At 31.4% G+C, this 57,671-nt stretch carries 50 protein-coding genes (2 of these 50 running past the window's edge); 16 read left to right on the top strand and 34 right to left on the bottom strand.

The genetic code is table 11. The features are described 5' to 3' along the window. Together ACVEGE_RS12495 and lpdA are read right to left on the bottom strand one after the other, a co-directional pair. Nucleotides 1–1,943: the 5' portion of a PAS domain-containing sensor histidine kinase gene (locus tag ACVEGE_RS12495; RefSeq protein ID WP_192500379.1), read on the bottom strand. 1,240 nt of this gene lie to the left of the window's left edge; 1,943 of the gene's 3,183 nt are visible here — the first part of the coding sequence; its start codon is at nt 1,941–1,943; the stop codon falls past the left edge of the window. A 225-nt stretch (nt 1,944–2,168) separates the two neighbouring features. After that, nucleotides 2,169–3,557, bottom strand: a complete 1,389-nt coding sequence (lpdA, locus tag ACVEGE_RS12500) for a dihydrolipoyl dehydrogenase (protein ID WP_173855577.1) — start codon at nt 3,555–3,557, stop codon at nt 2,169–2,171. A gap of 400 nt (nt 3,558–3,957) precedes the next feature. On the opposite strand from lpdA, the gene ACVEGE_RS12505 reads away from it, so the two are divergent. Beyond that, nucleotides 3,958–4,347 carry a response regulator gene (locus tag ACVEGE_RS12505; protein WP_173855578.1) on the top strand — a complete coding sequence of 130 codons (390 nt, stop codon included), beginning with the start codon at nt 3,958–3,960 and terminating at the stop codon, nt 4,345–4,347. Here ACVEGE_RS12505 and ACVEGE_RS12510 read toward each other — a convergent pair. Next, the gene (locus ACVEGE_RS12510; RefSeq protein ID WP_173855579.1) at nt 4,331–6,091 is read right to left on the bottom strand and encodes an ABC transporter ATP-binding protein; all 1,761 of its coding nucleotides are present in this window, start codon (nt 6,089–6,091) and stop codon (nt 4,331–4,333) included. The genes ACVEGE_RS12505 and ACVEGE_RS12510 overlap by 17 nt on opposite strands. A 169-nt stretch (nt 6,092–6,260) precedes the next feature. Next, a complete protein-coding gene (truA, locus tag ACVEGE_RS12515) occupies nt 6,261–6,998 on the bottom strand; it encodes a tRNA pseudouridine(38-40) synthase TruA (RefSeq protein ID WP_192500380.1) in 738 nt (245 codons plus the stop codon). A 153-nt stretch (nt 6,999–7,151) separates the two neighbouring features. On the opposite strand from truA, the gene ACVEGE_RS12520 reads away from it, so the two are divergent. Then, on the top strand, nt 7,152–7,649 hold the full coding sequence (locus tag ACVEGE_RS12520) for a metallophosphoesterase family protein (protein WP_192500381.1): 498 nt from the start codon (nt 7,152–7,154) through the stop codon (nt 7,647–7,649). Here the strand turns inward: ACVEGE_RS12520 and ACVEGE_RS12525 are convergent, their stop codons facing one another. The 3 genes from ACVEGE_RS12525 to ACVEGE_RS12535 form a co-directional block, all read right to left on the bottom strand. Beyond that, nucleotides 7,650–9,350 (bottom strand): ATP-binding protein, encoded by a 1,701-nt coding sequence (locus ACVEGE_RS12525; protein ID WP_458008545.1) that lies wholly within the window; start codon nt 9,348–9,350, stop codon nt 7,650–7,652. Nucleotides 9,351–9,388: 38 nt separating this feature from the next. Continuing rightward, nucleotides 9,389–10,051, bottom strand: coding sequence for a response regulator (locus tag ACVEGE_RS12530; RefSeq protein ID WP_192499865.1), 663 nt, complete (start codon nt 10,049–10,051; stop codon nt 9,389–9,391). 140 nt (nt 10,052–10,191) lie between these two features. Then, the gene (locus tag ACVEGE_RS12535; RefSeq protein ID WP_173853208.1) at nt 10,192–10,605 is read right to left on the bottom strand and encodes a DUF4293 domain-containing protein; all 414 of its coding nucleotides are present in this window, start codon (nt 10,603–10,605) and stop codon (nt 10,192–10,194) included. Between the two features lie 183 nt (nt 10,606–10,788). Here ACVEGE_RS12535 and rho point away from each other — a divergent pair, with 183 nt between their 5' ends. Next, nucleotides 10,789–12,522 carry a transcription termination factor Rho gene (rho, locus tag ACVEGE_RS12540; protein ID WP_192499864.1) on the top strand — a complete coding sequence of 578 codons (1,734 nt, stop codon included), beginning with the start codon at nt 10,789–10,791 and terminating at the stop codon, nt 12,520–12,522. A gap of 122 nt (nt 12,523–12,644) precedes the next feature. Here rho and ACVEGE_RS12545 read toward each other — a convergent pair whose 3' ends face one another. From ACVEGE_RS12545 to ACVEGE_RS12555, 3 genes are all read right to left on the bottom strand, one after another. Continuing rightward, nucleotides 12,645–13,913 (bottom strand): RsmB/NOP family class I SAM-dependent RNA methyltransferase, encoded by a 1,269-nt coding sequence (locus tag ACVEGE_RS12545; protein WP_192499863.1) that lies wholly within the window; start codon nt 13,911–13,913, stop codon nt 12,645–12,647. A gap of 139 nt (nt 13,914–14,052) precedes the next feature. Next, nucleotides 14,053–16,014: a KUP/HAK/KT family potassium transporter gene (locus ACVEGE_RS12550; protein WP_192499862.1), complete on the bottom strand. Its 1,962-nt coding sequence runs from the start codon at nt 16,012–16,014 to the stop codon at nt 14,053–14,055. Nucleotides 16,015–16,139: 125 nt separating this feature from the next. After that, nucleotides 16,140–17,315: a hypothetical protein gene (locus ACVEGE_RS12555; protein WP_192499861.1), complete on the bottom strand. Its 1,176-nt coding sequence runs from the start codon at nt 17,313–17,315 to the stop codon at nt 16,140–16,142. 116 nt (nt 17,316–17,431) lie between these two features. Here ACVEGE_RS12555 and ACVEGE_RS12560 point away from each other — a divergent pair, with 116 nt between their 5' ends. Next, a complete protein-coding gene (locus ACVEGE_RS12560; protein WP_192499860.1) occupies nt 17,432–18,487 on the top strand; it encodes a WD40/YVTN/BNR-like repeat-containing protein in 1,056 nt (351 codons plus the stop codon). 25 nt (nt 18,488–18,512) lie between these two features. Here ACVEGE_RS12560 and ACVEGE_RS12565 read toward each other — a convergent pair whose 3' ends face one another. After that, complete coding sequence (locus ACVEGE_RS12565; protein WP_192499859.1) at nt 18,513–19,163, bottom strand: endonuclease III domain-containing protein; 651 nt, start codon at nt 19,161–19,163, stop codon at nt 18,513–18,515. A gap of 272 nt (nt 19,164–19,435) precedes the next feature. Here ACVEGE_RS12565 and bcp point away from each other — a divergent pair, with 272 nt between their 5' ends. Continuing rightward, nucleotides 19,436–19,888, top strand: coding sequence for a thioredoxin-dependent thiol peroxidase (bcp, locus tag ACVEGE_RS12570; protein ID WP_192499858.1), 453 nt, complete (start codon nt 19,436–19,438; stop codon nt 19,886–19,888). A gap of 71 nt (nt 19,889–19,959) precedes the next feature. Here bcp and ACVEGE_RS12575 read toward each other — a convergent pair whose 3' ends face one another. Genes ACVEGE_RS12575 through ACVEGE_RS12585 form a run of 3 tightly spaced genes read right to left on the bottom strand, consistent with a single transcriptional unit; the run spans nt 19,960 to nt 23,057 of the window. Beyond that, nucleotides 19,960–20,577: a hypothetical protein gene (locus tag ACVEGE_RS12575; RefSeq protein WP_192499857.1), complete on the bottom strand. Its 618-nt coding sequence runs from the start codon at nt 20,575–20,577 to the stop codon at nt 19,960–19,962. Then, the gene (locus tag ACVEGE_RS12580; protein WP_192499856.1) at nt 20,574–21,551 is read right to left on the bottom strand and encodes a hypothetical protein; all 978 of its coding nucleotides are present in this window, start codon (nt 21,549–21,551) and stop codon (nt 20,574–20,576) included. The genes ACVEGE_RS12575 and ACVEGE_RS12580 overlap by 4 nt, the downstream gene beginning before the upstream one ends. Before the next feature lie 45 nt (nt 21,552–21,596). Then, nucleotides 21,597–23,057 carry a TonB-dependent receptor gene (locus ACVEGE_RS12585; RefSeq protein ID WP_173853198.1) on the bottom strand — a complete coding sequence of 487 codons (1,461 nt, stop codon included), beginning with the start codon at nt 23,055–23,057 and terminating at the stop codon, nt 21,597–21,599. A gap of 95 nt (nt 23,058–23,152) precedes the next feature. Between ACVEGE_RS12585 and ACVEGE_RS12590 the strand changes: the two genes are divergently transcribed. Both ACVEGE_RS12590 and ACVEGE_RS12595 read left to right on the top strand, forming a co-directional pair. Further along, nucleotides 23,153–23,917, top strand: coding sequence for an MBL fold metallo-hydrolase (locus ACVEGE_RS12590; protein ID WP_192499855.1), 765 nt, complete (start codon nt 23,153–23,155; stop codon nt 23,915–23,917). 9 nt (nt 23,918–23,926) lie between these two features. Continuing rightward, complete coding sequence (locus ACVEGE_RS12595) at nt 23,927–24,427, top strand: hypothetical protein (RefSeq protein WP_173853196.1); 501 nt, start codon at nt 23,927–23,929, stop codon at nt 24,425–24,427. Between the two features lie 34 nt (nt 24,428–24,461). Here ACVEGE_RS12595 and ACVEGE_RS12600 read toward each other — a convergent pair whose 3' ends face one another. From ACVEGE_RS12600 to ACVEGE_RS12615, 4 genes are read right to left on the bottom strand one after another with little or no spacing between them, the layout of a single operon-like run. After that, on the bottom strand, nt 24,462–25,106 hold the full coding sequence (locus ACVEGE_RS12600) for an alpha/beta hydrolase (protein ID WP_173853195.1): 645 nt from the start codon (nt 25,104–25,106) through the stop codon (nt 24,462–24,464). Between the two features lie 10 nt (nt 25,107–25,116). Further along, a complete protein-coding gene (locus tag ACVEGE_RS12605; RefSeq protein WP_173853194.1) occupies nt 25,117–25,443 on the bottom strand; it encodes a hypothetical protein in 327 nt (108 codons plus the stop codon). A 4-nt stretch (nt 25,444–25,447) separates the two neighbouring features. Beyond that, nucleotides 25,448–26,701, bottom strand: a complete 1,254-nt coding sequence (locus ACVEGE_RS12610) for a dihydroorotase (RefSeq protein ID WP_192499854.1) — start codon at nt 26,699–26,701, stop codon at nt 25,448–25,450. Nucleotides 26,702–26,740: 39 nt separating this feature from the next. Then, nucleotides 26,741–28,669, bottom strand: coding sequence for a BatA domain-containing protein (locus tag ACVEGE_RS12615; protein WP_192499853.1), 1,929 nt, complete (start codon nt 28,667–28,669; stop codon nt 26,741–26,743). A gap of 181 nt (nt 28,670–28,850) precedes the next feature. Between ACVEGE_RS12615 and ACVEGE_RS12620 the strand changes: the two genes are divergently transcribed. Continuing rightward, nucleotides 28,851–29,963, top strand: coding sequence for a lactonase family protein (locus ACVEGE_RS12620; RefSeq protein WP_192499852.1), 1,113 nt, complete (start codon nt 28,851–28,853; stop codon nt 29,961–29,963). 58 nt (nt 29,964–30,021) lie between these two features. On the opposite strand, the gene ACVEGE_RS12625 is transcribed toward ACVEGE_RS12620, so the two are convergent. From ACVEGE_RS12625 to ACVEGE_RS12660, 8 genes are all read right to left on the bottom strand, one after another. Beyond that, the gene (locus ACVEGE_RS12625) at nt 30,022–31,374 is read right to left on the bottom strand and encodes a DEAD/DEAH box helicase (protein WP_192499851.1); all 1,353 of its coding nucleotides are present in this window, start codon (nt 31,372–31,374) and stop codon (nt 30,022–30,024) included. 102 nt (nt 31,375–31,476) lie between these two features. Beyond that, entirely contained in the window at nt 31,477–31,842 is a 366-nt protein-coding gene (locus ACVEGE_RS12630) for a response regulator transcription factor (protein ID WP_173853189.1), read from the bottom strand. After that, nucleotides 31,839–34,076 (bottom strand): DUF4838 domain-containing protein, encoded by a 2,238-nt coding sequence (locus tag ACVEGE_RS12635; protein WP_225738042.1) that lies wholly within the window; start codon nt 34,074–34,076, stop codon nt 31,839–31,841. The genes ACVEGE_RS12630 and ACVEGE_RS12635 overlap by 4 nt, the downstream gene beginning before the upstream one ends. Nucleotide 34,077: 1 nt before the next feature. Then, entirely contained in the window at nt 34,078–35,334 is a 1,257-nt protein-coding gene (locus tag ACVEGE_RS12640; RefSeq protein ID WP_173853188.1) for a YaiO family outer membrane beta-barrel protein, read from the bottom strand. A 3-nt stretch (nt 35,335–35,337) separates the two neighbouring features. Beyond that, nucleotides 35,338–36,624, bottom strand: a complete 1,287-nt coding sequence (locus ACVEGE_RS12645) for a glycosyltransferase (RefSeq protein ID WP_225738041.1) — start codon at nt 36,622–36,624, stop codon at nt 35,338–35,340. Nucleotides 36,625–36,761: 137 nt separating this feature from the next. Next, a complete protein-coding gene (locus ACVEGE_RS12650) occupies nt 36,762–37,994 on the bottom strand; it encodes a hypothetical protein (protein ID WP_192499850.1) in 1,233 nt (410 codons plus the stop codon). Nucleotides 37,995–38,165: 171 nt separating this feature from the next. Next, the gene (locus tag ACVEGE_RS12655) at nt 38,166–38,930 is read right to left on the bottom strand and encodes a TIGR02757 family protein (RefSeq protein ID WP_173855596.1); all 765 of its coding nucleotides are present in this window, start codon (nt 38,928–38,930) and stop codon (nt 38,166–38,168) included. Between the two features lie 143 nt (nt 38,931–39,073). Continuing rightward, entirely contained in the window at nt 39,074–39,736 is a 663-nt protein-coding gene (locus ACVEGE_RS12660) for an ABC transporter ATP-binding protein (RefSeq protein ID WP_192499849.1), read from the bottom strand. Between the two features lie 175 nt (nt 39,737–39,911). Between ACVEGE_RS12660 and msrA the strand changes: the two genes are divergently transcribed. Together msrA and ACVEGE_RS12670 are read left to right on the top strand one after the other, a co-directional pair. Then, nucleotides 39,912–40,460: a peptide-methionine (S)-S-oxide reductase MsrA gene (msrA, locus tag ACVEGE_RS12665; RefSeq protein WP_192499848.1), complete on the top strand. Its 549-nt coding sequence runs from the start codon at nt 39,912–39,914 to the stop codon at nt 40,458–40,460. A gap of 49 nt (nt 40,461–40,509) precedes the next feature. Then, nucleotides 40,510–40,803 (top strand): hypothetical protein, encoded by a 294-nt coding sequence (locus ACVEGE_RS12670; RefSeq protein ID WP_173855598.1) that lies wholly within the window; start codon nt 40,510–40,512, stop codon nt 40,801–40,803. 34 nt (nt 40,804–40,837) lie between these two features. Here the strand turns inward: ACVEGE_RS12670 and ACVEGE_RS12675 are convergent, their stop codons facing one another. From ACVEGE_RS12675 to ACVEGE_RS12700, 6 genes are all read right to left on the bottom strand, one after another. After that, nucleotides 40,838–41,140 (bottom strand): DUF6787 family protein, encoded by a 303-nt coding sequence (locus ACVEGE_RS12675; RefSeq protein ID WP_192499847.1) that lies wholly within the window; start codon nt 41,138–41,140, stop codon nt 40,838–40,840. A gap of 32 nt (nt 41,141–41,172) precedes the next feature. Beyond that, nucleotides 41,173–41,604: a DUF6146 family protein gene (locus ACVEGE_RS12680; RefSeq protein WP_192499846.1), complete on the bottom strand. Its 432-nt coding sequence runs from the start codon at nt 41,602–41,604 to the stop codon at nt 41,173–41,175. Between the two features lie 109 nt (nt 41,605–41,713). Then, nucleotides 41,714–42,274, bottom strand: a complete 561-nt coding sequence (locus ACVEGE_RS12685) for a DUF937 domain-containing protein (RefSeq protein ID WP_173853180.1) — start codon at nt 42,272–42,274, stop codon at nt 41,714–41,716. Nucleotides 42,275–42,379: 105 nt separating this feature from the next. Further along, nucleotides 42,380–43,330, bottom strand: coding sequence for a D-2-hydroxyacid dehydrogenase (locus ACVEGE_RS12690; RefSeq protein ID WP_173853179.1), 951 nt, complete (start codon nt 43,328–43,330; stop codon nt 42,380–42,382). A 169-nt stretch (nt 43,331–43,499) separates the two neighbouring features. After that, a complete protein-coding gene (gene serC / locus ACVEGE_RS12695) occupies nt 43,500–44,573 on the bottom strand; it encodes a 3-phosphoserine/phosphohydroxythreonine transaminase (protein ID WP_192499845.1) in 1,074 nt (357 codons plus the stop codon). 93 nt (nt 44,574–44,666) lie between these two features. Further along, on the bottom strand, nt 44,667–45,725 hold the full coding sequence (locus tag ACVEGE_RS12700) for an acyl-CoA reductase (RefSeq protein ID WP_192499844.1): 1,059 nt from the start codon (nt 45,723–45,725) through the stop codon (nt 44,667–44,669). Between the two features lie 152 nt (nt 45,726–45,877). Between ACVEGE_RS12700 and ACVEGE_RS12705 the strand changes: the two genes are divergently transcribed. Together ACVEGE_RS12705 and ACVEGE_RS12710 are read left to right on the top strand one after the other, a co-directional pair. Continuing rightward, nucleotides 45,878–46,228, top strand: coding sequence for a 4Fe-4S dicluster domain-containing protein (locus ACVEGE_RS12705; RefSeq protein ID WP_173853176.1), 351 nt, complete (start codon nt 45,878–45,880; stop codon nt 46,226–46,228). A 187-nt stretch (nt 46,229–46,415) separates the two neighbouring features. Further along, complete coding sequence (locus tag ACVEGE_RS12710; protein WP_192499843.1) at nt 46,416–47,579, top strand: hypothetical protein; 1,164 nt, start codon at nt 46,416–46,418, stop codon at nt 47,577–47,579. A gap of 95 nt (nt 47,580–47,674) precedes the next feature. Here the strand turns inward: ACVEGE_RS12710 and ACVEGE_RS12715 are convergent, their stop codons facing one another. Beyond that, entirely contained in the window at nt 47,675–48,211 is a 537-nt protein-coding gene (locus ACVEGE_RS12715; RefSeq protein WP_173853174.1) for a hypothetical protein, read from the bottom strand. A gap of 176 nt (nt 48,212–48,387) precedes the next feature. After that, entirely contained in the window at nt 48,388–51,048 is a 2,661-nt protein-coding gene (locus ACVEGE_RS12720) for a TonB-dependent receptor (protein WP_192499842.1), read from the bottom strand. A gap of 310 nt (nt 51,049–51,358) precedes the next feature. Between ACVEGE_RS12720 and ychF the strand changes: the two genes are divergently transcribed. The 4 genes from ychF to ACVEGE_RS12740 form a co-directional block, all read left to right on the top strand. After that, complete coding sequence (ychF, locus tag ACVEGE_RS12725) at nt 51,359–52,453, top strand: redox-regulated ATPase YchF (RefSeq protein ID WP_192499841.1); 1,095 nt, start codon at nt 51,359–51,361, stop codon at nt 52,451–52,453. Nucleotides 52,454–52,932: 479 nt separating this feature from the next. Then, a complete protein-coding gene (locus ACVEGE_RS12730) occupies nt 52,933–54,936 on the top strand; it encodes an ATP-dependent nuclease (protein WP_192499840.1) in 2,004 nt (667 codons plus the stop codon). Beyond that, nucleotides 54,921–56,960: a UvrD-helicase domain-containing protein gene (locus ACVEGE_RS12735; protein WP_192499839.1), complete on the top strand. Its 2,040-nt coding sequence runs from the start codon at nt 54,921–54,923 to the stop codon at nt 56,958–56,960. Before ACVEGE_RS12730 ends, ACVEGE_RS12735 begins: the two co-directional genes overlap by 16 nt. A 194-nt stretch (nt 56,961–57,154) precedes the next feature. Continuing rightward, nucleotides 57,155–57,671, top strand: partial view of an NADPH-dependent FMN reductase gene (locus tag ACVEGE_RS12740; protein ID WP_192499838.1) — the 5' portion only. It continues 11 nt past the right edge of the window; the window shows 517 of its 528 coding nt (coding positions 1–517); its start codon is at nt 57,155–57,157; its stop codon lies off the right edge, out of view.

Here is a 57,671-nt window from a genome sequence, read left to right on the forward strand (position 1 = left end):
ACTTTCCCTTTTAGTTCAGCCCAAGAAACTATTCCATTTTCTTTTATAATTCTTGCAACGTAAAAAAGAGCGCCAGTAATATAAGATTTCTCGAAGGCTAATTTTCGGACTTCTAAATCATCTGGATGGAAATTTTTTAATAACTGATCGTGATCTAAATCGCGATGATCATTATATCCTAATATTTCGACACAGCGATCAGAACAAATGGCAGCATTTGTTTTTAAATTATATTGCCAGATTCCAAGTTCACTTGCTTCAATAACAATGTTTAGTTTTTCTTCACTAGCTTCAATTATTTGACGTGCATGTACTTGTTCACTTACATCAATACCTATTGCCATGATGCCATTTACTTTTCCTTCGTCATCATATAACGGCTCATAAGAGAAATCAATATAGATGGTTTCTAGAGCCTTGCCGCGAAGTAATTGAAGCGGTAACTCCTTTGCAGAGAAAGGATTTCCAGTACTGTACACACCGTCTAACATCTCTTTTATTCCTTGAGAAAGAAGTTCAGGCATTGCGTTAAGAAGTGCTTTGTTTAAAACCTCGTTTTCCTCTCTTCCCCACAATTCTAATGCTTTGCTATTGACTATTTCTACAGTATAATTCGCAGCCCGCAAAACTGCAATAGCAATAGGAGCTTGAACAATCATTTGTCTTAAATTCCTCTCGCTTGTTTTTAATTTTTCATCATTTTTTTTGCGTTCCGTAATGTTGGGGCTAACGGTTGCAATACCAATAACTTGATTTGTAACTTGGTCTTTTATTTTAATTCCGTTCCACTGAACCCAAAATGGTTCACCAGTTACTTCATTCCAAAATTGTATTTCGTCATATTCATTATCGATATTAAGAGATTCAGGGAAATTGTTTTTAGCAAATTCTCTTTCTGAGGGAAATATACAATCTATAATTGTACGGCCTTCATAGCCATTCCAACCAAGCATTTTAAGTCCAGCTGGATTAATAAATTGTATGCTAGAATCTATGGCTGTTAATCCTATGTATTCCTCGCTTGCTTCAATTATAGCAATAAGTTTTTGTTTTTCTTTTTCGGCTAGGTGTTTCTTAGTTATGTCTTGTAATGTTCCATTAAAACGAATAGCAACTTTGTCTTGGTTAAACCAAACACGCCCTTTTACTCTAACGATGCGTTCTTTTTTTGTCAGTAAATTTTGAATAGTATAATCAATATTGAATTTCCCGCCAGATTCATATTTTAATGCAGTTTCTATAGCTTCAATAACCCTTGGTTGATCATGAATAGTTATTGCTGATATTGCTTGTATAATCTCTATTTCAGTATCATTAGGAAGGCCAAACCATTCTTTCATGCGGTTGTTAGCAGTAAACTTATTAGTTAGTGGATTTAGATCAAAAGTCCCTAACTCAGTCGCTTCAATAGCAAATTGCAGCTGATCATTACTTTCTTTTAAAGCATCTTCGGCAAGTTTTTTAGTAGTAGTTTCAATTAGTGTAACGAGAATTCCGCCTATTGATCCGTCTTCAACGCGAATAGGACTGTGTGAAAAATCAAAATAACAGTTTTCAATGAAGCCATTTCGATTAAGAGGAAACATCATGTTGTTGCTATCTGTAGAACGAAATGTTTTACCATTGATCACATCTTGAAACATGGGTTCTATTGTGTGCCAAATTTCTGAAAATGTTACTTTACTACTAGTCCCTAATGCTTGTGGATGTTTTAATGTTCCTAGAATAGGACGGTAGGCATCATTATATAATTGAATGTATTCATCGCCCCAAACAATATACATAGGAAAAGGGTTTTCAAGCATAACAGAAACCATTACCTGCAAGCTTTTTGGCCAAAATTCAGGATCTCCTAACGAGGTTTTACTCCAGTCTTTTTTTCGAAATAAGGCTCCCATTTCTCCACCATTATTGAGAAAACTATAATTTTTACTAGTAGGCATGTGTTTTAGACTTTAGAAGTAAATGTATTTTAAAAGAAATAAAGTTGACAATATTTAGACTTTTTACAAAAGTAGTATTCAAAAATATTAAATAAATATTAGACTTAATAGTAAAAAATTAAAGTCTTTCGTTAAACGGTTTATTTGAGATGTTATTATAAATAAAAAAGGCTTCATTTACAACGATTGTCGTAAATGAAGCCTTTTATATTTAGTTAAAAAATCTTACAAGTGGATCACTTCACCATATGCATCAGCAACTGCTTCCATAACCGCTTCACTCATTGTAGGATGAGGGTGTATTGATTTTAAAATCTCATGTCCAGTAGTTTCTAGTTTACGAGCAACAACTGCTTCAGCGATCATATCAGTAACACCAGCACCTATCATGTGGCATCCTAACCATTCACCATATTTAGCATCAAAGATTACTTTTACAAAACCATCAGGAGTTCCTGCAGCTTTCGCTTTTCCTGAAGCAGAGAAAGGGAATTTACCAATTTTTAATTCGTATCCTTTTTCGATTGCTTGTTTTTCAGTTAAACCAACTGAAGCAATTTCTGGAGTAGCATAAGTACAGCCCGGTACGTTTCCATAATCGATAGGTTCTACATGTAATCCTGCAATTTTTTCAACACAGTTGATACCTTCAGCCGAAGCTACATGAGCTAATGCTTGTCCTGGAGTTATATCACCAATAGCGTAATAACCTGGAATATTAGTTTCGTTGTAATCGTTAACTAATATTTTATCTCTATCAGTAGCAATTCCTACTTCTTCTAGACCTATGTTTTCGATGTTAGTTTTGATTCCAACAGCCGATAATAATATTTCAGCTTCTAATTCAACTTCACCTTTAGCCGTTTTTACAAAAGCTTTTACTCCGTCACCAGTAGTATCAATTCTTTCTACAGATGAGTTCGTCATGATTTTAATACCTGCTTTTTTCAAAGAACGCTCCATTTGTTTAGAGATATCTTCATCCTCAACAGGAACAACATTAGGCATAAACTCAACAATAGTAACTTCTGTTCCCATTGAATTATAGAAATGTGCAAACTCAATCCCAATAGCTCCAGAACCTACAATGATCATTGATTTTGGTTGTTTTGCTAATGTCATTGCTTGTCTGTACCCAATCACTTTTACACCATCTTGAGGCAAGTTAGGTAATTCACGAGAGCGAGCTCCAGTTGCAATAATAATATGATCAGCACTGTATTCAGTAACTTTATTATCTTTATCAGTAACGTCAATTTTTTTACCTGGTCTTATTTTTCCAAAACCATCAATAACGTCTATCTTATTTTTTTTCATCAAGAACTGAACTCCTTTGCTCATTGCCTCAGCAACACCACGGCTACGTTGTACAACAGCAGGAAAATCCTTATCAAATGATGAAACAGTCAATCCGTAATCAGAAGCATGTTTAAGATAATCAAAAACTTGAGCTGATTTTAATAATGCTTTGGTTGGGATACAACCCCAGTTTAAACATACACCACCTAAGTTCTCTTTTTCAATTATGGCAACTTTAAACCCTAATTGCGATGCTCTAATGGCAGTAACGTATCCACCTGGACCACTTCCTAAAACAATGATATCGTATTTCATTTTTATAAGTTTTCTAAATTAATTGATTTGGCGAATTTAAGGAATTATTCTCTTTCTTAAAACATAAATAAAGTTAATACTACTTTTTTTTAATAAATAGCAGTAGTTGACTGATGTTGTAGTTCTTACAGCGCATTTTTAAGGGGGTGTTTTGAGATTTATTGCGTTTTAAAAATAGTTTTGTTAAGTGATTATTTATTTACCGCAAATAAGTTATAATTATAACGGACTGTTGCAATTTTTTAACAATAATGAAGTTATAATACTTAGTCGTTAAGTATTATTCTTGTTTAGAGGAGTGGTTTTAAGAAATTTTAGTTGAGTTATATTGTTTGTGTAATTCAAATAAAATTTTAAAATCATTATTATATACGGAAGAGCTGTTTCTAAAAATAAAAAAATGTCCAAATCAATTTTACTAGTAGATGATGATCATATCGCCAATTTCGTTAATTCAAAAATGATTTTGAAAAACGGTATATGTGACTCAGTTGCTTCAAAAATTTGTGGACGTGAAGCCCTGAGTTATTTGTATGATGATAATAATGTACCGTCTTTAATTATTTTAGATGTAAACATGCCTCAAATGACAGGATTTGATTTTTTAGACCAATATTATAGCTACGGATTCAATAAAAACAAGACCAGCATTATGATGCTTAGCTCTTCATTTTTAGATCAAGATAAAACCACTGCCAAAAAATACGACAAAGTGGTGCAATTCTTAACTAAACCGTTAAATGAAAAAACCTTGCAGGAAATAGCCACTCTAATTAATTTGGTTTCGTGACGCTAAACTGCGAGTCATACAAATTCTTATAGTATCCAGATTCTTTATTTACTAATTCTTGGTGCGTTCCTTGTTCTACAATTAGCCCTTTATCCATTACTACAATTTTATCGGCATTTATAATTGTTGCTAATCTATGCGCAATTACAATAGAGGTTCTTCCTTGCGTAATAGTTTCGGTGGCACGTTGTATTAATTCTTCAGAATAGGTATCGATTGATGATGTAGCTTCATCTAGAATTAAAATACTTGGGTTACTAACATATGCTCTTAAAAAAGCAATCAATTGGCGTTGGCCTGATGATAACATCACCCCACGCTCTTTAACATCAAAATCATAATTATCAGGCAAACTCATAATAAAATCGTGAACGCCTATTTCTTTGGCAGCAGCCAAAACATCGTCTCGAGTAATATCCGGATTATGAAGCGTAATATTGTTGTAAATAGTATCAGCGAATAGAAATACGTCTTGCAAGACTACAGCAATTTGCTTACGCAAAGATCCTAAAGTATAATTTTCAATATTATGACCGTCAATAAAAATGGTTCCGCTATTGATTTCGTAAAAGCGATTTAATAAATTGATAATCGTAGATTTTCCAGCGCCTGTCGAACCAACGATTGCTACCGTTTGTCCCGCTTTTACTTCTAAATCGATTCCTTTAATGACTTCTTCATCTGGAATATAGCTAAAATGAACATCTTTAAAACTAATATTTCCATCAAAAATAGGTGCTTCTAGAGTTCCTGTATCTTGTGTTTGATCTTTAGTATCAATAATGTCAAATACGCGATTTGCAGCAATCATTCCCAATTGCATTTCATTAAATTTGTCAGCAATTTGGCGTAATGGGTTAAACAGCATTCCAATAAACATGGTGTATGAAAACAAATCACCAAAAGTCGTAAATGTATCACCATTCAAAATCTTTATTCCGCCATAAAGCACAATAAAACCTAAAGTTAATGACGAAATTATGTCAGCAATTGGAAAAAATATTGAGTTGTATAAAATGGTTTTTATCCAGGCTTTTTTATGTTTGTTGTTGATTTCCATGAATTTATCGGCTTCGATATTTTCACGGTTAAACAATTGCACAATTTTCATTCCCGTAACGCGCTCTTGTACAAAGGAGTTCATATTGGCAATTTGGTTTCTAACCTCTTCAAAAGCAACTTGCATTTTACGCTGAAAAATTCGAGTGATAAAAACTAATATTGGCATAGCCACAATAACAATCCAAGTCAGTTTCCAGTTCATGTAGAACATAAAAATAAGCACCACTAGCATTTTCATTAAGTCACTAATGATCATAAATAATCCTTGGCTAAAAATACGTGCAATCGACTCAATGTCAGACACTGATCGCGTTACTAGTTGCCCTACGGGAACTAAATCAAAATACTTCATTCTAAAACTCAAAATGTGTTTGAATAATTTAATTCTGATGTCTTTAACAATATCTTGTCCCAGCCAGTTTGCCCAATAAACAAAGTAAAACTGCGAGAAAACCTCACATAAAAGTACAATTCCCATCAAGGTGATGTAAAATAAAAGTCCTTTTGCGTCCTCTGTTTGAATGTACCCGTCAACGGTTTGCTTTAATAAATAGGGGCGAAGTGCTGCAAATATCGATAGTGAAATTGCAAATATGATAACGCCATTAAAACGCCATTGATACGGCTTTGTATATTGTAATATTCGTTTAAATAAACGAGTGTCAAATGCTTTTGCTTTCATTTTTTTTAGGCTGAATTTAGTTCAGTTTTTTCAGGAGCTTAATCCTGCTGTTCATTACAATCTTAACCGCCAAACACTGGCGTTTAAGGATTTCCATTGCCATCAGGGCTAAGGATGTATTTGTTTTTAGAATATTTAGATTTATAATTAAATATTCTTCTTTTTAATACTAATTAATATAATCATAATCAATCTCAGTTAGATACAAACCATGAGCAGGTACTGAAAATCCTGCTTTGTCTCTATTTTTACTAATAATAATTGCTTCAAAATCATCTAATGTAATTTTGTGTAAACCTATGTTAACAAGTGTGCCTACAATAGCGCGTACCATATTTCTTAAAAAACGATTTGCTGATATTATAAATATTAATTTGTTGTTTTCTTGTTTCCAGCTAGCTTCATAAATAGTACAATCAAAAGTATTAACATCTGTATTAACTTTTGAAAAACACTGAAAATCAGAATGGCTCAATAATTTATTTGCAGCTGCATTCATTAATTCTATATCTAGTTTTTGATGAAAATACCAACTCTGCTCTTGTAAAAAAGCATCTTTAAAAACATTGATATGGTATTCGTATGTTCGTTGTGTTGCATCAAAACGACAATGCGCAGCATCATGAACATGAATTAAATCATAGATAACAATGTCTTTAGGCAGGTAAGCATTAAGCTTGTGTACTAATTTTTGAACATCAAGCGGACTCTCAAAATCAAAATGAGCATACATTAACTTTGCATGAACACCAGTATCAGTACGACCTGCTCCCATAATTGCTATGGCAGAATTTAGTAATACAGATAAGGCTTTGTTTAAAGTTTCCTGAATCGAAGATGCGTTAGGCTGGTATTGCCAACCGTGATAAAGGGTTCCGTTGTAAGCTAATTTTATAAAATATCTCAAGATAATAGATTCGCAAATTTTTAAAAGAACAAAGGTACAAAGTTTTTATGTTGAGAAAAGGTTAAATGTGTAAGTTATGATGGCAAGTTTTGATTTTTATTAAGTAAACAAAGTACCTTTGTGTTCTTCAAATTATAATAGTAAGTTACTAGAATGAAAAAAATACTGCTGCTTTCGGATACGCATAGCCACATTGACGACACTATTTTAAAGTATGTAGCACAAGCTGACGAGGTTTGGCATGCAGGTGATATAGGAGATTTATCAGTTACTGATACTATTAAAAAACTAAAACCATTACGAGCAGTTTATGGAAATATAGATGATGATAAAGCAAGATTAGAATTCCCGTTACACAATCGCTTTATGTGTGAAGGTGTTGATGTGTGGATTACGCATATAGGAGGTTATCCAGGCAAGTATAGTCCTAATATTAAAAACGAAATAGCATCGAACCCGCCTAAATTATTTATTTGCGGACATTCTCATATTTTGAAAGTGATGTTTGATAAAAAAAATAATTTGCTACACATGAATCCGGGTGCTTGCGGTAAAAGTGGTTTTCATCAAGTGCGCACCATGCTTCGGTTTGTAATTGATGGTGAGGCTATAAAAGAATTAGAAATTATCGAAATCGAAAAACGTGCCTAGTTACGATTTGTAAATAATAGGCGTTTTAATCTTAATTTTAGTACCGTTATTTTCACTAGAGATAATTTTTATTTCTCCGTGAATGTTGTTGATACGAGCACGAATTTGGTTTAAACCAAAACCTTCTTTCGAATTAAATTTGACATTGTTAAATCCTTTTCCGTTATCTTCAATATGAATAATTAGTTTTCCTTCTTTCTCTTCAATATTGATTTGTGCGAGTGTTGCTTCACTGTGTTTGATGATGTTATTAAACAGCTCAGCTATAATGAAATACATTTTCATTTCGAATGCATCTTTATAACGTGTTTTGTCGTCAACTGAACTAGAATACTTAAACTGTATAACCGAATTTGAGTTTTTTTCGCACAAATCTTTCAGTGAAAAGTAAAGTCCAAAACGCGCTAACAGAGAGGGGATGAGTTGGTGTGATAAATCACGTACTTTATCGTGAGCTTCTTTTAGTAAACTTCGGGTTTTAGTAATCTCTTCGGATGTAATTGCATTTTTTGACGTAAAAACACTCAAGTGTAGTCCTGCTGATGATAATATTGCACTTATGTCATCATGTAAAAAAGCGGCTATTTTTTTTCTTTCTATCTCTTGTCCGTTTACAGAGGCGTTGTAAATGTTTTCTTGAATTTTTGTTTGTACGTCTTTTAATTTGTTTTTCTGTTTTAGTCGAATATTTTGAGTAAAAAAGTAAAAAATGATAATGATAAAAAGCAGTAAGGCAATGATAATTGTACTAATTCGTTTGTTTTTAGACTGTTTCTCTATCAGTACCTGTTCTTTTGTTTTGTACTTGTCTTCAATGTCGTCTATCTCTCTCTTATATTCATCTATTTCTAAGTTTATACCCGCAATATTTGCCTTCTTAATTTTTTCTTCGTTGTTTATTTCAGTTGTTAACGAGTTAAATTTACATAGGTTGATGTAGGCATTTTTATAATCACCATTTTTCAATAAAAAACGGGAGTATTCTTGATATGAAAAAGACAAATCTGATTTTTCATCCTCTGCTATACCTAGTTTTATAGCGGTCTTAAAAAAAGTAGTTGCCTTTTGGTTGTTATTTTGATGGCTGTAATACATTCCGTTGAGCATGTTTAGAGCAACAACAGTGGTTTGGTCTCCATATTTACTATGGTACTTGTTAATGTATTGTAGGTATGGGTATCCTTTTTCGTAATTTCCTATGTCAAAATAAGCCCAAGCAATGTTTAAATTGGTAAAAACCAGCTGTGCTGAATCTCCTATTTTAGTACTATATTCAAGAGATTTTTTATAATAATAAATTCCGGTAACATATTCTTTTTTATCAAAACAATATATGTTTCCTAAGTTATTGTAAAGCCAGTTTTTTAACTCGTCATTATCAGTTCTGTCAGCATAAATTAGTCCTTTTTTATAGTAAAAATACGCTTTTTCAAATTCGGCTATTCCATCAAAGTTAGCCGCAATTATATTGTAGCATCTAGCAATCAATAAATCATCATTAATGTCAATTGCTTTTGTTAAAGCTATTCGAGATACGACTAATGATTTTTCATATTTCTCGTTTATCATCAATTCCGTAGCTTGATTGGCTAGTTTTCGGATCTCTATATTCGCATCTTCTGGGACTTGAGAGACAATGGTGTTGCTAAATGATAGTGAGAGTAGAAGTAATAAGAGTATGTAGTGTTTTTTTTGAAACATAAAAACGGCAGTTGATAGCGTAAAAATGAATTAGGCTTTTAGGATTTAATTAATTTATTTTTAATTGCGTATTTAACTAAGCTAATGGTATTTTTAGCTTTTAGTTTCTTCATGATATTCTTTCGGTGTGTTTCAACAGTATTACTACTAATAAACAAGTGTTCGCTGATTTCTTTACCACTATATTCTAGAGCAATTAAAGTGATTACTTCTATTTCACGTTCTGTTAACAAGGCAAGTGCATTAGACTTATTTTTGTTAAGTTTGCTGTTGTCTTTAGTAGCAGTATTGAATATTTTTTCTCTAACGGTATCACAAAAATATTCTTGTCCGTTATTGACAAATTGTATTGCTTCAACAATACTTTCACCTGCGCATTGTTTTGTTAGATAGCCACTAGCGCCCAGTTTCATAACTTCCTTAATGATTTTTAAGTCATCATAGCTTGATAATACAATTACTTTACAAGGAAAGCCTTTAGCGCTAAATTCCTTCATGACTTCAATACCATCTTTATTGGGCATACTAATGTCTAGAACTAGAATGTGAGATTTGTTGTTTGTTACTTCTTCAAAAATGGTATTTCCATCTAAAGAAAAACCTACAACCTCAAAGTTTTCTACTGTATTCAGTAGTGTTTTCATTCCGTCAATAAGTACTTGATGATCGTCAGCAAGGTGAATCCGAATTTTTTCTTCCATTTTTGTAGTTAACTTAATCCAAATTTATAAAAAAAATGTTAATAGCGTCTTAAAAGTTATTATAATTAAATTTAGTCCACAAAAAAACCCGAATAATTACATTCGGGTTTCCTTCGCACTAATAAACTAAGTTTATAGGTTTATCTCAATCTATCCACAGATTTTACAAGATCTTCATCCTTTTTGATGGCCTTATTAGCTAAAACTAATAACACGATAGCAACAATAGGTAGAAACATCCCAATACCTTTCTCAGAAACATTAACTGCTTCTCCAGATATATTTAGTGAACGATATACAAATAATCCTAATAAAATTAAATTTAATATTATATTCAATCTGCCTAATACAAATTGATGTTGTCTTTTTTTATAAGAAACAATACTAATCACAGTCATTGCAGTACTAAAACCAAATAACACAGCGTAAACTTGATTAAGCATAAAGTAAAAATCATGTCCATTGTCTAATTTCCATAAAGGAAAAACGAAGGGCAATACTCCAGTTGCAATAAAAGCAAGGATTAAATATACTGTTTGTAATCTCTGTATCATTTTATTTATTTGTTTTACAAAAATATATTTTCTTTTTTAAAAATACTATTGTATCATTAAATTTTATTCGTATTATTGCATAACAATACCGTAAGCACTTCATACTGCGGTCAGTTCAAAATAAAAAAAATGCTATCAAGTCTTTTATAGTATTTCCAAATTAATTAAATTCAAAGAACATTCATGTTTGATATTTCTGCATTAAAAGAAATGAAGCTTTCTGAGCTTCAACAAATAGCTAAAGCAGCTAAAACAATAAAGTTTAATGGTGTTAAAAAGGAGATCTTAATTGGTCAAATTTTAGACTATCAAAAAACCAATGTTGAAACAGCATCAGAGAGTAAAAAGGAAGATGTTGCTTTGGATGAAAAACCAAAAAGATCTCGTATAACTACTACAGATGAACCTCTAGCGGCTAAACCGAAAGCGAAAATAGTTAGCGCCAAGAAAATTATTGAGTCTGCGGGGCAAGATAATATTGAAGTTGCTAAGGAAACGGAACTAAAATTAGATCTTGAAGAACCTAGTGAAGAAAAAGTAGTTGAGAAAAAAGTTGGCAAAATTGTAAAATTTAGTAAGTCGGCTTATGAGAAAAAAATTGCTTTAAAAAAGAATAAAGAAGAGGTGTCTAACGAACCAGCCAATGAGAAAGAAGTTGCAATAGATACCCCAACTACTGATACTGCAGTAACTGAAACTGCTGCTCCTGCCAAAAAAATAAATCCAAATCAGTTAAATAAACAAAATCAAAACCCAAACTTCAAAAACAAGAAGAATAATTTTAGGGATTCGGATTTTGAATTTGACGGAATAATAGAAAGTGAAGGAGTTCTTGAAATGATGCCTGATGGTTATGGTTTCTTACGTTCTTCTGATTATAATTATTTAGCTTCTCCAGATGATATTTATTTATCAACGTCTCAAATTCGTTTATTTGGACTGAAAACAGGGGATACAGTAAAAGGAGTAGTGCGTCCTCCAAAAGAAGGGGAGAAGTTTTTTCCTTTAGTTAAGGTTTTGAAAATAAACGGACACGATCCTCAAGTTGTTCGTGATCGTGTTTCATTTGAACACCTAACACCGGTCTTTCCTTCTGAAAAATTTAATCTTGCTGATAGACAAAGCACCATTTCAACTCGTATCATCGATTTGTTTTCTCCAATAGGAAAAGGACAACGTGGTATGATTGTAGCACAACCAAAAACGGGTAAAACCATGTTGTTGAAAGAAATAGCAAACGCAATTGCAGCTAATCACCCTGAGGTTTATTTATTAGTTTTATTAATAGATGAGCGTCCTGAGGAGGTTACAGATATGCAACGTAGTGTACGTGGTGAGGTAATTGCTTCTACATTTGATAGAGAACCGCAAGAACACGTGAAAATTGCAAACATTGTGCTTGAAAAAGCAAAACGTTTAGTAGAGTGTGGTCATGATGTTGTGATTTTATTAGACTCAATTACACGTTTAGCTAGAGCTTATAATACAGTACAGCCAGCGTCTGGAAAGGTATTAAGTGGTGGAGTAGATGCTAATGCATTGCAAAAACCTAAACGTTTCTTTGGAGCTGCTCGTAATGTAGAAAATGGAGGTTCATTAAGTATTATTGCTACAGCATTAACTGAAACGGGTTCTAAAATGGATGAAGTTATCTTTGAGGAATTCAAAGGAACTGGAAACATGGAGTTACAATTAGATAGAAAAATTGCTAACAAACGTATTTTTCCAGCTATTGATTTAACTTCTTCTAGTACGCGTCGTGATGATTTATTATTAGATGAAAATACGCTACACAGAATGTGGATTATGAGAAAATACCTTGCCGATATGAATCCTGTTGAGGCAATGAGTTTTATAAACGATCGTTTTAGAAAAACAAGAAATAATGAAGAGTTTTTAATCTCAATGAACGATTAGGCTAAGAATAAAATAGAATAAGGAACATAGATTCGTTTATTTTCTAACAAAAAAAATCCTCGAAAGTAGTGTAAACTATTTCGAGGATTTTTTTTTAACTATTTGGTAGTAATGCTATGTTCTTATTCTTCTTTTTTTATTTCTTTTACAGCTTTCACTTCTTTAGGTTTTATTACCTCTTCTTTTCTTTCTAAAAGTGCCATGTAGAATCCATCAAAACCAGATTCATGAGCAAGAATTTTTTGATCTTTAATAAAAGTAAATTCTTTTCCAATATCTGTAGTTAAAAATTTAGCTATCTGATCTTGATTTTCAGATGGCAATACTGAACATGTTGCATAAACTAATTTCCCGCCTGGTTTTACAATTTTAGAATAGCTCTCTAAAACTTCGGCCTGTATTTTACGAATATTGTCAATAAACTCAGGTTGTAATTTCCATTTAGCATCTGGGTTTCTTTTTAAAACTCCAAGGCCACTACAAGGTGCGTCAATAAGTACACGATCAGCTCTCTGATGTAACTTCTTGATAATTTTTGTACTATCAATAATTCGGTATTCGATATTGAAAGCACCATCACGTTTTGCTCTTATCTTTAATTGCTTTAATTTACTTTCATATAAATCCATAGCAATCAACTGCCCTTTGTTTTCCATTAAAGCGGCAATGTGCAATGTTTTTCCTCCAGCACCTGCACAAGTATCTACTACACGCATACCTGGTTTTACGTCAAGGTAAGCAGCAACAAGTTGTGAGTTGGCATCTTGAACTTCAAAGAAACCTTGTTTAAAGGCATCTGTCATAAATACATTCGCTCTTTCTTTAAGTACTAATGCGTCTGGTTGATTTTCTAAAACATCCGTATCAATGTCTAAATCCATTAAGATTGCTCTTAATTCTGCTTTAGTAGTCTTTAAAGTGTTCACTCTCAAAATAACTTTTGCAGGTTGGTTTTGTGCAGCGATTTCTTTTGACCACACTTTTTCTCCTAATTCTTTTACACCTACTTCATCCATCCAGTCAGGAATAGATTCTTTAAGTGTTCTTATTTTAGAAAGCTCGTCAAAACGGCCTTTTATTTTTCTTTCAGGTGTTCCTTCTAATTGTCTCCAATCAGGAATAGGGTAGCCTCTAAGTACTGCCCATACAGAAAACATTCTCCAGATGTTGTCTCTGTCAAATGGCTCTTTTACTTCTGCAATTTCTGCATATAAACGTTTCCATCTTACTATTTCGTAAATGGTTTCGGCAACAAACTTTCTGTCAGAACTTCCCCAACGTTTGTCTTTTTTTAAAGCTCTTGCAACTACTTTATCGGCATATTCTCCTTCATTAAATATTGCATTTAAGGAATCTATAGTAGTGTAAACTAAATTTCTGTGTAATCTCATTTTTATTAATTGAGGTGCAAAGGTAGTATTAATTGATTGAAAGATAAATTTTTAATAATGAATGTTAGCTTTATATTTTCATTATCAAAAAAAAACACTGTAGTATTACAGTGTTTTTCTTAATTTATTGAAAACCGAACTATTTAATTCGGGTTAATCCTATATTTTCAGGTGCATGTAACACCATTGGGAATTTTTCTATTTTTACAGAACTACTGTCTAATCCAAAAGCACTTTCTTCGGATAAACTGAATTTCTTGATTAAGAAATAAGAATTCATGATGATTTTTTCATGCCAACTCATATCACTATCGTTTGAAAGGAATTTTTCGGATAGTACAAATTTAAAGTCGCCAATAATATTATTTTTATTTAAAGATTCATAACGACTCGTGATATCTACTTCTCCTTTTTTAACCATATCCTTAATTACTTCCTTGAACATTAAGTTGATTTTAGTGGGTTCTCTAAATCCTAAATTAAAATCTACACGGTATAAATCGTCTTTAAGAATTTCAGTTACTTTATATTCTGTTTTATAAGGCTCACTTAAAATATTAACGTGAACAAACCAATATATGTCAGCTCTTTTGGGTCTTTTTTGTAAAATAGAATACATTACTTTTTCCTCAATTTCATCGACACGATTAGCATTGGTCATGTAAACTAAATGCGTAGCATATTTTGGTATAGATAAATCAGCACTTAATTCCATCAGTACTTTTTTATAATCGGCAATCTTAACGATTCGAGTATAGTTTTTACTAATTTTCTTAGCTAGGTACCAGGTAGTCATAACTGAAATTAACATCAATGCTATTATCAAGGTTACATAACCTCCATCAGCAAATTTGGTGATATTGGCTGCTAAGAAACTCAATTCAATTGCTAGATAAACCGTAATCAAAGGGATGATGAAGTATAATTTTACCCTTTTCATGATTAAATAAAAATTAAGTAAAATGGTAGTCATGATCATGCATAAAATAATTGCTAAACCATAGGCATGTTCCATGTTGCTAGATTCTTCAAAATGCAATACAATACCCACACAACCAATAAATAATAACCAGTTAATGGATGGTATGTATAATTGTCCCTTTACTTCAGTAGGGTATTTAATTCTTACTTTAGGCCAAAAGTTCAATCTCATTGCCTCATTAATTAAAGTAAATGAACCACTAATAAGTGCTTGAGAAGCAATTACAGCAGCAAGCGTAGAAATCACAATTCCGATAGGTTGAAACCAGCTAGCCATGATAAGATAAAACGGATTCCCATTTGATCCTCCTAATGACTGCAATGTTTCGCCTTCGTGTTGTATTAAGTAAGCTGCTTGACCAAAATAATTCAATACTAAAGCTGTTTTTACAAAAATCCAACTGATACGAATATTTTTTCGACCACAATGCCCCATGTCAGAATATAATGCCTCAGCACCAGTGGTACAAAGGAATACAAATCCCAATACAAAAAAACCTTCGGGGTGAATAGCTAATAAGTGGTAAGCGTAGTAAGGGTTGAATGCTTTAAAAACTTCTGGAAATTTTGCAATTTGGATGACTCCAAGAACTCCTAGCATACTAAACCAAACCAGCATCATAGGTGCGAAAAATTTCCCTACAAGTTTGGTTCCAAATTGCTGTATTGTAAACAGGACAAATAAAATCCCTATTACGATAGGAACGGTATTGATACTAGGGTAGTAGGTTCTAATTCCTTCTACTGCCGAAGATACAGATATGGGAGGGGTAATAATTCCGTCAGCAAGTAATGCACTTCCACCAATTATGGCGGGGACAATAAGCCATTTAATTTTTGTTTTTTTGACTAATGCATATAATGCAAAGATTCCGCCTTCTCCATGATTATCAGCGCTTAATGTGATAATTACATATTTTATAGTCGTTTGTAAGGTCAGTGTCCAGAAAACTGCAGAAATACCTCCTAAAACAACATCGGCTGTAATTATACTTTCGCCAAGTATGGCTTTCATTACGTACAGTGGCGAGGTACCAATATCTCCGTATATTATTCCTAATGTAATTAATAAACCACCTAAGGTTAATTTGGAATGCAAGTTTTTGTGCGAGGTGCTCATTTGCTAAAATTAAAATAACGGGTCAAATTTACTCTTTTTAAATAAATTAAGAGGCTTTATTTAAAAAAAGACAAAAAAAAACACGGCTATATTTAACCGTGTTTTAATGTATGTTTATTATGGTTCTAAGAACGTCTGTTTTCTGATCTTGATGAAACTGAGTTTGATTCTCTAGAGTTAGTTGCTCTATTAGATTCTGTTCTTTGTGAACTACTTTGTCTAGTAGAACTTCCGTTTCCTTGACTACTTGATCTACGCGTTTCTGTTCTTTGAGGCGTACTTTCTCTTGATCTACTTGTGTTTGAACTTTCTCGCTGTGGTGTTGTTGCTGTAGTTCTTCTTTGTGAGTAGTCTCTTTGAGTTGTTGTACGTACAGGTCTAGCATCAGTTGAAGTTCTTTGCGAGTATTCTCTTCGCGTAGGCTCAGACTCTCTAGATGTAGTCACTCTGTTTTGAGAATATACTCGTTCATTTTGAGGTCTTCTCGTACTTACTGTTCTTGAAGTGCTGTTTCTGTTATTGTATCCCACTTCGCTTCTTGAACTTATTCTTCTAGGGCTTCTAGATTGATCTAATTCATAACGATTAATTACCGTAGTATTTCTTCTTGAAAATGCGTAATTAGGATGCAGCCTTTCGTAACCATTTGAACGTCTTGAATTATAAATAACGACAGCTTGATTGCTTCGTCTTGAATTTACATAGTTGTATCGGTTATTAATGTTAATGTTTACACTAATATTATTTCTATAACGATACACTGGATAAGGATTCCACGCATTATAATAAGTAGGGTAGTAGTTCCAGTTGTAGCTAGAAACATACGGACGGTAATTAGAGGTCCAGAATGAAGCATAAATTGCTGGTGTGCTATAATAAACTGGCTCGTAAATATAGTTTGAACCATACATGAACTCGTTACCTACAAACTGAATTTGTACTTTATTATTGTGATCTCTCTCAAGATCAATAGTTGCAACATCTTGGTAAACATCACGATCAAGTACTGCTTGAATAACAACTAAGTGGGTTTTGTTTTCTACGGTTTCTATAACACGTAAATAATCTACCTCGTCATCATTATTTAGATCTAAATTCGAAATTTGGATTTCTGGATCATTTAGCTTTCTTTCAAAATCTTGAATGTCTCTTGAATCCCCAAAGATAGAAGCAACTGCTCTAAGATCTAAATTATCACTTATTTCATAATTAGCTGCATTTACTCTGGTGCTATTTTGCGCCTGTGACTGCAATGCAAAAACGGTGGTCGCAAGACTTAATAAAAGTATTTTAGTTTTCATAACAAAGGTATTAATGATTGTTATTACAGAATATCCAATTACTGTGCCAATAATTTTTTTACTCTTAATTGCGAGTTTTATTTTAAATTGTAAATTAGCTCAAAATATATTCCTAAATGAAAAATTATCTTTTAATACTAAGTTGTCTTTTTGTTCTTGCTGGTTGCAAAATGTCCAATACTAAAAACCGAGCTACCGCTTCAAAAAAATACACATCAGTAAAAATAGACACGCTTTTTGAAGATAAAATAAGCATTCGAGCAATTGCTATTGATGCAGATAAAGTTTGGTACGCAGCTAATAATTCACGTTATGGATATTACAATTTAAAAAGTACCCATAAAGTTGAAAACATAATTCCAGTAGAAAATCTTGAATTTAGAAGTATCGCTCAAAATAGTACGTCATTATTTATCTTAAATGTCGCAAATCCAGCCATGCTGTATAAAATAAATAAGAAAGATTTAATGGTTAATGTAGTATATCAAGAAAAGCATGAAAAAGTGTTTTACGACAGCATGAAATTCTGGAATGATAAAGAGGGAATCGCAATGGGGGATCCTATTGCAAATTGTCTTTCGGTTATTATTACCAGAGATGGTGGAAATACTTGGCAAAAAGTGAATTGTGATGCATTACCTAAAGTTGATGAAGGCGAAGCCGCTTTTGCAGCTAGTAATACAAATATCGTTATAAAAAACAACACTACTTGGATTGTGAGTGGAGGTAAAAAGGCAAACGTAATTGTCTCCCCTGATAAAGGAAAAACATGGCAAAAACACATCACGCCTATAGTACAAGGCGAAGCAATGACAGGCATCTTTACGGCCGATTTTTATGATGCTAAAAATGGTTTTGTTGCTGGTGGAAATTATGAAAAACCAGATCAAAATTACGGGAATAAAGCACGTACTAGTGATGGCGGAAAGACATGGGAATTAGTCGCTGAAAATAGTGGTTTTGGTTACAGTTCTTGCGTACAATATGTACCTAATAGTAAAGGTAAATCTTTAGTGAGTGTTGGTGCTTCGGGAGTTTATTATTCTAATGATAGCGGCGCTTCTTGGCAACAATTAGCAACTAATCCTAATTTGTACACTATTAGATTTGTAGATAATAAAACAGCCATAGCAGCTGGAAAAAATATCATGATCAAACTGAGTTTTTTCTAAACAAACGCTTGTGTAAAAGAGTTGATTATTTATTATGATAGTCGTTTATAACTGTTTTTCTACCTATTGTTTTGGTAATAATATCCTTTTCTAAATCCCAACCGCGAGCTGGAGAATATTGCCTTCCGTACCAAATAATTTGTAAATGGAGGTCGTTCCATATCTCCTCTGGAAAAATACGTTTGGCATCTTTTTCAGTCTGTACAACATTTTTACCATTGGTTAAATTCCAGCGATACATCAATCGGTGAATGTGTGTGTCTACAGGAAAAGCAGGAACTCCAAAGGCTTGTGACATCACAACACTAGCGGTTTTATGTCCCACTGCAGGTAATTCTTCTAAGTATTCAAAACTCTGGGGAACAATACCGTTATGTTTATCGATTAAAATATGTGACAAGCCATGTATGCCTTTAGATTTCATTGGCGAAAGCCCACAAGGACGTATAATATCCCTGATTTCCTCTTCAGACATTTTGATCATATCATAAGGATTATCAGCCTTAGCAAACAACAAAGGCGTAATTTGGTTCACACGTACATCAGTACATTGCGCCGAAAGCAAAACCGCAATCAACAACGTATAAGGATCTTTATGATCTAACGGAATTGGGATGGTAGGATATAATTCTTTTAACGTATTTATAACAAATGTTACCCGTTCTTGCTTAGTCATTTTTGTAATTTTATATCTTGTAAAAATAGCATAATTTTTATCATGTGCCTAATCCAGCTGTATGTTACAAGTCCTCCTTCAAAAACCTTTTTTTCTAAGGTAAATAAGGAGCTTCCTATGGTCGCTCTTTTTTACCAAGAAAAAAAATAGGTTTTTTCAGTCCGGGCTTTCCACGACCATCTGGGGCATAAAGCAGTACATAAATTTGATACAACAAGTTAAAAAATAATGAATCTTGCGGTTAACAACGCGTATAAATAAAATACAAACTTATGACAACATTAAAAAAAGGAGATAAAGCACCCGCTTTTTCAGGAGTAGATCAAGACGGAAACACACATAAACTAGCCGATTATAAAGGTAAAAAACTAGTTGTTTTTTTCTACCCAAAAGCAAGTACGCCAGGTTGTACTGCAGAAGCATGTGACTTAAGAGATAACTTTGAACGTTTTGAAGCTAATAATTATGCGTTATTAGGAGTAAGTGCAGATCCTGCTGCAAGACAAGCTAAGTTTAAAGAAAAATACAATTTTCCTTTTCCTTTATTAGCCGATGAAGATAAAGCAGTAATCGAAGCATTTGGAGTTTGGGGACCTAAAAAATTCATGGGTAAAGAATACGACGGAATTCACAGAACCACTTTTGTAATCGATGAAAACGGAATCATAGATGAAGTAATCGAAAAAGTAAAAACAAAAGAGCACGCTGCGCAAATTTTGAAATAATACATAAAAAAGGCTCTAAATTTTACTTAGAGCCTTTTTTATATTTGGTTGCTAGAGGAATAAGTGTAAAACTAAAACTTTACAAACTGACCATTAGCATTCATTTTATATTTTACAACTTCAGTGGTTGTGTCGTTTACTGCTTTCTCACCTGTAATATCACCGTCATTATTGTAAAGTAAACCATTAACAGCAATTTTTTTTATGATAACAGTACCGTTTTTTTTAATTTCAAAATTACGGTAGTATTCCGTTTCAAAAGTGAACCTACAATCAAGTAATAAAGCATCTTTTTGTTCGCCTGATTGATAACTGTTTAATTGCAAGTTAACTATTTTTGAGTCATTTTCTCCATAAGATGAAAAAGCGATTATTTTACATTTTGTTTTGTCTACATTAAAATCATTAACGGTAAAATAATCAAAGTCAGCTGATTTTTTAAAATCAAATTCATTCTCTTTTATCGGATAAGTAAGCTCTGCAGCGGTGAACTTTTCAGGATTTTTAAGTCCAGTTAATTCAAATTCACTGAACTCATCTTCTAATTTTAAATGTGGCTGAAAATCATTAGTATTATAAACAATACTATCTGTTTTAGCTATTTCTGTTTTGGTATTGGTAGATTTTTCACCTTCTTTTTTACATGAAAAAACGACTATTAATAGTAATAATAAAGCTGCTTTTTTCATAGTTTTATTTCTTTAAATTGTGGTTCGTAACTTTGAACATGCAAATGATGATGGTGATTTTTTGTCTTATGTGTAATGTGATGTAAATATTCAGTTTTTTTATCAATAGTATAAGACCAACCGAGCATTTGTTTCCAGCCAAATTTGTATAAGGCATCAATCCATTTGTTTTGTCGTGTAACGTCGAGTACAGCAGGGGATTTACTAATATTTAAACTAGTTCCAGAGCCGCATTTCATAGTTTTATTAATTCTTAGGTATTTAAAATCGCCATTATTGCCATTAATATGACTTCTGCTAGGTCTACTGGAGCCATCTTCGTGGCTAAAACCATTGCAGCTAATGTCTAAATAATTAACTTCAAGCATCGCGCCAAAAAAACTAGCTAATGTTCTTTCATTCACGTAAGATCGCTCCGAATCAATATTGAAGTGGTATTGATGATTGCCTTTTTTGAAATACTTGGGTACTTCTTCTAAATTAATAAGATTTACAAATTCATCTTTAGTACCTCTATATACAGGAGTTTTCTTGAACGTATAGTCACCTAAATCAAATTCATTACATTTTTTATCAATGTAAACGTATTTGTATTTATTTTCATTCCCTTTTTTTATGATTTTAGGGATTTGTTTTTCAATTTTACCAGTAAAAAAAATTCTATAAGTTACAATTCCATTAGTTTTGATTTTTCCAGTTGGCTTATCGGTTTTAACATCAGAAAGGGTATTGATGTTAGAGGTTATTTCGCCTATTGTTATTGCACTATGTTTTGTACTGTCTAGTTTTTCTAAAAAAACAATTTTACGGGATGTATTTTTGCTTAAACGAAAGTCACTTTTTGCATCATCAAGTGATGATGCAATTTCGTGATTTTTATCTATTGAATTTAATTTAAGTTCTTTTCTTAAATTCGCACTTGAGTTATCAAAATGTGAAAACAAACTAATAACACCCAAAATATAACAATTCATCTACGTGATTCTTCTTTAGTTAAATTAAATTTATTTTGTAAATGTTTAGTTGATTTCTTTTAAAATCTTATTTGGGTCATACCCAAAAAGGTAATGCTCCTTAATGATTTCGGCAATTCCTGAAGGTAACATTGGTTCCCATCCTGGTTTTCCTTCATTAATCATTTTTAGTACTTCGCGTGAAAAAACCTCTAAAGTTTCAGGATCATAATCATCAATATCAATTACTTTACCGTTGAATTTAAAGAATTTATACAATTCTTTCATTCTAGGATGTACTTTTAAATTGTCAGAATTAATTATTTCTCCATTTTCATCAGACATTGGGTATAAAAACACTTTCATATCACGGTAAAATAATTTTCCGAAAGCTTCTAGTATTCCACCACTTAAATGTCGGTAATATTTTTCGTCAAAAATATCTACTAAATTATTTACTCCCATGGCTAATCCCATTCTGGCTTTAGTATAATTAGCAAAATATTCAACTACCTTATAGTATTCTTGAAAATTAGAGATCATTACGGTTTGACCTAGCGAACAAAGTAATTCGGCTCGATCCATGAAATCTCTTTCATCAATCTCTCCGTCAGAGCGAAGGTTGGAAAGGGTAATTTCAAAAACCACTAAGGTGTTTTCTTTTTCTACTTTGTTTTCTTCGATAAACATTTTTAATGATTTCTCATACATGTCCATGTTTACCTTAGTAACCGGACGGAAACTTCCTCTTAATGCAAGGATGTTTTTCTTGTAAAGAATAGCTGCCGGAAGGATGTTTTTTCCGTTAGGATCAAACATTACGGCATCAGTCATTCCGTTTTTAACTAATTGTAAACTCATTAAACGGTTGTCTACATCAGCAAAACGAGGACCAGAGAAGTTGATTGTGTCAATCTCAAGTTGGTCTTTGTCTAAATGGTCATATAAATAACGCAATAAGCGTTTTGGGTCATTGTATTTGTAAAAAGCACCATATATAAGGTTTACTCCTAAAATCCCAAGTGTTTCTTGTTGCAATCTTGCATCAGTTTCTTTAAAACGAATGTGAAGAATGATTTCGTTATAATCCTCATCAGGCTCAATTTGGTAGCGAATACCTACCCAACCGTGTCCTTTAAATTGTTTTGCAAAATCAATCGTTGCTACAGTATTAGCGTAGCTAAAAAACATTTTATTAGGGTGCTTTTCCCTACTTAAACGCTTTTCAACTAGCTCACCTTCCATAGTGATCATTCTTTTAAGTCGGCTTTCAGTTACATAACGACCATCTTCTTCAATACCATAAATGGCATCACTAAAGTCTTTATCGTATGCAGACATCGCTTTTGCAATAGTTCCAGAAGATCCACCTGATCTAAAAAAATGCCTCACAGTTTCTTGTCCAGCACCTATCTCAGCAAAGGTTCCATATATATTTTCATTCAAATTTATACGTAGTGCTTTGTCTTTTATCGAAGGAATTTGTGCGATGACTTTGTCACCTTTCAGTTTTATTTGAGTATCCATTTTATTTTAAATATGGCTAATAGGATACAAAGTTAACTAAATAGGTTTCTAATGAAAGAGAATTAATCCTATTTTTGTAAAAAAATATAAGCACATTGAAAGTATATTTCTTAGGTACCGGTACATCACAAGGAATTCCTGTCATAGGAAGCAATCATCCCGTTTGTCAAAGTGTTGATAGTAAGGATAAAAGACTTCGCGTTGCAATCTGGATTAGTTGGGATTCTTATTCTTACGTTATCGATTGCGGACCTGATTTTAGACAACAAATGCTTAGCGCTAAATGTCAAAAAGTTGATGGAATCCTTTTTACACATGAACATGCAGATCATACAGCAGGTCTTGATGATATAAGACCATTTAATTTCATGCAAGGCGAAATGCCTGTTTATGCACATCAAAGAGTAATAGATAATTTAAAAAGACGTTTTGAATACATTTTTGAAACTGAAAATAGGTATCCTGGTGCTCCATCTGTCAAAACAATTGAGATCATAAATGACCAACCTTTTATTCTAGGAGATAAAAAGGTTGTTCCTATTAATGTAATGCATGGCAGCTTACAGGTTTTTGGCTATCGTTTTGATAATTTTGCTTATTTAACTGATGTGAAAACGATAGAAAAAGAGGAGACGGATAAATTAATAGGTTTAGAAGTACTCGTTATAAACGCTTTAAGGGAGGCGCCACATAATACCCATTTTAATTTGGAAGAAGCCTTAGATTTCATAGCTTTGGTCAAGCCAAAAAAAGCGTATCTAACACACATTAGCCATTTATTAGGTTTCCATGAAGAGATTCAAAAAAAATTGCCAGAGAATGTTTTTTTGGCTTATGATAATTTAGAAATAACACTATAATTTACCCCAATGAAAAAATCATTTTTACTTTACGCATTCATTCTTTTAGTGCTCATGAATATTTTTACGTTCATGTTTTATAGCAAACAAGTAGCTTTTGAACAAGAACGATACGATAAGGTTACTACAAAACTAAAAGACAGTTTAAAATCTGTAAATAATAAATTAGTTGATGCGAATTACTTTTCTTTAGAAAAAAATGAAAACGCACAAAATTATTTTGAATCAGCTGATGGATCGAAAATTATTCAGCATCAAAAATTGATTCCATTTGTTACCGAACGATTATTAGATCTTAACGCAAATCCTAAAGGAAATCCGTATACAGGTCAAGATCAAATAGGAACAAATAAGTTTATAATTAATAAAGTAAAAGTATTAAATCACCGTTGGATTATCGCTGACTTTAGTGATGGTAATCTCTGGGGAGAGGTCTTATTGAAATACTTTGTAAATGATGATCAATCCATTTCATTTGAAGTCAATCAGTCTTTATTGTATCAAAAATAAATTAAAAAAAGGTTCTCAATTGAGAACCTTTTTTTTATGCTAATAACCAGCTTTTAAAATCGTAAAAATTTTGTGGAGATACACCATGTCCTATTGGATACTCCTTGTAAGTGGCGTTGATGTTTAATTTTTCTAAAAACGGACTTGTTTTTCTTGCCCAATCAACAGGGATAACTTGATCTACAGTTCCGTGAGAATGAAATATTTTTAATTTTGAGAAATCGTTATTTTGATAATTATTAGCTATGATTTCGTCATTTACATATCCGCTCAAAGCGACAACTTTGCTTATTCTATCAGGATGCGATAATGCTACAGCATAGCTCAATATAGCACCTTGGCTAAAGCCAGTAAGAATGACATTTTTAGGATCAATAGGGTAGGTTGCGATTAATTCATCAACAAATTTCAAAATCAAATCTCGTGATGATTTTGCTTGTTCATTGTCAGAGAATTTGTTCTCGTCTGCGTCAAAATTAATTGCGTACCAGGCATAACTACCGTACTGCATGTTGTAAGGGGCACGTGCCGAAACAACATAATATTCCTCTGGAAGTTCTGTCGCAAAAGAGAATAAGTCTTCTTCATTACTACCGTATCCATGCAATAATAGCAATAACGGGTTTTTATCTAATTTTATTTTAGGTTCTCTGATGAGATATTCTAAGGATAATTTCATTTTTTATATTTTAAGAGATACTTTTAAACCATTTTTGGAACAAATCACCTAGTAAAGGGAGTGGTTTTGTTTCTCCTTTAATAGCGCTAAAAATTCCGTAAGACCATAGGACAGAAATGCAAATCCACATAGGAGCAGAGATCAATAAGCTGTCAAAATTACTAATGATTAATCCCAAAGAAATAAAGGTTAATGTTAATCCTAATCCTTGGCGAATGTGAAAAGAAGCAAACGCATTTTTGTCTTCAGCATTCATAGACATAGCAATAAAAACGCCTATACCTAGTATGTAACTTGTTATTGCAGCTGTTTTTCCTTTTTCAATTGTATTATTCATAGTGTTATGCTAATATTATTTGTTCTTGATTTATTATTCCGTAGGCTTTTCCTTTTAAAGTTAACCCTAAGAAAGCCGAATTAAGAGATTTAGATACTATGGATTTTTTTGTAAAAACTACCTCTCCTTCAGGATTAAACAAACTCAAATTAGCTTTACTTCCTTCTTGAATAGTATTCGATTCAATTTTGAAAATATTTTTTCCTGCAGTTAATTTATTAATTACAGTTTCAAGAGGCAATACGGTCATTAAGGCTGCAAAAGCGCTTTCTAAACCTATTGTTCCATCTTTGGCGGCATCAAATTCCATTTTTTTATGCTCAATATCGATAGGGTTGTGGTCAGAGGTTATCATGTCTATTGTGCCATTATTTACTCCTTCTAGTAATGCTTTTCTATCCGTTTCAGTTCTTAAAGGTGGTGTCACTTTATAACGAGTGTCAAATTGTTCTAATTTTTGGTCAGTAAGTACAAGATGATGCACACTTACGCTACAGGTTACTGCTAATCCTTTGGCTTTAGCCTCACTAATTAATGCAACAGATTTTGCTGTAGAAATAGTTGGGATATGTAGCTTTCCGCCCGTATATTCGAGTAAAAATAAATTACGAGCAATTTGTAACTCTTCAGCTAGATTTGGAATTCCTTTTAATCCTAATCGAGTCGAAACAATCCCTTCATTAACCACGCCATGGCCTTTTATCATTTCATCTTGTGGGTACGCAATAACCAATCCATCAAAATCCTGTACGTATTGTAACGCTATTTTTAGCATATTGGCATTAGCCTGGCTCTTGTTATAATCACCAAAAGCTACTGCACCAGCATTTTTCATATCAAATAATTCCGCCATGTCTTTTCCTTCACTTCCTTTTGTCAAAGCACCTATTGGGAATAACTCTGTGGCGCTCTGTAATGCTTTGTTTTTTACAAATAAAACTTGTGATTGATTGTCAATAACCGGAAAAGAGTTGGGCTGCAAAGCAATTCCTGTAAAACCACTTTTTGCGGCTACTTTGAGTCCGTTGGCAATAGTTTCACGATCTTCAAAACCTGGTTCTCCTAATGAAACACTACTGTCAAACCAACCCTGTGAAATGTGAAGATTATCTTGTGTTATTTCTTCAAATCCATCAGGATTAGCCAGTTTGCTGCCTATTTTTTTTATAAAACCATCGGCAATTAAAATATCTACAGTCTGATTGTGAAAGGGACTTTTTGTATCAATAATTTTTGCTTCTCTGATGATTAATTTCATAGCTGTGTTGTGTTAAGTGCTGAATTAAAAGGAACTTATTTATTTCATGAATCGGATAATTGCCATTTCGCTAAGCAAAAAGAACAGTGCAAAGATAACAAACCATTTCCAAACTTGATTATCTGTTCTATCGCTTTGCAAGCTATCGTAAACGGCTTCAATTGAATCGATTGTTTTATAATTGTCTAGTATTTTTAAATTGGCTGGAGCCAAATTACTCTCAGTGCGGGAGTAATTAAAGCTAAGGGCGTCAATATTTTTATTTTCTTTTAAAATTTCAAAATTACCAGCATGTAATGGGTAATCATTGAAAAGTAATTTTACTTTATTATTCAAAACTTGTTGAATAGGGATGAATTGTTCGTCTTTATTTTTCACCGTTAAAATCGCATCTTTTGAAAGAGCAGCAGTAACAAAATAAGTATTTGAATTACCAATTGTAAAAGCTTTTATAGTATTGTTTTGATTGCTAATTGCCATTTTATAAAAGCTAGGCACAATCAAAGGAGATTGTTGGAAATTTGAATTTTCAATATTCAACGCAGCCGAAAAAACAGATACATTCCCTCCATTACTAGCAATAGTACTCAAAAACGATGATTGATCGTTGTTAGCTAATGCCACTGATCCAGAAGGCGTAAGTAGAAAAGAAGTTTTTGTAGTAGGATATTGAAAGTTCTTGACCTTACCTTCAAATACATCTTTGAATAAAGGGTGGTTAAAGTTGATTTTTGTAAGCTGTTTTTCAATAGTTTCCTTTTTTTGAAACTGTACGGAGCCAAAAGTTTTTAAAAACGGATTGATAGCCGTAATCGTGCTATTTGTTGCAGGAATAATTATAAGATTTCCTCCTTTAGAGACAAAAGATTTTAAGGTTGTTTGCAGTGCTTGCGGAATCTCCTCTAATTCATTCAATACAATGGCATCTTGGTTTTCTAAATCATTATAATTGAGTGTGTTTAATGAAACAGCTTTAAAATCAAACTCATCAGGAGTGTAAATTCGTTTAAGGAAATCACTTTTTTGAGGATCTCCAATACTTGTTACCTTATTTTTTTTAAGATCAGCAATAGAAAAATAAAGTTTGTTATCATAAGTCAATCCACCATCTTCAATGCTTACAAAACCATTAAATGCAGTTTTTGGAATAGTGAATTGAGCGGTTTGTTTATCAGTTTCAAAGCGAAGTTGCGTTTTTGCAATTAATTGATTTTGATTGTAAATTGCAATAGGAATTGCTTGTCCTTTATCTCCGTAATGAGATAGATTAACGCTTATTTCGTAAAAATTATCAACTGTTTTATTGATGTAAACGCTATCAATTGCTGTATTGTTTTTTTGTTCTGATTTTTGAATTATAAAATAAGTGTTGTCTTTTTTATCAATCCCGTTTAATTGTTTACTACTTAAGTCTAAAGCATCTGTAATAATAACAATGTCTTTATTATATGCGGTTTTATGCGCTTTTATTTTAGTTATTTGGTTTTCCAGTTCAAACGGAATTGCGCTATAATCTAAGTTTTGTAAACTGTTTTTTATGGCTTTGATATCTGTGTTCCAATAAGTATCTGTATTAGTAAGTAACGAGAAGTGAGTTTTTTCGGCTGTATTTTCTAGTAATTCTTGAATGGCACGCTTCAGTTGTTCTCCTTTTTTGCCTTTTGCTTGCATACTATAGGAATTATCAAGAATAATATACAGCTCATTTGAAGCATTTTTAGCATCTTTGGCTAGATAAAAAGGTTGTGCAAAAGCAATAATTAAGGCAGTTAGTAAAAGCAAACGACAAGCAAGTAACAACCATTTTTTTATTGTAGCGCTCTTTCTAGATTGAATGGATAATGCTTTTAAAAAACGAACATTCGTGAAATATTGCGTTTTAAAACGGCGTAATTGAAATAAATGAACCAAAATAGGCACCACTAATAAGAACAGAAAATATAAAATTTCAGGATTTTTAAATTGCATTCAAGTAGTACTTTATCTCTTCTGGTTGTGTTTTCAATGCTATCATTGAATTAATGACTCAAAAATACAAATTTGTACACAGTTTTAATTGATGTTGCTGTAATTTTTTGAACTTGTTTATTAATCTATGCCATTATTAGAATAATATGTATTTTAGCTATCTATTAAAAAAGCTAAAAACATGAAAAGGCAGTATTTTACATTTGTTATAATTTTACTAATTTCGACTATTCAGGCACAAAATAAAGATTTCAACTTAGTAATAGGTACTTATACAAACAGTTGTGAGAGTAACGGAATTTACCTTTACAATTTCAATTCAGAAACGGGAGATTTTAGTTATGAAAACAGTTCTAGTGCAGTTGTAAATCCAAGTTATTTATCGGTTTCAACTGATAATAAATTTATTTATAGTGTTAATGAAAATGGGAGTGATAGTTATGTGAGCGCCTTTAGTTACAAAGCTAATAAAGCTACAGTTGCACCATTAAATAAGCAAGAAACTAAAGGTGCTGATCCTTGTTATTTAATTAATGATGAAAAGAATATTATTACGGCAAATTATTCTGGAGGGAGTATTACCGTTTTAGAAAAAAATAACGATGGAAGTATTGGCGAAATAAAACAACTAGTGCAACATCATGGTAAAGGTGTAAATGCGAGTAGACAAGAAGGGCCTCATGTACATATGGTACAATTTTCGCCAGATAAAAAGTTTGTATTAGCAACTGATCTGGGTACTGATCAGGTATTTACTTACGCTTATGATGCTAATGCAAAAGAAACTCCTTTGAAATTAGTTGATAGCATGAAGGTAGCAGCAGGAAGCGGACCAAGACATTTAACATTTAGTGATGACGGTAAGTATTTGTATTTAGTGCATGAACTTGACGGCGCTTTAACAGTTTACAGTCACAATGAAGGCCAACTTAAAAAAATACAAACAACATCTATTTTAACAAAAGGATTTAAAGGGAAATTTACTGCCGCGGCGATAGCAATAGCCCCTAATGGAAAATTTTTATATGTTACAAATAGGGGAGAGGCAAATACAATTTCAACTTTTGAAATCTTAAAAAACGGAAAATTAAAATCTAAGGGAGAACTAAGCACATTAGGAGACGGTCCTAGAAGTTTTGCTATTGACCCCACTGGAAATTATTTATTAGTCGCGCATCAGTATAGTAATAATGTTGTGGTTTTTAAGCGTGATATAATTACCGGAGCCTTAACAGATACTGGAAAACGAATTGAGTTGTGTGCGCCAGTTTGTTTAATATTTACGGAACAGTAGTAAATAAAAAGTCCCGAAATCAAAATGTGATTTCGGGACTTTTTATATTTTAGAGAAGCTATTTTTTCTTCTTTTTCTTCTTTTGGGCTTGAATTTTTAACATATTTCTGTTTACAGAACCATGTGTTTTTTTCTTGGTAACTCCAGGTCCACCTAAGTTGACCTTTTTGTTTTTCTTGCTCTTCTCTTGGAACGCTCCATCACCTTCAAGTTTTACTTTTTTCATCATGAACTTCATCGGTTGTCTGTCTTTCTCAGGTTCGATTAATTTTAATGAAACTTCGACTTCTTCAGGAAAAGCATCGATGCTTAATTCCATATTCATTAAAACTTCTACCTCTACTTTGAACTCTTCCTCACGAGGAGTAACAAAGCTTAATGCAGTACCCGTTTTATCTGCACGACCAGTTCTACCTATACGGTGCATGTAAAGTTCTGGCATTTCAGGCATTTCAAAGTTAACAACATGGGTAATATTTGAGATATCTAAACCCCTAGCCATAATATCAGTAGTAATCAAACCACGTAAATTTCCTTCTTGAAATTCTGCCATCGTTGTTAAACGATAGTTTTGTGATTTATTAGAGTGAATTACTCCAAATTGACCATCAAAATCTTCCTCGATTCGTTCATGAACCATATCAGAGATTTTTTTATTGTTTACAAATACTAAAACACGACTCATGTCTTCGTTAGTCGCTAATAAATGCTTTAGTAAATTGATTTTTGTATTAAAGTTGGGAACATTATAGGTAATCTGCTTGATGTTTTCAAGTGGAGTTCCTGAAGCAGAAAGTGTAACTTCTTGCGGGTAATCAAAATAATCGTTCAAGATAGCATCCACTTCTTCAGTCATTGTAGCTGAGAAAAGAATGTTCTGACGTTTTTTTGGCATCATAGCCAAGATAGAAGTCAGTTGTACACGGAAACCTAAGTTCAGCATTTCATCAAACTCATCAATAACTAATTTTTGCATTTCCTCAAAACGAATAACATTATCTAATGTTAAATCCATTATTCTACCCGGTGTACCTACAAGAATATCACAACCAGTATAAACGGCTGTTTTTTGAGTGTTGATATTTACACCTCCAAAAATACCAATCGTTCTAACCGACATGTATTTAGTCAATTTCTCGATTTCGTCCACAACTTGTACAACTAATTCACGTGTAGGAACTAGAATTACAATTTTTGGAGTGTGGCCAGGCGTAAACTTGTATAATTTTAAAAGTGGTAATAAGTAGGCAAATGTTTTACCAGTACCAGTTTGGGCAATTCCCATCATATCTCTTCCAGACATAATTACAGAAAAAGTTTTTTCCTGAATGGGAGTAGGTGATGTAAAGCCTAAATCATCAATTGCTTTTTGTACTGATTTAGGAAGATTAAATTGCTCAAAAGTGCTCATAAAACGTATATTTTTTGCAAAGATACGTTTTTATAAGGATAGTTGGGTTATGACTTTATGGCGATTGTAATATATTGTTTATTGGTGTTTTACCAAAATTTATTACAATAAGAACCGTTTTACTCGCAATGTTAATTCTATTGGATTAAATGGTTTAGCAACAAAATCATCAACACCTAGTTTAAATCCTTCTATTACAGTAAGGTCTTCTTTACCAAGTGCCGAAACAATAATTACCGGTATTTTTGGATAGTTTTTTTTAGAAAATGCTGTAATTTCTAAACCAGATTTATACGGCATCATAACATCAGTTATGATTAGATCAGGTTTAAAAAGCTCAATTTGTGCAATACCATCGTTCCCGTCTATAGAAATATGAGTTTCATACCCTTCTTTTTTTAGAATGAAATCTAAAATCTTTATAATTAGACTGTCATCTTCAATTATCAGTATTTTTTTTGGAATCATTTTATTATTTCAGTTTTATTGTAAAGTTCAATTTCATCGATCATAACCATGGGTTTTTTATGTTTTCGCTTTCGCCAAATAGGTAAATCCTCATGATTTTCAATAATTATTTTTATTTTTGCAAAAATACTAAACTCACTACTTTTTAGTTCTGTATTTAACATTTTTACTTCATAACTTTCAGTTAAATCGCCAATTGTTTTAGAGTTGATAAATGTCCATTTGTTGTTTTTGAAGCCATAAACTGTAATTTTTTTTGGTAAAAAAATCCAATGTCTTTGATCATCAAGAAAATTCATTTTTATTTGATTAAAAACGGTATTATTAGTTTCTATTTCTATCTCGGGATTATTGCCGTACCAACCAATCCAGTTAATATTGAAATCTTTGTAACCTCTTGTCCCGTCTACAAGTCCGTAGCTTCCTTTACCTATAAAATCTTCAGCAGCTGGTGTTAATAATTTTACTTTTAAATTTTCGCCTAAATGTCTGGTTGTATTATTAGAAATCTCTAGCCACTCTTTATAATAATTTTCAGGTGTTGTTCCTGCTTCGCTTAATTCGTATATTCCTAATTCAGTACATTTTTTGGTAAAATTTAATACTCTTTCATTTAACCCTTTTTTTAATTCTTTAGTACCATTTTGATTAACAATAAACATACCGTGCTTGTCTTGTCCATAAAATTTTGATTGTTCAAAAAAAGCATATTCTAGCGTTAATCTTATTTTTTGAACTCTTGATGCTAAAATTGAATCATCAGCTACTGCAATTTCAGCTGCGTCAATAATAGTGTCATATTGATCCATTGCTTCTGGTGTCAAAAATGTATTGCGACTTTGAACAGGACCAGAATAAATATCAAGATAGGCATTTGATTTTTGTTGATTTTCAGTTAATAGGTTTAAATACTTTCTAACATTTGGCGCAGCTTTACCATAGAAGCCCCTTAAAAAATCATCTGTCGTGGCATCAATGTCGATTTCAGTATTCCATAATAATTTAGCTAAAAGATACTGTCTTAATTCTGATAGGTCACCAGGTACATCAGCGTATCCTTGCACAAATAATCCTTTTATATTATTCTTTTTAAAAAATTTATAATTATCAGATAAGGTATGGATGTTAGGAAAAGGAGACATATAATTAGAGAATTGTACGGTATAATCCCATAAATATAAATTAGAAGTGGTAAGATTCCAGTCTTGAATATTTTTCCTAAATGGTTTACTATAATTATCTTCAGTAATTGCTTTTCCTCTGTTCAACTCAATCGGGCAAAGTAGGGTATAAATATTTGCTTGTATCTTTAAATTTGTTGGTGGTTTAAATGTATGTAAGTAAGCAAGAGTCGTGATTTTTGTTTTTGGAAAATGCACTGCTATTTTGTTTAAAAAATAATAAAGCGAGCCTTGCGGACCTCCATGTTTATGGTTTATAGTACTACATTTAGTACATTCACAATAAACAACATCATCATTTTGACTAACAGAATAAAATTGTGCATTTGGATGTTCTGAAATTACTTGTGTCATTTTTTTTATAACTAAATCAACTACAGTGTCATTAGTCATACAAAGTGATTCAGTGTTGCGATTACCTTCGTATAATGCAAAAAAATCAGGATTCGTTTTAAAGTAATCTTTAGCGGATAGAAGCATGTTAAAGGAATGTCCCCAAACGCTAAAATCATCAATATGCCAGTCTAATTTATGCCAATCTCTAAAATCTTCGTCATATGCATCAGGATATAATAAAGCACGATATTCAAAAGAGGGTTTGTTAATTTCTTCGTTGTTTTTTGGAAATTTAACAAGGTTTAGTTTTGGAATGTATGTTTCTTGTGCGGTAAATTTTCTAAAACCCCATTTTTCCAAAAGCGTATATATTGCATAGCGGAGTAATTTTGCATTAGGAGCAACCAGAAAAATATCTCTAATATCACTCTTAATTATAAAGGTACTATTGTCTTCTAAAGCTTTTATTTCAAGATGAATTATTGTATTTTCTGAGTCTTGATTAAAAGTGTTTTGGATAATGAAAGCACTTTTAAAAGACTTGTCTAAATACTTTTTTAATAATGTTGCTGCAGGTTTTTCACTTTCGGATGCAATAGTGATTACATTTTTGTTTATCGTTTGGTCTTTAATAACAAGATCATTTTGAGCCATCATTTTGAAGCTTATAATAAAAAGGATTATTATGGTTTTTAAAATCAATTTTTTAGGAAACATCTTAAAATTTATATTGGAACGTTAAGAAGACTTCGAATTCATTTTGGGTCTTGGTAGACACATATTCTTGATTGTTAAATATGGTTTGAATTCCGGTCAAGTAATGTTCATTAATTAATTTATAATATCCAGCACCTATTCTATATGAGCTTAAGGATATTCTTTTTTCAACATCAACTAAAGAAACCCTTTCATCAGGTGAAGACCCATAACCTAGTAATACGGTAGCGTAATCGTATTTTGTATTAAAATAATATCTTGCTGTGGCAGTAAATGCGGGATTTACATCGTTTTGACTTATTTGTAAATAGGATCTAAGGTTTAACCAGTACGAACCGATGTATTTTCCAACACCAAAAACCGCAGCATATATGTTATCATCAGCAGCCTTTGTATAACGCATACCAAGATCAGCTTCCCATCCTTTTTCAAAATTATGAAAATAGGAATATCCAAGCCTTAATTTTGGAAATACAATTGCATCACTAAGGGAAGCAGTTACATAAGAATAGCTCTTAGCATTATTTTTTATGTAGGATTCAATTTCATATTGAAATCCAGCACCAATACTATTACCAAAAGATTGCCTATCAGCATAATTTATTCGACCTATAAGAGTAAACTTTTTTCTTTCTCTAATATATTGTAAGCCTGTTAATTGCCATGGACCTACGCTTTCTCTACTAAATGTTGTGAAGCTGTAATTTACGCCTACTCTGTCTGAATTTGTTTTGGTTTTTAACTGTGTCAGTCTTTGTTTTAGATCTAAATTAGAAGGATATTTTTCGATTAAACTATTAAGGAAGCTTAACGTCTCGTCATCATTGTCTTCATTTTTAAGTTGGATGATATTTAATTTTAATAAATTAAAGTCTAAATCATCAGGATAAAATTGAAGGGCTTTATCAATAGTGTTGCTTGCGTTTTTAAAATTTTTATTTTGAATTTCTAATTTTGTTAAATAAGAAAATGCCTCTTGGTATTGAGGGTTTTTATCAATGACATGATTGAAATAGACTCTAGCGCTATCTGTTTGTTTTGTATTCATATATGCTCTTCCTAAAACCATGTAAAAATCAACATAGTCAGCAGCTTCGGTTATTCCCAAACGGCCAAGTTCAATAGCTTTAGTATTATTTTTGGCAGTATTTAATTCATAGTAAGCTTTTACTAATAAACTATCCGTGTCAATTTTTTGAGCTCGTACGCTGGTATTGATGAGTATTATCGATAAGATAATAAATATTGTTTTCTTCATTTGTTAATTCTTAGGTGCATTAAATCCTTGTCTCACTTGTACTCCCCATTTTTGTTCTTTTTGCTTAAAAAAGTGCCAATATCCTTTAATTGAAGCAAATACATTTATAGGGTGAAAAACTAAAGGCTCCATGAAAATCATAAAAATTAGTATTAAAACCTCCTTTAATCCAGTATAATGTTTATAAATGACTTGATCCGAAAATACGGAAATAAGTGTAATAGTAATATAAAATAAGTACACAAAACTTGTGCCTATAATAAGATGTTGCACATTTACACTAAAAAATATTAAGTCTAAGAGTAAGATAGTCAATCCAAATACTTCCAAAATAGGGACCAAAAACTCAAAAAAAACAAAATATGGAAAAATTAAAAAGCCTGTTTTTCCGTATTTGGGATTTAAAAAAACGTCTCGATGTAAATTCAATGTTTGTACTAATCCTCTTGCCCACCTTACCCGTTGACGTAAAAATATTTCTAAAGTACTAGGAACTTCAGTCCAACAAAGGGATTCGGGAATATAGATTATTGAAAATTGTTCTTTTTTATGATGCATTAACTTTCTCATGCGCGTAATAAGTTCCATGTCTTCTCCAAGAGATTTATGCCAATAACCACCCGCTTCAATTGCGACTTCCTTATCAAACATACCCAATCCACCAGAAACCAATAATAAACCGTTAACGCTAGTCCAAGCCATTCTACCAAATAAATAGGAGCGTATGTACTCTAATTCCTGAAATCCTGCAAAAAAATTAGTCGGAAAATGAGAGCGATAGAGCATACCGTCTTTAAACTCGCAAGAATTGGATATTCTAATTGCAGCACCAGTTGCTATTACTCTTTTAGTGTTCTCTATAAATGGCTTTGCCAACATGGAAACGGTATCTTTTCTTAAAATACAATCAACATCAGTACATATAAAAAGATTGAATTTAGCTGAATTTATTCCTGCATTTGATCCATCGGCTTTACTTTTTCCATTGATTTTATCTACAACTAATAATTTAGAGTAAATAGGATTTGTCGATTTATAATGACCAATAACTTCTTGAGTAGGTATTTTTTCTTGATAAAAAAAATCTACTTTAACCAGATTGAATTTAGTGATTAATATTTCGAGTGTTTTATCAGTACTACCGTCATTAACAATAACAACTTCAAATTTTGGATACTCTTGTGAAAGCAGGGATTTTACATTGTATTCAATAGTTGTAGCTTCATTAAAAGCCGGTGCAATTATGGAAACGCCAATAGTATGATTTGATTTTACTAATACATCTTTCAATAAAAAATATTTCTTGTTATAGTATCTTTTAATTGCAAACCATGATAATATTGCTAAAATAGAATAGCATAAAAGGTAACTCAGTGAGTAGTAAATGACACAGGCCTCAAAAGCATTTATTATTTTTTCTATGGTATTCAATTTAGATAGGGGTTTTTAACGTGTAATAAAATTTTATTTAAAATATTTTGCTCTTTACTTTCTTGTTTATTTTCTTGATTAAAATAATTTGGATCAAGTTTGTAAATCGTTTTGACAAGTTGAAATTTAATATCTAAATCATTTTCTTCTAGAAAGTTACAAAGGAATTTTGTGGTAACATCATTTCCAATAACAGCAAAAGTTTTTAAACAAAAAATTTTATTCTCTTTATTGGTTATATTTTTATAATATTCAATTAGATAGTCATTGGCGTCTATTAGATATAGTAAACTGATGGCTAATAATGTTTCTTTTCGAACTTTAATAGAGTTATAATTTAATAAAAAACGAATTTGTTCAATTGTAAAATCTTTTCTATAACGTACCATTAATTTTATCGCTAAAATTACAATTGAAGAATTGTCAGAATACAGCCAATCAATAATATTGGTGGGTAAGTGCGTTTTCTTTTTAGCAATAATATCGAGGATTTTTAGTTCATCAGTTTTTGAGATCTTTCTTTTATAGTTTGCTATTAGTTCAAATTTTTCATTTGACAAAATAATCATAGCAATTAAGGCGTTAGAATTTAGGTATTTATTGCTGTGGTTGTTTACATAAGGTCTAATATAGCCTGTTTTAATTTTATATTCTAGGATCTGGTAATGGTATATTCCTAATAATTTATCTTTCCATTTTCTACTTAAGATGAGTTTTTTGCTATAGCGATGAAAGCCAAAAATTTTATAAATTTTCAATAGTAGGTTTGGATCTATACCATTAACATTTTGCTTAATAGCGATTATTTTATTTAGAATTAGTTCTTTATACCAATTTTTTTTAAAGAGAGGATGTTTTTTGTAATTTGTAATTTTAGTTTCTAATTCTTTTTTTGAGTAATTAGAAAAAACAAGTTCTGTAAGAAAATCATCTAGTTTGGTGTTTAATTCTTGAAGCAAAATTGTTCTTTTTTCATAACGGTAACGGTACGTTATTAAAGAAAGTATAGTTAATATAACAATCAATAAAAATATAGGAATGATTATATATTTTAATAATTCATAACTAATTGTTGTAATATCATTGGTGTTGTAAATAGTAAGCAGACCATTTTTTATTTCTTGAAAAAAATCGTTGAAATTGGTCAAAGATATCTTAATACGTTTAGGTATTAACGTATTTGTAATTAATGATTTAAAGGATGGATATAAAGTGTTCTCGATTTGCAATAATAGATGTGTTTTAGAGAATTATTAGTTGTTTAAATTAATTAAAATCTATTAATATTTTATTCTTTACATAAAAAATTAGCTTTGTCAATACTTACTATTTCTACAACGCAATACTTATGAATTAGTTGTGTTTATAGTTGAAAAATAATTAGCTAATAATAGATTATTTTAGAAACCTTCAAAAACTCCTAAACCAAATAAAGCAAAGTCATATTTTGATGGATCTAAAGGATCTAGAATACGAAGTTTTGTATCGAGTTCATAAAGTGCTTTACCGTCATTTTGCTTTCGCGAAAGCATTCCTAACTTGCGGGCAACATTTCCAGAATGTACATCTAAAGGGCAGGAGAGTACCGCTGGAGTAATGCTCTTCCAGATTCCTAAGTCTACACCTTTTGTATCTTGTCTTACCATCCAGCGCAGATACATGTTAATTCGTTTTGCAGCTGATCCATTTCTAGGGTCAGATACATGTTTTTGTGTGCGATTAAGATGCGGAATCTCAAAAAATATTTTTTTAAATTCAGAGATGCTTTCCTGCATGCTTAACGTGGCTGTATTTTTAGAAAAAACGGACTCCAATCCACCATGATTTTGATAAATATTTTGTAAACTTGTAATAAAATGTACAAAATCTATGCCGTTAAAGGTTCTATGAACAAAAGATTGCAATTGCTCTAAGTCATTATCAGAATGATTCATGACAAAATCATAAGGCGCGTTTCCCATTAAATCCATCATGCGATGACTGTTTTTAATGATCATAGTTCTGTTTCCCCAAGCGATTGTAGCACTTAAAAAACCTGCGATTTCGATATCTTCTTTTTGGGAAAATAAATGCGGAATTTGAACAGGATCGCTTTCTATAAAATCGCGGGTGTTGTATTGAATAACTTTTTCGTCAAGAAAATCTTTTAGCTCTGCTTGATTCATTTTTAGCTTTATTGTTATGTCGTAATTTTAGTAAAGGGATTTAATATAAACTGGATTTACTAGCCCAGATAGCAGTGGAAATCCTTTTTATCTCGTTTTTAAGACGAGATAAAAAGATTGTAACGGATAGCTGGAAATAGCTCCTAATTACTAATTAAACCATCAACCATAATTAATTTTCTGTCGGCCATATTTGCGAGTTCTTCATTGTGGGTCACAATTACAAATGTTTGCCCAAGTTCATCCCGTAGTTTAAAAAATAACTGGTGTAAATTTTCTGCGGAAGCGGTATCTAAATTTCCTGAAGGCTCATCAGCAAAAATTATTGCGGGCTTATTAATTAACGCTCTAGCAACAGCAACTCTTTGCTGTTCGCCGCCAGAGAGTTCGTTAGGTTTGTGGTTCATTCTGTGAGAAAGACCTAAATAGGTCAATAATTTTTCGGCTTCTATTTCTGTCGTTTTTTTATCTTTATTAGCTATAAAAGCTGGAATACACACGTTTTCTAAAGCCGTAAATTCAGGTAGTAATTGATGAAATTGAAAAATGAAGCCAAGATTTAAATTTCTAAATTTAGAAAGGTTCTTATCATTCATTTTCAAGATGTCTTCACCATTGATAAGTAGCGTAGTACTACTCTGAGAGCTTGGTTTGTCAAGAGTACCTAGAATTTGTAATAAAGTTGTTTTTCCGGCTCCAGATGCACCTACGATAGAAACAATTTCTCCTTTTTTAATATGCAAATCAACTCCTTTTAAAACGTGGAGTTTGTCGTAGTATTTATTTAAATTTTTTGCTTGTATCATTTTTAATCTGTTTTGACAAAGAAACAAAGATTTTAATTATAATCTTAATAATTGCCTTACCACAACTTATAAATTTTAGTTAACTATTTAATTAAGGTTTGTAAAAAGCTTAATTTTGGAATAATAGCATTGTTGTTATTTAAAATGATGTTAGAATAATTTAAAAATTAAGTAAATGATAGAGCCACATAATAATGAAGTAGCCATATTTGGCGGAGGATGTTTCTGGTGTACAGAGGCCGTTTTTTTAGAATTAAAAGGAGTAGATAAAGTAGTGCCTGGTTATATAGGAGGCCAAGTAGAAAATCCAACTTATGCAGCTATTTGTAATGGAACTACAGGGCATGCTGAAGCAATCAAAATCACGTTTGATAAAAGTCAAATTAGTTATGGCGAATTGTTGCAAATATTTTTTGCTACACATGATCCCACTACACTAAACAGACAAGGGAATGATATTGGAACGCAGTACAGAAGTGAGATTTTCTATTTGAATACTGGGCAAAAAGAAATAGCACAAGATTATATTAACTTACTTACTACCGAAGCTGTTTTTGACAATCCTATTGTTACTAAAATATCTGAAGCGCCTCATTTTTATGAAGCCGAAGATTATCACAATAACTATTACAATCAAAATAAATCACAAGGCTATTGTTCTTATGTGATTACACCCAAAATTGAGAAACTCAAAAAATATTTTCAAGATAAGCTAAAAGACTAATGGCATTACTTTTGATTTAATTAAAGGAGTAACTTAATGAAATCATGCTATGGGATTAGAAAAAAAGGTAACGGATGCGAGTGTGAAAAATAGAAACTTAATTCTAGGGATTTTTTTTGATGGTATAGGAATGCTGTCCTATTCTATACCGTGGGTTTTAGAATATACAGATGTTGTTTGGGCTCCTATTGCAGGATATTTAATGACAAAAATGTACAAGGGGACAACAGGTAAGGTAGGAGGTTTTATTGCTTTTCTTGAGGAAGCTTTTCCATTTACTGATGTTATACCTACATTTACATTAACTTGGATTTATACTTATATTATTAAAAAAGAGAAATAATATTTATTAAAGAAGAGGCTTTTAAGCCTTTTTTTTATACCCTAAAAAGAAAACCTAATCCCAAACGCTTCAACATCTTTTTTTCAAAAGCCCAGAAAAAACTGAATTGACCAAAAATAAAACCAATAAATACTAGTAGAACCTGATAAATTGGAAAAATAAGTAGCAATCGTACAGGCATAAACCACATACCTAAATCATCCTTAGTAATTCCTAATAAATAACAAAGTGGTTTTGATAGCCATGCTGATGCTGATCCTGTAATGGCAAATACAATGAATATAATGCTTAGTTGTATATTAGACGTTATTCCCCAACGTTCTTTTAATTTTCTCATCTTTATTTATAATGATTACAAATATAGTAAGATTATCTTGTAGGAACATAACCAAATAGTTTTTGTTTGTAGGTATTTTGAAAATAAACCATGTAATTATAGATTAGGTAATTCACTTCATAACCATAATCAATATTTTGACTGTAAGAGATAGTCATTTCATATAAATTAGGATCATAACGGTAAGGTTGGAGAACACGGTTATTCCATTCATTAATCCATAATAAGTTTTTATTTTCTAAAAAAGCTTGACTATGGTAATTTCTAGGAAAAGCTCTAGATGCTAACCACGTACTAAAACCAGGATCGATAATTGTAACCTCATATTCTAATTCATCATTTGCAATGCGTACGGTGTCGTTTAGAGTGGCTGCTGTATTTTGGTTTTTAATCACGGTATTTTTTGAAGCAGTACAACCTGCTAAAGTAATTAAAATTATAATAAAGGATATAAAGCTTTTCATAATCAGTAGTTTAATAATAAAAATACAATTTTTTATTCTCTTTAAAAATCCTTTTAACATAAAAAAAGCACCTACAATGTAAGTGCTTTATAAATATTTTTATGAGGGATTATTTTCCAAATAAACCACCTATCATTCCGCCTATTCCACCACCTTTTTTAGTAACAGCGTCCATTGCGTCGCTCATGTCTACTTTTCCATCACCGTTTTGGTCTAAACCAAACTGTCCGCCGTATTTTGTAATAGCATCCATGATTCCTGCATTGTCTCCGCCACCAGAAATAGCGCCAATAATATCTGAAATTTCAAAACTTGAATCGTTAGGGTCTTTTGCTTTACCTACAAGTGAAGCTAATATTTTAGGAATAATGCTAGACGCAACTCCTGCTGCAGCACTGCTGTCTATGCCTAATTTTTCGCTTAAATTTCCTGTAAGTTGTTGTGTTAATTTTTGCACTGCAGGATTAGAAGTATCCTTAGCATTATCTCCTTGAAAAAGAGTAGCCAATTGAGAAAGATCACCATCTGCAACCATTTTTTGTAATCCTGAAACTACTGAAGAGCTAGCTTCATTAATTACGGCTTCATTTTTTTCATTAGGAACTGCTGCATTATTTACTACAGAGTCTACTCCAAATTGTTGTGCTAATTGAGTTAGTTGTTCAAACATATATTTTAATTTATTTTAGGTTTCATCTACAAGATACTAAAAAAATAGCGATTATCCAAATAAATTGAATAATCGCTATTGTAACTATTTGTAAATCAGTATTTATTATCCTAGTAAACTAATTATTTGTGAAGCTAACTCAGTACCAATTCTATCTTGTGCCTCTCCAGTTGCAGCACCAATATGGGGTGTCAAAGAGATTTTAGAATTCATTAAAATAGTCATCTCAGGAGTTGGTTCATTTTCAAAAACATCTAATCCAGCAAACAATACTTTTCCGCTGTCTAAAGCTTTTACTAATGCCACTTCATCAATAACACCACCACGAGCACAATTTACAATTCCAACACCGTCTTTCATGGTAGCAATTTCTTTTTCACCAATGATGTATCCTTTTTGAGCAGGAACATGCAACGTAATAAAGTCAGCTTCTTTAAATAAAGATTCAAGAGATTGAGAAACAATTGTAGTTGTGATTGATTGTCCGTCAAAGAATTCTACTTTAACAGCAACTTCTGGAATAAAACTGTCTGCAGCAATTACTTTCATGCCTAATCCAAGAGCCATTTTTGCTGTAGCTTGACCAATACGTCCAATACCTACAATTCCAAGCGTTTTTCCTCTTAATTCAACACCATTTGCATACGCTTTTTTCAAACCGTCAAAATTAGTATCTCCTTCAAGGGGCATATTTCTGTTAGAATCATGCAAGAAACGAACACCTGAAAATAAGTGAGCAAAAACCAACTCAGCAACAGATTCTGATGAAGATGCAGGTGTATTTATAACATGAATCCCTTTGCTTTTAGCATAATCAACATCAATATTATCCATTCCTACACCACCACGGCCTATAATTTTTAGACCAGGACAAGCGTCAATAATATCTTTACGAACTTTAGTTGCACTACGTACTAAAACTACACTTACGTTATTCTCATTAACATAATTTGCTATTTGTTCTTGGGCTACTTTTGCAGTGATTACTTCAAAACCACCTTTTTCTAAAGCTAGAATTCCGCTTTTAGAAATTCCGTCATTTGCTAATACTTTCATTTTTTATGTCATTGCGAGGAACGATGCAATCTCGTCCTCATATTACTTTTTTATTATTTTTTTAGGAGCTATTTCCTGCTATTCGTTTCAATCTTTTTATTTTTTAAAGAAAAAAATAAAAAGGATTTCCACTGCTATCAGGGCTAGGAATCCGTACGTTGATTGTCTATTATGCTACCTTAGACTCTAATGCTTTCATAACATCCACTAAAACTTGAACACTTTCAATAGGCATGGCGTTGTACATTGAAGCTCTATAACCACCTACTGAGCGGTGTCCAGGAATCCCTGAAATTCCAGCAGCTTTCCACATCGCATCAAATGTTTCAGTGTGAGCAGCGTCATTCAATAAAAAAGTAGCATTCATATTAGAGCGATCTGCAACAGCAGCAGCTCCTTTAAATAAAGGGTTTCTATCAATTTCAGCATAAAGTAAAGCCGCTTTAGCATTGTTTAATTTTTCAACAGCAGCAACTCCACCTAATTTTTTTAACCATTGCAAAGTTAGTAGCGAAGCGTAAACAGGGAAAACAGCAGGAGTATTGTACATACTTTCTGCTTTAATATGTTTTTCATAATCTAAAATACTCGGAATCGTTCTTCCTGATTTACCAAGGATTTCTTCCTTAACAATCACAAGAGTTGTTCCTGCAGGTCCCATATTTTTTTGAGCGCCAGCATAAATAATATCAAATTTAGAAAAATCCAATACTCTAGAAAATATATCTGAACTCATATCGCAAACAATTGGCATGTCTAGCGATGGAAACTCTTTCATTTGTGTTCCAAAAATAGTGTTGTTACTCGTGCAGTGAAAATAATCTGCATCAGCAGGAACAGTATATCCTTTAGGAATATGGTTATAGTTTTCTTCTTTTGAAGAGGCTACGACAACAGTTTCTCCAAAAAATTTAGCTTCTTTAATTGCTCCGCTTGCCCATGTACCTGAATCAAGATAAGCAGCTTTACCGCCTTCTTTCATTAAGTTATAAGGAACCATTAGGAATTCAAGACTGGCTCCGCCAGCAAGAAAAAGAGCTTGGTAGCCTTTCCCTTCTAATCCTAATAATTCTAATGCAAGAGTTCTCGCTTCATCCATTACGGCAACAAAATCTTTGCTACGGTGTGAGATTTCTAAAATAGATAATCCAGAATCATTAAAGTTTAAAATAGCTTGTGCTGATTTTTCAAAAACTTCTTGTGGTAAGATGCATGGTCCTGCGCTGTAGTTGTGTTTTTTCATGGTGTAGTTTATGTCCAAAAATTTAAAACGCAAATTTCGGCATTACAACTTGAATATCTGTTAATTTATTCGCAATAATTAACCAATTTTATGCTATCTTATTAACAAAAACGATATAGTGTCTATATTATCTGCATAATCCCATAATTGTGGTTGCTGTGTTTGCCCAAAAGCAATACTGCCTTCAATTAAATTATCACTAACAATGCACTGTATTTGGTCTGCTTCAGTAGTTAATTTTGCTTGTAAATCAGTTAGGTTTTCGTAGCGCTCATAAAATACACTTGAAATAGGGGAGGCGTGACTATTATCCTCTTTTAGAGTTAAAAAGCCATTGTCTAATAACTTGAAATTACTCATTAAAAACACCGCTTTGTTGTAATCGTAATTATTAGCATATTTCTCATAATGAATAACGTCTTGGTATTCAAAAATAGCTTCAAAAAAAGCAACAAAAGAATAGTCTTTAGGGACAAATAATTTAGAAACATTGCGACAACCTAAACCAAAATATCTAAATATATCTTCTCCCATTGCCGCTAACTGTTCTTTACTTTCGTTACCATTTAATACCGCAATTGAATTCCTGTTTTTTCTTATTATTGAAGGTTTATCTTTAAAATAATATTCAAAATAACGTGCCGTATTATTGCTACCAGTAGCTATTACAGCATCAAAATTTTCTAATTTACCTTCTACAAAAGTTATTTTATTTGCAAATTCAGGTGCTAATGCAATTAAATATTTTGCTAAAAAAGGGAGTAGGTGTTGGTCATTTGAAGAGGTTTTTACCACTACATTATGTCCCGTTATCAATACCGATAAAAAATCATGGAAGCCAACTAACGGTACGTTACCTGCTAAGATTAATGCGATATTTTTAGGAACAACAGCATCAAAATTATAGTTAGACAACCATTTGTTTAGATTCTCTTCGGTTAATGCTTCTGCCCATGATTGAATCGAAAAGTACACTTGTTCAGGAGTATACCAACCGTTATGAGATTGTGATAAATGAATTAATTTGTTAAATTCATCAAAAAACAAATCATTTTTAAGCACATTTTCGTTCTTAACTGTTTCATTTGTATTGAATTGCTTTAAAAAATGGCCTAATTCAATGAAAATGTTTTTTTTAACTTCTAATGTCATAATGTTTGTTTATGAATTGTTTTGATTGTAATTTTGCACAAAAATAAGCATATTTAAGTCGAAAGTCAAAAGGCATCAACTAGAAAGATGTAATGTCTTTTTAAAGTAAGCGACTAATTGCATTAAGACACATCAATTTTAAGACAAGAAACATGGCAATAATAATAACTGACGAATGTATCAATTGCGGTGCATGTGAACCAGAATGTCCAAATACAGCAATCTATGAAGGTGCTGACGATTGGAGATACAAAGACGGAACTAAATTAACGGGTAAAGTAATCCTTGCTGATGGTACTGAGGTTGATGCGGATGATGCTCAAACTCCTATATCTGATGAAGTGTATTACATAGTTCCTGGAAAATGTACAGAGTGTAAAGGTTTTCATGATGAACCACAATGTGCTGCAGTATGTCCTGTAGATTGTTGTATTCCAGATGATAACCATGTTGAAACAGAAGAAACTTTGTTAAACAGACAAGCTTTTTTACATAACGAATAAATTTTTATTACCGATATATTAAAAACCTGAATAGTAATATTCAGGTTTTTTTATGTCAATTTTTTTATGTTAATCGATAAAGTGTGCGTTTTAACTGATTTTATTGCATTTCAAGGGGTATTTAGCTAATTAATAGGGATTTGCAACTATTTTTATGTTATTTGATAGTTAAATTTTATTTCATGATATGAAAAAAATACTTTGGTTATTCGTTTTGATTTGTAGTTATAGTGTTTATAGTCAGAAAGATACTTATTCTATTTTGATTAAAGATAGTGATACGCATTTGCCTATCGAGAATGCCACCGTTATTATATTAAAAACAAATCAAATTTTGTTAAGCAATAGAGACGGTAAAGTTGCTTTTGTATCTAATGCTCCTTCCAATATTGCTATTTCAGAAAGTAATTATGAATCTCAAAATATTCGTTGGAATATACTAGTAGAGAAAAGCTTCGTAATTTATCTAAAAAGTAAAAGTAATATATTAGAAGAAGTTATTTTATCAAGGGAGAGCCCGCAAAAAATACTTCAAAAGATTGTATCAAATTCTATTCAAAAATTAACTGTTCCCGCACGATTAAAAGTTTATGTTAGAGAGTTTTTTAAATTGAACCACAAATACGCTTATTACAATGACGGTTTAGTTAATTTTCAGTTTTCTAAAAAGCAGAAAAAAATAACGACAACTTTATTAGTGGAGCAAAACAGATCTTATGGCTTATTAGATGAAGATATTACAGCTGATTTATTAGGCTACAACTTAAACAACATCATGGAGAATTATTGTACGTTTAAGTATTTAGAGCCTATTTTAGAAACAAAAATGGGTAAGGATTATGAATTTATAGTTAAAGCCCATGCGTCTAATGACAAGTCTTATATAATGTCTATAGTCCCAGTAGATGAATCTAAGGGAATGTTAGATACTTTTGAAATTATTTACGATCCTGAGATGAAAATTATTAATGAGTTCACTGTTAAAATTGCTTTTAAAGATATTGAACTTAAAAACACAAGAAAGAAAGCTGACTCTAAAAATATTACTAAATCTTCAGTAAAGGTTGTTTATAAGGTAGATGTTGACGGATATTATATGTTAAATGCAAATGAGGAGATTGCCTATGATATTACTGTAAAAGACGAATTAAAAAACATTGAAGTTCGCAATAGCTTTATAACAACTCATTTTAATAAACAGCCTTTTACATATGATGATAGTGATGTTTTTAAAGAAAAATCGCTATTTAATAAAAGGAATAAAATACTAACTAATTATTGGGATTTATCTGGATTTGTAGCTAGCGAAGAGGAGAAATCAATAGTAAGTACATTGGAATACAAAATGTAATTTTTTTAGTATTATTAATTACAATTTATGATAAACTAAAAAATCCTGAATTTTTAAAATTCAGGATTTTTTATTTTTATGTAAAAAGTATTGTTTTACTCCTTATTTAATATATAAGTTGTTGCTGTAACAGTATCTGTAGCTTCGTCATAATTTTCTAATACTAGATTTCCTTCTTGATTAAAATAACCATATGAAGTTTTATCTTTTGCTTTATAAATATAATTGTTATTCGAAGTTTTTCTTAGAATAGCTTTTTTCTCTCCATTAGCAAAAGTCATTGTGTATCCTACTTTATCAGTGGTTACTTGGTATTTTTGACCATCTAAATCGTAATAAGCTGATCGGTCTATATCAATTAATCGAGTAACACCATCTGCAGTGATTTTTGTTGTAGCGGTTACATTAATAGGAGATTCTTTAGTATTTTTATTAAGTACATTGGAGTCAGCATCCATTAATTCAATGGCTTGATTTTCATTTATCTCCTGTGTTTTAATCAATTTTTTTTCACCTTCAGAATCTTTGATCGTAGTGATCTTAGTAGTAACCTCCGATTTTACATTTTTATTTTGAGCTTGAATATTTACTGTAAATAAAAAAGCAGTCAATCCTAATAATATCGTTTTCATAATTTTTGTTTTTAAAGATTTGTATCAAGCAAATTTACAACTATCATGCTATTTATCTATTATGTTTTTATGCTAAAAGGTTATGGTATTTATAGCCTAGTTGCGTAGTAGTAAAATCACTATAATAAAAGAGCCATCGTAGATGATGGCTCTTTAAGTAATAGGTTACTATCTAATTAAAATCTATAGTTTAATGATAAGTTAAACATAGTCCCTAATTGACTAAAATGCGACCCGTCATAAGTTGTATTGTCATAACGACCATTAAAGGTAATTAGATTGTATTGATTTTTAACTTGTGCAGCGTCACTTAAAAGTGCTGATCCTGCAGTATTTTCAGCTTTAAATTCCCACTCCGGTAGTACGTTTAATAAATTGTTCACATTTAATGATAGTGTTAGTTTCTCAGTAGCAGAGAATGTAATGCCTAAATCAGTTACGATTTTTGGAATAAATTCAGTTCTTAAATCATCACTTAATCCATCTTGTTTAAATGTTGTTTTACCAAAATAAGTGTTGTTAAGAGAGAATCCAAATTTGCCTAATTCGTAATTTGCTCCTAAAATCCATTTTGTTACAGGTCTAGACGTAAACATTAACGCGTCTAATGTTGGGCTAAAATTATTGTTTTTTAAAGGAGAAATTCTTTCATTTTGAAAGGTAATATTTCCTGATAAATTAAATCCTAGTTTTCCTTCTCCAATAAGTATGTTATTGTAATTTGCAACAATATCTAAGCCAGAAGTTCTTGAATCGAATGAATTTTCAAACCATGCTACAGTACCAAACTGTGTAACAATTTTATCTCCTAAAATAATTCTGTCTTTTACTTTAATATTGTAGTAATCCGCAGTGAAATTAAAGTTTCTAGATGGTTTTACACCAATACCAATAGTGATATTAGTAGATTTTTCAGCATCTAGTGGATCTATATTTAATAAACGTGCCTGTGGTGAAACATTGCTGATAATACCACTTACTTGAATGCCTTGACCTGGTTCAAAAGAGTACTGTGATTTTTGAGTATAAATTTGGTGTAAAGTAGGTGCTCTAAATCCAGTAGAAATAGATCCTCTCAAAGTGATTTTATCATCAAAAAATTTATATCTTGAGCTTATTTTCCAAACTGTTGCTCCTCCAAAATCGCTATAGTCTTCATAACGAATAGTACCATTAATAAGAAAATCTTTTGTTACATCATAAGCAACATCAAGATATCCACCAAGATTATAACGGTTATATTTTCCTGAATTTTCGGGTAAATTTCCAGCAAATGAATCTGAGCCTTCTCCGTCCCATGACGCTTGATCTCCTTCGATAACCTCAAAAGTTTCTGTTCTCATTTCTGTTCCAAATCCAATACTTATTTTATCGGATAATACTTTTGAAATATCAATATTTCCTACAATGTGATTAAAGGCAGTTCCTCCTGGTTTAAATGATATTGGGCTATTTTCTCTATAAACATTTTCGCCATTAATATCTTTAATTTCAGATGGATTATGAGAGTTATTCACATTGTATGTTTGTGAGTTTCCCCCCACGGTAATACTTGCGTCTGTATTCCAATCGTTTTTTGTTGATTTATATCCTAAAGTTCCGTTATAATCATTCAATTCTCCTTCAAAAGTAGGAACGTAACCTTCATAGGAAGCATCTGTACCATCACCAAAGAAATCTTTTAAGTAAGGTAAGTCTGTTAAGGATTTCCAATATGGTGTTCTGTAGTTTGCAAATGAATTCACTTTTTTATAAACGTAAGCAGCATTGTAGTATAGAGCTGAAGTTTCACTTAATTCTTTTCCTCCATTAACTAAAAATTTTGCAGCAGCAGTTTCTGGAGAACCATTAATGTTTTTAGCGTCAGGATATTTTGATAGAAAATTATTTACAGTAGCAATATCTGCTGCTGTGCCACTTAAAAAATCAGTAGCTTCTCCTTGGGCATCTACTTTACCTGGTCTGTTTGCTTGATTGACTTTTGAGAAATCAACAGTGTAATTAATGTAGCCTTTATCACCTACGGTAGTACCATTGTTTAAGCTTACGCCAATCATTTCTCCATCACCTTCAGAAGTCATTCCTGTTCTAATAGTTGCTGACCCACCTGATGTGCTTTTTTTCAAGATAATATTCATTACCCCTGCAATAGCATCAGATCCATATTGAGCAGAAGCTCCATCACGTAAAATTTCAACTCTCTCAATTGCATCAGTAGGTATTGCAGAGATATCAGCTCCTGTTTCACCACGTCCTGGAGAAGTTTGAACATAAAGTAGCGAACTTAAATTTTTACGTTTACCATTAATAAGGATTAAGGTTCTACTTGGTCCCATATTTCTAATTTCATAAGGGTCTAATAAAGATGTCGCATCATTTACAGGAGTTTGCACCGTGTTAAAAGACGGGATTTTATACTGTAATGCTTTATCAAATGTGGCTTGACCAGTAGAAGCTAAATCTTTTGATGAAATAACATCAATAGGTAGCGCGGTAGTAGTATTGCTTCGAGGAGCAGTACGCGTTCCTGTAACTACAATTTCGTCTAGCGCTTGTCCACCTTCTTCTGATAAAATAATATTAACCGTAGTTCCAGTTGCCGCTTTTTCAACTTTAGTAAAACCTATGTAGCTAAAAATTAATGTAGCTCCCTCTTTTACTTTTATTCTGTAAGCTCCATCTATATCGGTCGAAACACCATTTTGAGTTCCTTTTTCTACAATATTTACTCCAGGTAATCCATATCCAGTGTTGTCTTTTACTACTCCAGTAATTTCTTTTTGTGCAAAAAGAAAACTGACATTTAGTAATAAAAATAGTAGTGTGATTTTTTTCATAAATAATTTAGTTTTTTGGTTTTTGGTTCGTTTCTGACTGCAATATACAAATTTTTTAACAAAATTTTAGCAATTCAGTGTTTTTCATAAAAATTTGAGATTTATTAGTTAAATGAGGTGTAAAAAGTGATATCTATTTATAATATTGCTTTTTTTTATAATTTAAAATCAAATAAACCTGAAATAGAATCTTTCAAAACAATAATTTAACGATTTTGAGTACTTACATTTATTAAATGGTATATTTGCAAAATTTTAAAGTAAATACTAAAACGTATAGCTGTAAAAGCTATTTGTAAATATAAATATCATGAAAGCAGGAATTGTAGGGTTACCTAATGTTGGAAAGTCAACTTTGTTTAATTGTTTGTCAAATGCAAAAGCGCAAAGTGCTAACTTTCCTTTTTGTACTATCGAACCTAATATAGGTGTTGTAAACGTACCAGATCCTCGTATTAATAAATTAGAGGAACTAGTAAAACCAGAACGTGTACAAATGGCAACAGTTGATATTGTTGATATCGCTGGATTAGTAAAAGGAGCAAGTAAAGGAGAGGGATTAGGAAATCAATTCCTTGGAAACATTAGAGAGTGTAATGCTATTATTCACGTTTTACGTTGTTTTGATAACGATAACATTGTTCACGTTGATGGTAATGTAAACCCTATTCGTGACAAAGAAACGATTGATATTGAATTGCAGTTAAAAGATTTAGATACCGTTGAAAAACGTCTAGAAAAAGTGAATCGTGCTGCAAAAACAGGAAACAAAGAGGCAATTACAGAAAAAGGACTATTAGACCGAATTAGAGAAAATCTTTTACAAGCAAAATCAGCTAGAACAATTACACTTGAAAATAATGATGAAGAGGTTCTAATGGAAACTTTTCAATTAATTACTGCAAAACCAGTTTTGTATGTATGTAATGTTGACGAAAACTCAGCTGTAAACGGAAACAAATATGTTGATCTAGTAAAAGAATTAGTAAAAGACGAAGATGCTGAGGTTATCATTCTTTCAGTAGGAGCAGAGGCTGATATTACTGAGTTAGAAAGTTTTGAAGAGCGTCAAGTTTTTCTTGAAGATATGGGATTAACTGAGCCAGGAGCATCAGTTTTAATTCGTGCAGCTTATAAATTATTAAAGCAACAAACCTACTTTACCGCTGGTGTAAAAGAAGTTCGTGCATGGACAATCAACATAGGATCAACTGCGCCACAAGCAGCAGGAGTAATCCACACTGATTTCGAAAAAGGATTCATCCGTGCTGAAGTTATCGCCTATGAAGATTTCGTTCATTACGGTTCAGAAGCTAAATGTAAAGAAGCCGGTAAATTCAAAGTAGAAGGAAAAGAATATATCGTAAAAGATGGGGATGTAATGCACTTCCGTTTTAACGTGTAATTCTTAGCTTAGAGAAAAGAGTAAAGAATATAAAGAGAACCCGCAAAAGTGATTTTGCGGGTTTTTTGCGTCTATCAAAAACCGAATACTTAATGCTGAATAGAGACAGCTTTTTTAAAAGAACCTATTTCCCGCTTTTCATTTCAAGATTTTGTTGTCTTCCCTTTTTTTATAAGTCATAAAAGGAGCTTCTTCCAGTCGCTCTTTTTTGACAATAAAAAATAGGGAGCCTGTCAAAATGCTTTTCATTGCAATCGGGGGTAGTGGTTTACACGTTGGTGACAATTTGAATGCATGTCTATTTCAATATTGATATAGGAATATTAAGTAAATATAAAATTGAACAAATTCGTAAGTTATATAATAGCCATGTTAGCTAATATAGCAATCCTTTTCAACAGATTTACTTGCTAGTTGTGGATAATTATAATATTAAGAAAATTATTATAATTATATTTGAATAACCTCAATAGTAGAATATGTATATAAGTAAAATTAGAATTAAAAATTTCAGACTATTAAATGACACAACTCTTCTATTAGATGAAAATAAAAAACAAGAGTTATCCCTTTTAATTGGTAGAAATAACAGTGGTAAAACCTCCTTTATAATGCTTTTCGATAAATTTTATAGAAGTGAAAGTTTTAAATTTGATTTCTATGATTTTTCAATATCATTACGTGATAAAATTTTTAATATAGAGGAGACAACAGTTATTGAGGATTTATCTATTCAGATGATTCTAGAAATAAAATATGACACAAAAGATTCTTTAGAGAATATATCTGATTTTATTTTAGATTTAGATCCGACCTTAAATAGCGTTAAAATCTTATTTGAATGCACTATTGACAAGGCTAAATTAATTAAAAGTTTATTGAAAGTAGAAATTGCAAAAAAGAAGAAGTTTATAGAAAAGAATTTATCTGATTATTTAATTGATAAAAATATTTATGTTTTTGAAAACGAAAAAGATTTAGAAGTAGCTAATAGAGGTAATCTTGTTAAGAAAGATATTTCATTGGTAAAAAACTTAATTAATTTTCAAGTTATTCATGCAAAAAGAAATGTTTCAAGTTCTGAAACAACGGGAAATGGCAAAAGAGCCCTGTCAGAAATGACAACTCAATATTTCAATAAAGAGAATAAAGATTTGTCGGATGACTTTATTGATATAAATGAGGCAATCACTGGAATGGACTCTACTTTGGATGAAAAGTATAAAACACATTTTGAACCATTTTTAGAAAATGCTAAAAAGTTTCTCGATATAAAGGATTTAAGAGTCGTTTCAGATTTAGAGTCTAAACAATTATTTACGAATCACTCTAAAATTGTATATGGAGATGGTTCAAATAATCTACCAGAAAATTTAAATGGTTTAGGTTATGTAAATATTCTTTATTTATTACTTCAAATTGAAGTCAAGAAAAAATATTTTTTAGCTGAGAAAAAAGACATAAATCTATTGTTTATTGAAGAACCTGAAGCTCATACTCATCCTCAAATGCAATATGTTTTCAGTCAAAAAATCCAAGAAATAATCAAAGAGATTAATATGCAAGTTGATTTACAAACTTTTATTTCTACGCATTCTTCTCATATAGTTTCTCAATGTAATTTTTCTGACTTACGTTATTTTAAATTTAAAGACGGAAACATTAATATTAAAAACTTTTATACTGATTTAGAAGTTAAATATAAGGGTGATAAAGACTATTTCAAATTTTTGAAACAATATTTAACTCTATATTCTTCTGAACTTTTCTTTGCTGAAAAAATTATTTTTATTGAAGGAACTACAGAAAAAATGCTGTTGCCTTATTTTATTAGTCAATATGACAAATTAGTTGTTGCTCCAGAAAACAAAATATCATCACAAAATATTTCAATAATTGAAGTAGGTGCTAATTCAAAAGTATTTAAACATTTTTTGGAATTTTTAGAAATTAAGACCTTAATTATTACGGATATTGATACTGTCAAATTAGTAATGACTCCTGCCTCGGATGATAAGAAAGAAAGTTCAAGTAGTATTGCTTGCTCAGTAATTGAGGGTGATAATACGAGTAACTATTCTATTAAAGAATTTTTGAATATACCTGAAAAAACAAAAACTGCAGAAATTGCCGAATGGTTTAAAAAACTTAAGTCAAATTCACTACAAGATGATTCTAATTATATAAAAATAGCCTATCAAATTGAAGAATTAGGATATCATGGTAGAAGCTTTGAAGATTCATTTATTAGTTTGAATTTAAAAGAAATTATAAAATATAAAGATGATGATATTTGTGGAATTCAGCATAAAGCCGAACTTTTTGATTCAGTAACAGATTTTTATAATTTAACCCAAAAGGTTTTAAAATCAGATGGTAAATCAGAATTTGCTTCATCATTACTATTTTTGGCTTTGACTGGTAAAGTTGAGTGGAAAACTCCATCATATATAAAACAAGGATTACAATGGATAGCAAAATAAGACCAATTGAACAGATAAAACAGATTATTGATGATAATCAAAATGCTGAAAAAGAATTTCAAAATTTTGTTTTACAAGGTGGAGCAGGAAGTGGAAAAACGGAATCCTTAAAACAAATTCTTGAATATATTACCGAAAACTATCCTGAAAAAAAAGGAGTTTGTATTACCCTTACTAATGTTGCAGTGGACGAAATAAAGTCAAGAGTTGGAGCAAATGATAATTTTATAGTATCAACAATACATTCTTTTTTAAATGATTTAATTAAAAACTACAAGAAAAATATTCACGAAGTAATTTTTGAGATTTTCAAAGTCGAAAAAGTAGTCAGGGAAAAATATGTTGCTGGAGAAGACCTAAAAGAGTATAACAAAAAGGAACATGACAATTACAAGAAGCTTTATGGAAAATACTCCGGAAAGTTGTTTACGATAACTGGAGAGAAAACCTCTAAAGTTATTGGTAAAAGAGAATATGATCTAGAAGCATTAAAATTTAATTGTGATTTAAATGCAGAAGTTGATACATTAAATGAAATAATCTTAGAAGAAATTAGGACAATAGATTATAACAAAAGTAGATATAATGAAACACGTTATAATAATTTTAAAGAATTGTCTTTTGGGCACGATGAATTATTACATGTTGCTTCTTTGCTTTTTAAAAAACATGCCTTATTGGGTAAAATTGTTAGTGATAAATTTGACTTTATATTAATTGATGAATATCAAGATACCAATGAAAAAATTGTTGATATTTTTTTAAATTTATTACCTAAAAATAACAAAACAACAATTGGTTTATTCGGCGATTCTATGCAAGGAATTTATGAGGATGGAATTGGAGATGTAGAAGGGGAAATAAAAACGGGTAAATTAATCAAAATTGAAAAGGAAGATAATTTTAGATGTTCTGAAGAAGTTATTGGTTTTATAAATACAATTAGGAATGATGGTTTAGAACAAGAATTAGCTTTAAAAAACACAGAGACTATTGATGATAGAAAAGGAGATTTTAAAGTGTTTTATTCTATTTATGGTAAGAAGCCAAATGCCTTTAGTAATAACGAAGATAAGAGTAATTACTTTATTGTTCTTAATGGTCTGATTACGAAAGCTTCATCTAAAGAAATGAAATTTAAAAAATTGATGTTAACTAACAAATCTATTTCAGGTGAGTTAGGTTTTCATGTGCTTTATCAAATTTTTAATGCCAGGTATACTGAAGTCAAAGAGGAAATTGAAAAAACATTAGAAAGAATACAATTAATTGAATTATATGAACTTTGTACTGCATACAAAAAAAAGGAGTATAATTTTGTATTGGGAAAATTAAAAAAGTGTGGTTTCGAATTAAAATCAGTTAAAGATAAGATAGCGATAAAAAGACTTTTTGATATATTATTGAATACTACTCTATCTGTTAATAGAGTTTTGAAATTTGCATTTGATAACAAATTGATAAGGAAATCTGATTCATACAAACTTTATATTAATAATAAAGAAGCCTTTCTGAAGGATATAGAATTAGATAAAAGATTTTTAGAATTGGAGGATCTATTTTTAAAAGGAGAAAATACTTTTGCGAAAATGGCAAAAATAGGTTCAAATATTTCTGATGAAGAATTTGTTGAATTTGACAAAAATAGAAAAAGGAAAAATTTCTATTTAAATTTATTTTCTCATAATTTAAAATTTCATGAAGTCTTAAATTATTATAATTATGTAGACGAAAATATTGTTTCAGACTATATAACGATGCATAAAACAAAAGGTTCTGGTATTGATAATGTGATGGTTGTCATGGATGAATATTTTTGGAATAAGTATAATTTCAAATCAATTTATGATAGTAGTGAAACGGATTTAAGCAAGAAACTAACAAACCAAAAGTTATTTTATGTAGCTTGTTCAAGAACTATTAAGAATTTAATTTGTGTTCGATTAGTTTCAGATGAAGAAGAAGAAAAGCAATTATTAAATTTTTTTAAAGGATTTGAAATTGAAAAAATTGCTATCTCATAAATATTTACTTCACCTAATGTGCTATATGGAAAATATATTGCAAGCTATTTTTTTTAATTGAGTAAACACGAACCATGGGTTTTGAATAGCGTCTTTCAATAATAATTCATTTCATTCGCATTTAATTATTTAGGAGTAATATTAATTTTTGTTCTTGTAATTATATACTTTTCCCCTAACTTTATAAAAAAAAAATGAAAATAATCGCTTTTGGCGCAAGCCCTAGTAAAAACTCAATCAATAAAAAATTAGCAACTTATGCCGCTTCGCTTTTTGAAAATGCTCAAGTAGAAGTATTGGATTTAAATGATTACCAAATGCCAATATTTAGTGTAGATATTGAAGAAACAATTGGTCAACATAAATTCGCTCAAGCTTTTCTGGATAAAATTGCTACTGCTGATATTTTGGTGATTTCTATGGCTGAAAATAACGGAAATTATTCTGCTGCTTTCAAAAATATTTTGGATTGGTGTTCTAGAATCAATGGAAAAGTTTTTCAACAAAAACCAATGTTGTTAATGGCTACTTCGCCTGGAGGTAGAGGCGCAGCAACTGTTTTAGAAATAGCTAAAAATGCTTTCCCGCGTCATGGAGCAATCATAAAAGCAACTTTTTCCGTACCCAATTTTGACGATAATTTTGATATAGAAAAAGGGCAAATTACAAACACCGATTTAGATACTGAATTGAAGCAGATTGTCAAGAAGT

The organism is Flavobacterium sp. PL002 (genome assembly GCF_054165825.1).

Coding starts and splice junctions, on each gene's coding strand:
- lpdA (WP_173855577.1), bottom strand. CDS start 3,557: ATGAAATACGATATCATTGTTTTAGGAAGTGGTCCAGGTGGATACGTT.
- ACVEGE_RS12505 (WP_173855578.1), top strand. CDS start 3,958: ATGTCCAAATCAATTTTACTAGTAGATGATGATCATATCGCCAATTTC.
- ACVEGE_RS12510 (WP_173855579.1), bottom strand. CDS start 6,091: ATGAAAGCAAAAGCATTTGACACTCGTTTATTTAAACGAATATTACAA.
- ACVEGE_RS12520 (WP_192500381.1), top strand. CDS start 7,152: ATGAAAAAAATACTGCTGCTTTCGGATACGCATAGCCACATTGACGAC.
- ACVEGE_RS12525 (WP_458008545.1), bottom strand. CDS start 9,350: ATGTTTCAAAAAAAACACTACATACTCTTATTACTTCTACTCTCACTA.
- ACVEGE_RS12530 (WP_192499865.1), bottom strand. CDS start 10,051: ATGGAAGAAAAAATTCGGATTCACCTTGCTGACGATCATCAAGTACTT.
- ACVEGE_RS12535 (WP_173853208.1), bottom strand. CDS start 10,605: ATGATACAGAGATTACAAACAGTATATTTAATCCTTGCTTTTATTGCA.
- rho (WP_192499864.1), top strand. CDS start 10,789: ATGTTTGATATTTCTGCATTAAAAGAAATGAAGCTTTCTGAGCTTCAA.
- ACVEGE_RS12545 (WP_192499863.1), bottom strand. CDS start 13,913: ATGAGATTACACAGAAATTTAGTTTACACTACTATAGATTCCTTAAAT.
- ACVEGE_RS12550 (WP_192499862.1), bottom strand. CDS start 16,014: ATGAGCACCTCGCACAAAAACTTGCATTCCAAATTAACCTTAGGTGGT.
- ACVEGE_RS12555 (WP_192499861.1), bottom strand. CDS start 17,315: ATGAAAACTAAAATACTTTTATTAAGTCTTGCGACCACCGTTTTTGCA.
- ACVEGE_RS12560 (WP_192499860.1), top strand. CDS start 17,432: ATGAAAAATTATCTTTTAATACTAAGTTGTCTTTTTGTTCTTGCTGGT.
- ACVEGE_RS12565 (WP_192499859.1), bottom strand. CDS start 19,163: ATGACTAAGCAAGAACGGGTAACATTTGTTATAAATACGTTAAAAGAA.
- bcp (WP_192499858.1), top strand. CDS start 19,436: ATGACAACATTAAAAAAAGGAGATAAAGCACCCGCTTTTTCAGGAGTA.
- ACVEGE_RS12575 (WP_192499857.1), bottom strand. CDS start 20,577: ATGAAAAAAGCAGCTTTATTATTACTATTAATAGTCGTTTTTTCATGT.
- ACVEGE_RS12580 (WP_192499856.1), bottom strand. CDS start 21,551: ATGAATTGTTATATTTTGGGTGTTATTAGTTTGTTTTCACATTTTGAT.
- ACVEGE_RS12585 (WP_173853198.1), bottom strand. CDS start 23,057: ATGGATACTCAAATAAAACTGAAAGGTGACAAAGTCATCGCACAAATT.
- ACVEGE_RS12595 (WP_173853196.1), top strand. CDS start 23,927: ATGAAAAAATCATTTTTACTTTACGCATTCATTCTTTTAGTGCTCATG.
- ACVEGE_RS12600 (WP_173853195.1), bottom strand. CDS start 25,106: ATGAAATTATCCTTAGAATATCTCATCAGAGAACCTAAAATAAAATTA.
- ACVEGE_RS12605 (WP_173853194.1), bottom strand. CDS start 25,443: ATGAATAATACAATTGAAAAAGGAAAAACAGCTGCAATAACAAGTTAC.
- ACVEGE_RS12610 (WP_192499854.1), bottom strand. CDS start 26,701: ATGAAATTAATCATCAGAGAAGCAAAAATTATTGATACAAAAAGTCCC.
- ACVEGE_RS12615 (WP_192499853.1), bottom strand. CDS start 28,669: ATGCAATTTAAAAATCCTGAAATTTTATATTTTCTGTTCTTATTAGTG.
- ACVEGE_RS12620 (WP_192499852.1), top strand. CDS start 28,851: ATGAAAAGGCAGTATTTTACATTTGTTATAATTTTACTAATTTCGACT.
- ACVEGE_RS12625 (WP_192499851.1), bottom strand. CDS start 31,374: ATGAGCACTTTTGAGCAATTTAATCTTCCTAAATCAGTACAAAAAGCA.
- ACVEGE_RS12630 (WP_173853189.1), bottom strand. CDS start 31,842: ATGATTCCAAAAAAAATACTGATAATTGAAGATGACAGTCTAATTATA.
- ACVEGE_RS12635 (WP_225738042.1), bottom strand. CDS start 34,076: ATGTTTCCTAAAAAATTGATTTTAAAAACCATAATAATCCTTTTTATT.
- ACVEGE_RS12640 (WP_173853188.1), bottom strand. CDS start 35,334: ATGAAGAAAACAATATTTATTATCTTATCGATAATACTCATCAATACC.
- ACVEGE_RS12655 (WP_173855596.1), bottom strand. CDS start 38,930: ATGAATCAAGCAGAGCTAAAAGATTTTCTTGACGAAAAAGTTATTCAA.
- ACVEGE_RS12660 (WP_192499849.1), bottom strand. CDS start 39,736: ATGATACAAGCAAAAAATTTAAATAAATACTACGACAAACTCCACGTT.
- msrA (WP_192499848.1), top strand. CDS start 39,912: ATGATAGAGCCACATAATAATGAAGTAGCCATATTTGGCGGAGGATGT.
- ACVEGE_RS12670 (WP_173855598.1), top strand. CDS start 40,510: ATGGGATTAGAAAAAAAGGTAACGGATGCGAGTGTGAAAAATAGAAAC.
- ACVEGE_RS12675 (WP_192499847.1), bottom strand. CDS start 41,140: ATGAGAAAATTAAAAGAACGTTGGGGAATAACGTCTAATATACAACTA.
- ACVEGE_RS12680 (WP_192499846.1), bottom strand. CDS start 41,604: ATGAAAAGCTTTATATCCTTTATTATAATTTTAATTACTTTAGCAGGT.
- ACVEGE_RS12685 (WP_173853180.1), bottom strand. CDS start 42,274: ATGTTTGAACAACTAACTCAATTAGCACAACAATTTGGAGTAGACTCT.
- ACVEGE_RS12690 (WP_173853179.1), bottom strand. CDS start 43,330: ATGAAAGTATTAGCAAATGACGGAATTTCTAAAAGCGGAATTCTAGCT.
- serC (WP_192499845.1), bottom strand. CDS start 44,573: ATGAAAAAACACAACTACAGCGCAGGACCATGCATCTTACCACAAGAA.
- ACVEGE_RS12700 (WP_192499844.1), bottom strand. CDS start 45,725: ATGACATTAGAAGTTAAAAAAAACATTTTCATTGAATTAGGCCATTTT.
- ACVEGE_RS12705 (WP_173853176.1), top strand. CDS start 45,878: ATGGCAATAATAATAACTGACGAATGTATCAATTGCGGTGCATGTGAA.
- ACVEGE_RS12710 (WP_192499843.1), top strand. CDS start 46,416: ATGAAAAAAATACTTTGGTTATTCGTTTTGATTTGTAGTTATAGTGTT.
- ACVEGE_RS12715 (WP_173853174.1), bottom strand. CDS start 48,211: ATGAAAACGATATTATTAGGATTGACTGCTTTTTTATTTACAGTAAAT.
- ACVEGE_RS12720 (WP_192499842.1), bottom strand. CDS start 51,048: ATGAAAAAAATCACACTACTATTTTTATTACTAAATGTCAGTTTTCTT.
- ychF (WP_192499841.1), top strand. CDS start 51,359: ATGAAAGCAGGAATTGTAGGGTTACCTAATGTTGGAAAGTCAACTTTG.
- ACVEGE_RS12730 (WP_192499840.1), top strand. CDS start 52,933: ATGTATATAAGTAAAATTAGAATTAAAAATTTCAGACTATTAAATGAC.
- ACVEGE_RS12735 (WP_192499839.1), top strand. CDS start 54,921: ATGGATAGCAAAATAAGACCAATTGAACAGATAAAACAGATTATTGAT.